This is a genomic window from Bradyrhizobium sp. 215_C5_N1_1 (assembly GCF_052075935.1).
In the GTDB taxonomy this organism is placed as follows: Bacteria; Pseudomonadota; Alphaproteobacteria; order Rhizobiales; family Xanthobacteraceae; genus Bradyrhizobium; species Bradyrhizobium barranii.
Genome location: NZ_CP197228.1, coordinates 1,416,347 through 1,471,677, shown reverse-complemented (window position 1 = coordinate 1,471,677; position 55,331 = coordinate 1,416,347). Strand labels below are relative to the sequence as shown.

Here is a 55,331-nt window from a genome sequence, read left to right as displayed (position 1 = left end):
GAGCTTGGCGTGCGCTATGTGCTGGAAGGAAGCGTTCGCAAGGCGGCAAACCGGGTGCGCATCACGGGACAGCTCGTCGATACCCCTACGGGAGGACATCTCTGGGCAGACCGGTTTGACGGTGGACTCACCGACATCTTCGACCTGTAGGACCAGGTCACCGAGAGCATAGTCGGAGCGATCGCACCGGCGGTTGAAAAAGCCGAGATCGAGCGCGCCAAACGCAAGCCTACCGAGAGTCTTGATGCCTATGATCACTACTTACGCGGTTTGGCCAGCTCTTATCAGTTTGCTAACCGGCAAGCGAACGAAGAGGCGTTACGCCTATTCAACAAGGCGATCAAGCTCGACCCAGGTTTTGCGTCGGCTTACGGTCGTGCCGCCCTTTGCTACACCTTTGCCAAGACCAATGGCTGGATTTCAGTCACACCGAGCGAGATTGCCAAAGTAGAAAAGCTCGTTCAGAGAGCGGTTGAGCTAGGAAAAGACGACGTGATCGCCCTCGCGGCGAGCGGATATGTATCAGCGTTTGTTTTACTCGATCTCGGGGGAGGCGCCGCCTTGATTGATCGCGCGCTCGTGTTCAATTCCAATTGGGCCGAGGCATGGTTTTGGGGTGGCTGGGTGAAGAACTGGCTAGGCGAGCCGGAAACGGCAATCGAGCGCTTCGCCCGTGCCATCCGCCTCAACCCGCTTGATCCGTTTATGAGCGGGGTGCGAACTGGGACCTCGCATGCCCATTTCTTCCTGGGCCACTATGGCGACGCGGCATCGTGGGCGGCAATGGCGTTGCAGGACAATCCGGACTTTCAACCTGCGTTACGTATGGACGCCGCAAGCAAGGCAATGGCCGGACGACTGAAGCAGGCACAAAAGGCGGTGGCCCGGCTGCGGCAATTGAATCCTTCGGTGCGTGTCTCCAATCTCAAAAGCGTGCTCGGCCCCTATCGGCGCGCCGAAGATCTCGCTCGATACGAGGAAGGGTTGCGGCGAGCCGGGCTGCCCGAATGACCTCTACGGCCACGGTGCGGCAAGAGAGTGAGAGCCGCAACTTCCGCTCTTGGCCCATCAGCGAAGTGGCGACACCTTTCATTGAGGTCCGCTTGGTGGGGTAGAGCGGACTGACTTTGCCCGCTCTGAGTCCTTCGCATTCCAAAGCGGACATTCCCATCGGGACGATGGGAGACCGAAATCACGCCGTTGCTGCCGCATCGTTGGCAACGATCGCCAATATTTCGGCGGCGTGTGAACTCGCGATAAAGTGCCCGCCATCAGCGACTTCGTGCCATACCGCTCCAGGCATCCGCTCACCCAGCGGTTTGTTGACTGCGTAAGGCACAAACGTATCGGCGCTGCCTTGCCACAGATGAACCGGCCTATGGATCGCCGTGACGTCGAATGACCACTGTTGATAGAGCATCTGCGCATCGGTCACGAGACCGTCAACGCCTTGCCGGAAACACTCGCGTCCAGACTCCACGATGGCACTCAACACATCGTCATCAGCAAGCGCCGCGAGGTCAGCGGGGCAGCTCGCCTTCAGCAATGCCTTCTTGTACTGCTCCGGAAACCGCGTCGCAGCGAGATCGATCAGGTCATACATCAGCTGGAAACCCGGCCGGAAATGCAGTGCAAGGAACCCGCCCATGGCGTCGGTCGAGGACAGATCCTTCGCCGCCCAATTCGTACCGAATGCGCCGTAGGATCCGGGAGCGATGCTGGTCACGTGTATCAGCCTCGCGGGATCGAGATACGCCGCTGCCGCGAGCGCCCAAGGACCACCCTCAGACCAGCCTGTGACCGCAAAGCGATTGGTCTCAAAAGCGTTGGCAATCGCTTCCAGGTCCGCGGCCCAGCCTGCGAAGGTGCGACCGTGTTGAGGATCTGATTTGCCTTGGCCTGGACGGTCCACGCACACAAATCTCAAACCAAGTTTGAGCGCGTGAGACGCAAAAACCTTGGCTTCGAGCCGGCTCGATGGTCCGCCATGATTGTGAAGTACGAGCGGACCGTTCGGGTCGCCGACCTGAAGGTAAGCCAGTGATCGACCGCCGATCTGGACTGCACCTTCGCCAAGGCACGCAGCGTTGCTTGAATTTCTCAAATATATGCCCTCCGTCGGGCCTCGATGACTCGTCGATCTCGCGGAGCCTTTGTCTCAGCCAACCATCTCCTTTTTGGAATTTCTCGATCGTAGGCCGCAACAACGGCCGCCATGGTCACACGGCTGTCGGATGTCTGCAACTGGCCCTCGGTAGCCATTTCCGCGTTCAAAGCTGACGCCGGCTTTCGCCCCGATGCGGGCACTTGCGATTTAAAGACCGATCGGTCTATATAACGGTGCATGAGCCGCCAAGCCCCAGTGCAGTCGCCCCGTGGCCGCCCCCGAAGCTTCGACGTGGACGCCGCGGTCGAACGCGCGATGGGGGTGTTCTGGTCGCGCGGCTATCACGCCACGGCGCTGCCGGACCTGCTTCGGGCCACGAAACTCTCGCGTGGCAGCCTTTACGCCGCGTTCGGCGACAAGCACTCGCTCTTCCTGCGCGCGCTCGATCGCTACATTGCCGATGCCGTGACGCGGATGGATGTCGAGCTCGCCCCCCGCAGGGAGCCGATCGACGCCCTGCGGGCCTATCTTGCCGGCTATGTCGACCGCACCAGTGGCGCCAACGGCCGGCGCGGCTGCCTGCTGGTGGCCACGGCCATGGAGCTGGCCGGCCAGGATGCCGAGATTGGTCGTCGCGTCGCGGGCTTCTTCAGGGCCATGGAGGCCCGCCTGGCCGATGCGCTGTCCCGTGCGAAGGTGGCGGGCAAGCTGGCCGACGGTGTCGATCCCGCGAGTGCCGCCAAGATTCTGGTCTGTTTCGTCGAGGGCCTGCGCGTGGTCGGCAAGACGGCGCCGGCGCGGGCCACATCGCAAGCCACCGCTGACGCTCTGCTCGATCGGTTCGTCAGGTAGCAACCCAATCAGGTCAAAAAACCCCGGACGCCTCCGCACTTTGTGCGTCAATATCTGGACTGATCGGTCTTGAAAGGAAGATGCCATGACTGCCATCCAGATCGTCTGCGCGGTGGCCGTTCCCCTGCTCTGGGGCTATCAGTTCGTGGCCATCAAGGTCGGCGTTTCGGAGTTTCCGCCGCTGTTCTTCCTCGCGCTGCGCTTCCTGGCGATCGCACTGCTGCTCGTTCCGTTCGTCAAACGGCCGACGCGCGAGCAGTTCGGCCCTGTCGTCGCGATTTCGATCTTCCTTGGTGGCCTGAACTTCGGCCTGTTCTATGTCGGACTCGGGCTCGGCTCGGGAAGCCTGTCGGCCGTCGCGTATCAGCTCGCGACGCCCTTCACCGTCCTGCTGGCCTGGCCGCTGCTCGCCGAGCGGCCGTCTCTCACCACGTCCGCCGGAGTGCTGCTCGCATTCGCCGGCGTTGTCGTGCTGGCAGCGGAGCCTGGCCTGTCGGCCAACGGGCTTCCGCTGCTGCTGGTGGTCGGGGCGGCCTTCGCATTCGCGGTGTCCAACGTCCTGACGAAACGCTACGGCCCTTTCGATCCCCTGATGTTGATGGGGTGGTCGTCGCTGTTCACAGTGCCGCAGGTCATGTTGATGTCGCTGCTGCTCGAATACGGACAACTGGCGAGCCTCGTCACGGCGGATGGACGCGGCTGGCTGGCGCTCGCCTACACGATTTTCATCGGCGGAATTGTCGGGTTCGGCCTCTGGTTCTGGCTGATCGCCCGCTGCTCCATGGGCCGCGTCGCGCCCTTCGGCCTGCTGCTTCCGGTGTTCGCCTTGACGTCGAGCGTGCTGTTCCTTGGCGAGCGCATGACCCCGAAGTTGATCGCCGGCGGGCTGCTTGCGATCGCAGGCGTTGCGATGACACAAGTCAGACCGAGCGCGCGCCCCATTTGAGCCCGGACGTTGCGTTGTGGCATCGATGTCGTCTGCCCGGCAACGGAGATCACGAGGCTTCACGTCTCGGTGGTGGACCGTGTTGCGACGTGACGCCCACAACTTGCCGTGCGCTAATATCCGGTCGAACAGGAGGGCGTATCATGATGTTTCGCAATCTTCTCGCCGCGCTTGTCGTCACGGTCGCGATCAGCGCGGCACATGCGGCACCGCAATGGCTGAACCTGCCGCCGACGCCGACACTGCCCAGGGCGACACAGAGCGGCTTCGCGCCCGTCAACGGCATCAAGGTCTGGTACGCAATTTTCGGCCGCGGCGAGCCCGTCCTGTTGCTGCATGGCGGCCTCGCCAACGCCAACTATTGGGGCCGCCAGGTCCGCGCGCTGCAACGGCACTATCAGGTCATCGTCATGGACAGCCGCGGACATGGGCGCAGCAGCCGCAATCAGGAGCCCTATGGCTACGATCTGATGGCCTCGGACGTGGTCGCCCTGCTCGATCACTTGGGGATCAGGAAAGCTGCGATCGTCGGCTGGAGCGACGGCGCGATCATCGGCCTCGACATTGCGATGAAGCACCCGGAGCGCGTGAGCAAGCTGTTCGCCTTCGCCGCGAATTCGGATCCGTCAGGCGTTGCGGACATCGCGTCGAGCGACGTCTTCAACGCCTACATCGCGAGAGCCGGCGAGGAGTACAAGCGCCTCTCGCCGACCCCGACCGAGTACCAGAGCTTCGTCGCCGAGATTACCAAAATGTGGGAGAGCCAGCCGAAATGGACGGCGTCGGATCTCGCGACGATCAAGGTCCCGACCTGGATCGTGGACGGCGACCACGACGAGGCGATCAAGCGCGAGAACACCGAGTTCATGGCGGCGAACATTCCGGGCGCCGGCCTGCTGATCCAGCCGGAGGTCAGTCATTTCTCGTTCCTGCAGGATCCCGAGCAGTTCAGCGACGACGTGCTGCATTTTCTGGAGCGTGGCGGTGAGAGGCCCGGAGCGGCAGCGAAGTGAGATATCGTAGGGTGGGCAAAGCGAAGCGTGCCCACCGCGTCTATCGCAATTGCCGAGAGATGGTGGGCACGGCGCTACGCGCCTTTGCCCACCCTACGAGACCGGTGCAGAGCCATTACGAGCCCAACTGCATCCACGCCGTCATTGCGAGGAGCGAAGCGACGAAGCAATCCAGACTGCTGCCATGGAAACATTCTGGATTGCTTCGCTGCGCTCGCAATGACGGAGTTTGCGGGCCGGGGACGCGCACCTCTCTTGTGTCCCGGACGCGCTGCTGCGTGCAACGCTGCTGCGCTGAGCCGGGACCCAGAAGGCTACACGGCAAGATGCGGAGACATGGGCCCCGGTTCTGCAGCGCACCGGCGAAGGGGCGCTGCGCTGCGTTCAGGGCACGAGACCGGAGTTTGAAGCGCAGCTGCATCAACATCGGCCAACAAAAAACGCGGCGTTTCCGCCGCGTTTTTCGATTCGATCTGCCGCTTCTCGATTACGCCTGCGGCTGCGGCTCCAGGCCGGGATCCGGATCGGGCCGCGGACGCGACTTGCCGGCCGGGGGCACGGCGGAGGCGCGCGGCGTGGTCGGCTCGAGCACGGACTCGCGGTTCGGCTTCTTGCCCTTGAGCAGGTCGATGATCTCGTCGCCGGAGAGCGTCTCGAACTCGAGCAGGCCCTTGGCGAGAGCTTCGAGGTCGGCACGCTTCTCGGTGAGAATGCGGGTCGCTTCGTTGTAGCCTTCTTCCACGAAACGCCGGATCTCGGTGTCGATCTTCTGGACCGTCGCCTCCGATGCGTTCTGGGTGCGCGACACCGACATGCCCAGGAACACCTCGTCCTGGTTTTCGCCATAGGACACGGTGCCGAGCGCCTCCGAGAGGCCCCAGCGCGTGACCATCATGCGGGCCAGACGCGTCGCCTGCTCGATGTCGGAGGATGCACCCGAGGTCACCTTCTCACGGCCGAAGATCAGCTCTTCGGCGACGCGGCCACCCATCATGATGGCGAGGCGCGAGGTCATCTGCTCCAGCGACATCGACAGCTTGTCGCGCTCAGGCAGCTGCATCACCATGCCCAGCGCACGGCCGCGCGGAATGATGGTCGCCTTGTGGATCGGATCGGTCGCGACGACGTTGAGGCCGACGATGGCGTGGCCGCCCTCGTGGTAGGCCGTCAGCAGCTTCTCTTCCTCGGTCATGACCAGCGACTTGCGCTCGGCGCCCATCATCACCTTGTCCTTGGCCTCTTCGAACTCGGCCTGCGTCACCATCCGCTTGTTGCGGCGGGCGGCGGTCAGGGCGGCTTCGTTGACGAGGTTCATCAGGTCGGCGCCGGAGAAGCCCGGGGTGCCGCGCGCGATGGTCTTGAGGTTGATATCCGGCGCCAGCGGCACCTTGCGGACGTGAACCTTGAGGATCTGCTCGCGGCCGACGACGTCCGGATTGGGCACCACGACCTGACGGTCGAAGCGGCCCGGACGCAGCAGCGCGGGATCGAGCACGTCGGGACGGTTGGTCGCGGCGATCAGGATCACGCCCTCGTTGGCCTCGAAGCCGTCCATCTCGACCAGCAACTGGTTCAGCGTCTGCTCGCGCTCGTCATTGCCGCCGCCGAGACCGGCGCCACGGTGACGACCGACGGCGTCGATTTCGTCGATGAAGATGATGCAGGGCGCATTCTTCTTGGCCTGCTCGAACATGTCGCGGACGCGGGAAGCACCGACGCCGACGAACATTTCGACGAAATCGGAACCCGAGATGGTGAAGAACGGCACGTTGGCTTCGCCCGCGACCGCACGCGCGATCAGGGTCTTACCGGTGCCGGGAGGGCCGACCAGCAGCACGCCGCGCGGAATCCGGCCGCCGAGGCGCTGGAATTTGCCGGGGTCGCGGAGGAATTCGACGATCTCCTGCAGGTCCTGCTTGGCTTCGTCCACGCCGGCGACGTCCTCGAAGGTGACGCGGCCATGGGCCTCCGTCAGCATCTTGGCCCGCGACTTGCCGAAGCCCATCGCCTTGCCGGCGCCGCCCTGCATCTGACGCGACAGGAAGATCCACACGCCGATCAGCGCGATGAAGGGCAGCCAGGAGACCAGCAGCGAGACGAACCACGGCACGTTGTCGCCGGGCGGCTTCGCGGTGATCTGGACCTTGCTATCATAGAGGCGCTTCACCAGCGTCGGATCGTTCGGCGCATAGGTCTGGAAGCTTGAGCCATTGGTGAAGGTGCCGTGGATATCCGGCCCCTGGATCACGACATCGCGCACATTGCCGCGGTCAACTTCGCTCAAGAGCTGGGAGAAGGCGATGTCCTGCGAGGAGGCGCGCTGACCCGGATTCTGGAAGAGCGTGAACAACGCCAACAGCAGCAAGACAATGATGACCCAGAGGGCGAAATTGCGCAGATTGGCGTTCATCGATCTTCCTTCATGGTCGCGCGGATCGCGGCCTGATCCTTGGGCGGTAGCAGTTACTTTGTCAGTGCGAGGAAATCCCCAAGGAATCCTCTTGGTTAGACGGATACAATTTAGGTGCCGCCCCGGTCGCTGCCAAGGGAACGAGATGGGACTATTTATCCCATCTTAGAGCGATTCCCGCTGAAATAATGGCGATCTGCCCGGGGTTTTTCCTGCCTGGTTAAGGTGTCCTGACGGCGCGCGGCGGAAACGGCCGGTGTCATGATCCGCCCTGATCCGCCCTCGTCCGTCCCTTGGACCGCCGGGCCGGCGCCGGTGCGATGTGGATACGCCCCCCGGCAAGGCTGATCAAGGCTCCCGCAAGGGTCTGCTTCAGGACCGGCCGGCCATTTGCGGCTGCGCGGGGGCTTGCAGCTATGGCCTGATCGAGCGCGGCCAGGAGAGTCTCGACCTTGCCGAGTTCCGCCGGCCCCTCATGACCGAGGGCATTGACGGCCCGCAGCAGGAGCCGCAGCCGGACCTCCTCCGGCAGATTGGCGAATGCCGAGGCCTCGAAGCTGCGACCGCCCGCCTGCGGCGCATCGCCGCGCGCCCGAAGCTGAAGGAAGCGTTCCGCACCATCGACCAGCACGTCGACCGCCGCATTGGCGCGCGCCAGCCTGCCTGCGAGCCGCGCCAGGCTCCTGCTGTCGCCCCCCTCGGCCGCGAGCTGCTGCAGCAGCGCGCGCAGCCGCGGCCGGGTGAAGGCGGTGTCGCGATTGGTGGGATCATCGGCAAAGCCGATCTTCGCCCGCCTCAAGGTCGCGATCAGCTGCGACTTCGGGACATCGAGCAGCGGGCGCACCAGCACCACGCCGTCGCGCTCCGTGAGGCGCGCCATCGCCGACAGCCCGGCGAGCCCGCTGCCGCGGACAAGGCGCATCAACAGGGTCTCGGCCTGGTCGTCGCGGGTGTGGGCGGTCAGCACATGGCTCGCGCCGGCGTTGCGCGCGGCCTGCGCAAGCAGGCGGTAGCGGGCTTCGCGTGCAGCGGCAGGCAGTCCCGTGTTCGGCTTCGCGCCACGCCAGCGCAGGGTCCGGTGTGCCAGCCCGAGTTCGGCCGCCAGCCGCTTGACCTCGCGCGCCTCGCGCGCCGCCTCCGGGCGCAGGCCGTGATCGACGGTGACGACGGTCAATTGCGGACCGCGTGCCAGGCCGCGCTTCCAGCGCGCGGCGAGCCACATCAGCGCGACCGAGTCAGGTCCGCCGGAGACCGCGAGCACCAGCGCCGGCGCACTTCTGAGCTCGGCGAAGAGTTGCTTCGCCGCGCGCGCCGAGATCGGTGAGTTGTCGTCGTCTGACATGACGCTGCCCAGGCCATCACCAGACTATTTAGCGCAGCGCCATCCGCATTGTCAGGGCGCAAATGCCGCGCGTCAGCACTTCACCCGCTTCTGCTCGCGATCGACGGCGGATTTGACGCCGGCGGAGGCGCGCGGATATTTGCGGCCGACCTCACCGAAGGCGGCGCAGGCGGCCTCTTTCTCCTTCAGCGCGGCCAGCGACTGGCCGAGCCGCAGCAGGGCATCCGGCGCCTTGGCGGACTTGTCGTATTTGGTGGTGACGGCGAGGAAGGCTTCCGCGGAGTCGCGATATTGCTGGCGCTGGAAATAGCTTTCGCCGAGCCAGTATTGCGCGTCGCCGAGCAGCGGATCGCTCGGATGTTTCTGCGCAAAATTCTTCATGGTCTGCTCGGCGAGCGCATAGTCCTTGCGCTGCATGTAGCCGATGCCGAGGTCGAACTCGTCGCGCGGCGTAGCCGAGGGCGGCAGGGTCGTCAGACCGGTGCCACCCGATGGCGCCGGATAGCCCGATTGTGCCGGCGGGTAGCCGGGCTGGGCTGCCGGCGGCACGCCTTGCTGGTAGCGCGGGCTGGTGTTGGCGAGATCGAGCGGCTCGCCGGCAGCGCGCCCGCCGCCAGGGGCGCCTGCCGCCATCGGCTGCTGCCCGCCACCAAGCGCGCGCGGCGCGCCGGGCGCATTCGGGTTCTGGTTCGGATCGAAGGAATCACCGCGGCGGCGCACGCCGGGCGCACCGGGCGCTGGCTGCTCCTGAACGATCGGCGCGGGAGCCGCGATCTGCGGCTGCTCGTAATTCGGCTGAGCCTGTTGCTGCTGGCGATAGGCCGGCGCGGACTGCGCAGGCGGTACGGCTGCGACCGAGGGCTGGACCGGCGCCTGTCCGGGCGCGGCCTGCGCGCCACCCTCGAGCGCCCGCAGCCGCTCCTCGAGCTGGCGGTTGCGGTATTGCAGCTCCTCGTTCTGGCCGGTGAGCTGGCGCAGCTGGTTCTCCAGCCGCTCGATCCGCATCTCGGGATCATCGTCCGACTGCGCCAGTGCGGGCGAGCACAAAGAGAACAGCGCGGCGATCGCCACGGTGCCGGTAAAGACCTTGGATCTGGATGACATCTTGCCCTGACGACGAAAACGAAATCTGCGACGGAACCTGCGACGCGCCACACATTGAAAGGCAGTACGCCAAAAATGTGACTGGCACCACGGGGTTTCGGTCACAGATGGCTGAAACAAAACCGGCGCCCGAGAGGGCGCCGGCATAATCGGTTCCTGAAGATGAACGGCGCCTGACTGATCGTCAGGAGCTCGCGTTCAGCACGGTGACGGCGCGACGGTTCTGCGACCAGCAGGAAATATCGTTACAGACAGCGACCGGCCGCTCCTTGCCGTAGGAGATCGTGCGCATGCGGTTCGGATCGATGCCGCGCGAGGCGAGGAACGAACGCACCGACTGGGCGCGGCGGGCGCCGAGTGCGATGTTGTATTCGCGGGTACCGCGCTCGTCGGCATGCCCCTCGATGGTGAAGCTGTACTGCCGATAGTTCTGGAGCCACTGCGCCTGCTTCTCCAGGGTCACGATCGCCTGCGGCGTCAGATCGGTCTGGTCGCTCTCGAAGAACACGCGGTCGCCCACGTTAACGACGAAATCCTGCTGGCTGCCAGGCGTCGCAGCATTGGCCATCGCATCCGTCGCTGCGTTCTTGTTCGCGCATGCGCCCATCGACAGCGCGATCGCAACCACCGCAGCCAGCTTCAATCCCTGGAGGATACGCATAGGGTATTTCATTCCGGAGCCTCCACGCTCACGTTCGTCCACTGCTGTCCGGTCTACAGGGGGTTGGTTAAGCGAACGTTCCGTCAACCTTGATGGAACCTTGCTTCAGCCGGTCAAATGCCCCCAAACCGCGAAAAGCAACCGTCATGGTTAATGGGTTCTAAATGTGGCGCGAGGGTGAAGCAACCTGCAGCAACCGGCAAAAGTGCAGGTTTTTGCTGGAATTTTGGGCTCGGACGATGATGGGGATGAACGGAGCTCCGGCCGAAAGGCGCGCGGCGGCTCAAGGCGGTGACGGCAGGCAATCAGACGTGAACGGCTTCCGGGACCAGTGACGACCGCTGCGGGATCTCGCGCTGCCCGCCGCGCCCGAACAGCATCCGCCGCTCGAAGGCGGTGGAGCGCATGATCGGATAACGCTCGAACACCTTCTTCCGGAAGGTCGGGAAATCCGCCGCCATCAGTCCGAACGGCTTGGTGAGGCCAGGAACCAGGCGGGGCTCGGCGATCGTCTCGTGCAGGAACACCCGCCGGTAGAAGGCCTGATGCTCGGGACGCACGATGGCGAGGCCGAGATCGGCATTGAAGTGCTCGCACGCCATGTAGGCGAGCCGGGTCGTCAGATAGGGCAATTCCGGAACCCGCTTCACCTGGTCGGGATCGGCGACAAAACGGGTCGGGTCGATCATGACCTCGCCGCGATCGAGCCGCGGCAGCAGGATGTCGGGGAAGACGTCGGCCGAGGTGGACTCGCGCCATTCCGAGGTCAGCACGCTGATGCGCACAGAGCTGCAGAGCTGGCCACGGAGATAGACGCCGAAGGTCCACGCGTTCGGCAGCTCGTCGTAGCGGTCGGTGACGCGGGCTTCCGCGGATTCCCTGACGGCACCCTCGCGCAGATAGGCGCGGTAGCGGAGGTTGTAGATTTGCTCCTTTTCCGCGTCCGTCGCCGCGAGATGATAGTCGACGTCGGTCAGAAGCTCCGCTCCCCGTCCAACAGCCGAAATGACAGATCTGGCTGAGGACTGCATTCGAACTCCTTACCCACCACCAACAACACCACCACGCGAACCTGGGCCATTTGCCGCTGAACAACTTGCGCGCGCGTGACGATTTATTAACACCTCCTTAACGACGATGCAAAGCAATCGACGCGATAGGGTTAACCTCCGTAGCACTACGGTCGGTCAGCAACTGCCTGAAACGACGTGCAATTTCTGGATGTGGACTCAGGCGAAGGAGCGTGAGCTGACAACCTGGAGCAGGCCCTCGCCGCGCCGTCCATGCGAGGCGTTGAGGAGCTGGCGCATCCGCACGGCGGGCACCGGACGGCTGAACAGATAGCCTTGCGCCTCGGAGACGGTGCCGTCTGCGCTGATCAGCTCGAGCTGCTCATTGGTCTCGATGCCCTCGACCACCACGGCCATGCCGAGGTCGGCCGACAGCCGCGCCACGCCACGCAGCAGCGTCAGCGGCCGGTCGGTGTCGATGCCCTCGAGGAAGGAGCGGTCGATCTTCACCTTCTGCATCGGGAAATTGTGCAGATAGCTGAGGCTGGAATAGCCGGTGCCGAAATCGTCGAGCGAGATGCGCACGCCGAGCGCATGCAGTTGCGACAGCGTGTCGTGGGTGAGCTGGGTGTTACGAAGCAGCGAGGACTCCGTGATCTCGATCTCCAGCCGATGGGCCGGCAGCCCCGAGACCTCGAGCGCGTAGCGGATTTCGCTGAGCACGTCGCGCTGGTGGAATTGCTGCGGCGAGAAGTTGACGGCGACGCTGACGCCGTCGGGCCACTTCATGCATTCCATGCAGGCGCGGCGCAGGATCCAGCGGCCGAGATCGACGATCAGCCCCATGTCTTCGGCGACCGGGATGATGTCGACCGGCGAGACCGTGCCGCGCACCGGATGATTCCAGCGCAGCAGCGCCTCGCAGGTGGTGATCTTGCCGGACTTCAGATTGACCAGCGGCTGGTAGAACAGCTCGAACTCCTCGTTGGCCAGCGCCTTGCGCAGGTCGAGCTCGAGGATGCGGCGGGCCTCGACGGTGGCCGCCATCTCGTCGCGGAAGAAGCAGAAGGTGCCGCGGCCGTCGGCCTTGGCGCGGTAGAGCGCCATGTCGGCGTTCTTGAGCAGCGTGTCGGCCCTGACGTCGCCGTCCGGCGAGGTCAGCGCGATGCCGACGCTGGCGCCGATCTCGACCAGATGATTGTCGATTCGGTAGCGCTCGCTCAGGCGTTCGACGATGCGGCGGGCGAGGCTCGCGGCATCCTCGGCCGAGCTGATGTTCTGCTGGAACACGACGAACTCGTCGCCGCCGAAGCGGGCGACGAAATCCTCAGGACGCAGCATCTCGCGCAGGCGGTTGGCGACCGCGCACAGGAGCTGGTCGCCGCAGGGATGGCCGAGCGTGTCGTTGACCTGCTTGAACTGGTCGAGGTCGACGAACAGCAGCGCCGAGAGGCGCTCGGCGTCGTGCGAGATCGCCAGCAACCGTTCGATCTCGTCGCGGAAGGAGACCCGGTTGGGCAGCGCCGTGAGCTCGTCATAGCGGGCGAGATGGGTGATCCGGGCTTCCGCGTTGGTACGTTCGGTGATGTCTTCCAGCAGCAGCACCGTGCCGCCGCCGGTCATCGGCTGGAACGTCCAGGCGAGCGCGCGGCCGCGCGAGGAATCCGGATCGGCGGTGACGATCTCGCAGATCCGCGCATGCTCGATCTCGGCCAGGATCTGCTTGCCGCTCTCCGCCGAGATGGAGCCGGCGGCGATACAGGCCGATACGATGTCGGCAGCGGTGGCGCCACGCTTGACCAGATCTTCGGGCAACGCCATCAGCTCGCCGAAGCGATGGTTCATCACCGCAAGGCGGCCGTCGGCGCGAAACATGCACAGGCCATGCGGCATGTTGTTGAGCGCGGTGTCGAACTGGCTTGCCAGCGCGGACTCACGAAAGCTCGAGGTCAGCGCCTTGACGAAGATCGCATGCAGGCTGAGATTGATGTTCTTCAGCCCGACGAAGAAGAACACGAGCAGGACGGCGAGCCCGATGTGGTAGAAGCCGCCATGCAGCAGCAGCGCGAGCGACATCGGTGCGCAGGCGAGCGCGACGTGCCACTGGATCACCCGGGGCTGGCCGTAATTGCGGGCGGCGCCGCCCGCGGTGTAGCCGATGCCGATGGCGACACAGAGCATGTCGGCAATCGGATCGTCATTGTTGTAGATGACGACGAAGGACCACAGGCCGAGCACCGCCGCATAGCTGAGCGCGCCGAGCCAGTAGCGCGGCTCCAGGTGCTTGGCTTCCTCGAACGAGAGTGGGTGCGTGCGGTTTTCGTATCCGCGCATCTGGAACGCGCGCGCGGTGCCGATCGCGATCAGCAGAAATGCGAGCGGCCACAGCCAGACATCGCCTGTCTTCAGCGCAGTCATGACCGCGGCCACGGCCGCGGAGGCCGAGCCCAGGAAAATCGCCCAGAAATTCTGCACCATAGAGTTGATGAGAGCGGCGTAGAGTATTGGCTCCAGCTCGTCTCGATCGCTCTGCTTCTGGTCGGCCAGCTGCATCGGCTTGTTACGCGTCCTGTTTGGCGCGTACTTTTACCCAGACCTGATGAAGCCTTTCTGAGGGAACATCGTTAAAGTCGAGTTGTTTTTCGGCAATAGCGAACAAGTTTCCGCTGAAATATCAAGCAACTAGGCAAGCGTTGCCGGGCACAAGGTGAAGGAAAGCTTGCGTCCTGCACCAAACCCCGAAAAAATCGGCATGTTTTTTCGAAAACATCGCGCGTCTGAACGCGCAATGTCTTAGCCCCGATGTTTCACGCGAACCTGTATCCACTTCGCTCGCAGGCGCTCTAGCCGGGTGTCGAGGACAGCAGCGGCGACCATGCCGGGTCGGAGGCGAAGCCCGGCGTCGGCACCTTGAGCTCGTTGCGGCCGGAGATGTCGACGGAGAACAGCGACGGCCCGCCGCTGCCGCCAGGATCGCGGAAGAACATCAGCACGCGGCCGTTCGGCGAGAAGGTCGGGCCTTCGTTGTGATAGCCTGAGGTGAGCAGACGCTCGCCGGAGCCGTCCGGCTTCATGACGCCGATCGAGAACTGCCCGCCGCCTTGCCTGGTGAAGGCGATGTAATCGCCGCGCGGCGACCACACCGGCGTCGAATAGGTGGCGTTGGTGTCGTCCTTGGAGAAGGAGATGCGCTGCGCCTGTCCGCCGCCCGCGGCCATCACATAGATCTGCGACCTGCCGCCGCGATCGGATTCGAAGCAGATGCGGGTGCCGTCCGGTGAGTAAGACGGAGAGGTGTCGATCGCCGGCGTATCGGTGAGCCGCGTGGTCGAGCGCGAGCGCAGATCCATCACGAACAGGTTCGAATTGCCACCCTGCTGCAGGCTCATGATGACGCGCTGGCCGTCCGGCGAGAAGCGCGGCGCGAAGGTCATGCCGGGGAAATTGCCGACGATCTCGCGCTGGCCGGTCTCGATGTTGAAGAGATAGACCTTCGGATCGCCCTGGCCGAACTCCATGTAGGTGATCTCTTGCGAGTTCGGCGAGAAGCGCGGCGTCAGCACGAGGTCGGAGCCGCGGGTCAGATAGCGCACATTGGCACCGTCCTGGTCCATCATCGCGAGCCGCTTGACGCGACGCTCCTTTGGACCGGTCTCGTCCACGAACACCACGCGGCTGTCGAAATAGCCCTTTTCGCCGGTCATCTGCTCATAGATCTGGTCGGAGATGATGTGGGCGATGCGGCGCCAATATTCCGGCGAGGTGAAATATTGCTGGCCCGCAAGCTGCTGGCCCGTGATGACGTCCCACAGGCGGAATTCCGCCTTGAGCCTTCCGTCCTGCCCCCGCGTCATGCGGCCGGTGACAAGGGCCTGGGCGTTGATGGTCTTCCAGTTCTGGAATTGCGGCGCGACGTCGATGTTGCTGATGCGCTCGATGAAAGCGGCCTGGTCGATCGGTGCGAACAGGCCCGACCGCTTCAGATTGTTGGTGATGACCTGGGTGACGCCGTTGCTGACGTCGCCGTCGGCGGGCGAGCCCGGCACGAAGTTGGAGATCGCGATCGGGATCGGCCGAAACTCCGTTGGATTGAGTTCGAGCCGCTTTTGGCCCTGGGCCAGGGCATGTCCGCCCCCGAGCGTCGCGAGCGCCGATCCTGTCAGCGTCATGAAGCGGCGGCGGTTCATCGATAGGACGTCATTCATCGCAAAATTCTTTTGTTCGGATGTCACAACATATCTTTCAGGCCGAAGCGCATTGGAATGGTCTTCCAAGTGTCATACTGCTGCTTCGGCAGGAACGAATAGACCTGACACTGCACGATGGCGCGCTTGGCGCTCTCCGCCACCGCCTGAGCAATCGACCGAGACGGGCCGCGAACCGCGACGATAATCGGCTCGGACGCAAGTGAGCCATCGATTTTCATCGGGATATCGATGTCAGCCTCGTATTGCTCGGCGTCTTGCCCGTTATAGGTGGGCGTGAAGCAGCGCCGGACCGCATTCGTGAACGCGCCTCCCCACGTCGCAACGTTGTTGGCAGCAGTCCCGGTTGTCGATCCCAGCGCAGCCGACGCATTCAGCGCCGCGCCGGAGAGCTCGTGCCGGGTCGCCGCGCGCTTGTCGAGGTCGCGCTGGATCTGCGCGGGATCGAAGCTGCGCTCCTTGGGCTTCGGTTGCTGTTGCGGCTGCACCGCCGCGACCTTCTGCTCGACGGGCTTCGGCGGAGACTTCTTGGTCTCCAGCTTCTTCTGGAGCTCGGCGATCGGATCTTCCTTCGCCGGATCAGGTTTCTTTTCCTGCGGCTTCGGTTCTTCCTTCGGCTTCGCCTCGGCGACAGGCTTCGGCGGCTCGGGCTTCTTCTCGACCGGCTTTTCGACGGGTTTCGGCGGCGGCTCGGGCGTCGAGTTGGTCTTGATCAGCTCTTTCTTCTCGGTGACCTTGCCGACGGCGTCTTCCTCGGGCTTGGCTTCCGCGATCTTCTCGACCTTGGGCTTCGGCTCTTCCTTTTTGCCGGTCTTCTGCCCCGACATCATCTGCGCAAGCTGATCGGTGGAGATGATGTCGATCGGAAGCGACTCTTCCGCGACAAAGGCCTTGCTGCTAAAGGTGACCAGTCCCCATCCAAGCACGAGGACGTGGAGGGCAATCGACGCAACGAGTGTCTTGTCGACGTTCACCTTCACCGGTTTACCCCTGATCCGCCTCGGTCACGAGCGCCAGCTTCTTGAAGCCCGCGCCGGACAACAGGCCCATGACCTTGGCCACCGTTCCGTAATCCGCCTTCTTGTCGGCGCGCAGATAGATGCGCTCCTCGAGCCCGCCGCGCGCGTCCGTGATCGCCTTCAGCTTCGGGATCAACTCGTTGATCGCGATCTCGGCGTCGTTGATGAACACCTTGCCCTTGATGTCGACCGACATCTGGATCGGCTTCTGGTCGTTGTTTTCGAGGCTCTTGGCCTGGGTCTGAGGCAGGTCGAGCGGCACGCCGACCGTCAACATCGGAGCCGACACCATGAAGATGATGAGCAGCACCAGCATCACGTCCACCATCGGCGTGACGTTGATCTCGGCCACGACGGGCTTGCGCCGGCCACGGCGCCCGCCGCCTCCGGACGAACTAGCTACGTTCATCGCCATGATCGAGTGCCCAAATTGCCCCTCACACTATACATGCCGTCCGTCAGCCCCGCTCGTCGATCTGACGCGACAGAATGGCGGAAAATTCATCGGCGAAACCTTCGAGCCGCTGGGCCTGCCGGTTCACCTCGGAAGTGAACTTATTGTAGAAAATAGTGGCAGGAATGGCGGCGATAAGGCCGACGGCGGTCGCAAACAGCGCTTCCGCGATGCCCGGCGCGACCACCGCCAGGGAGGTATTTTTGGATGCCGCGATCGACTGGAAGCTCGACATGATGCCCCAGACCGTGCCGAACAGGCCGACAAAGGGGCCGGCGGAGCCGACGGTAGCGAGCACCAGCAGCCGGCGTTCCAGCCGCTCGACCTCGCGGGCGATCGAGACGTTCATCACCTTGTCGATGCGCATCTGAAGGCCCGCGACCGAGCGAGCGTGGCTCTCGAACGAGCGCTTCCACTCGCGCATGGCGGCGACGAAGCAGGCTGCCATGGAATGCGTCGGCTTGGCCGAGAGCGTGCGATAGAGCTCCTCGATCGACTCGCCGGACCAGAAGGCCTGCTCGAACCGGTCCATCGAGCGGCGGGTGCGCGCGTAAAGAAAGATCTTGTCGATCGCGATGGCCCAGACCCAGACCGAGCAGGCGAGAAGCCCCAGCATCACCGCTTTCACGATCCAGTGAGCCTGCAAGAACAGCGCAATCAGCGACACGTCCGCGGAAGCGGCAACCGGAAGGGCTGACTGAGCCACGTCGGCCGGATTCATAAGCAGTATCCTCTCAAGGCGATCATTTACCTGACCTCTCCGGCCAGCAAATGGCTGCCGGTTCCCCAACAGCCGCGCTAGCACCGGCGCGGCCGGCAAGCCCGCTCAAAGCCTTGTCTTTCTGGGGTGCAGGGGCTCGTCCAAAGCCGGCCGTCTGCATTCCCTGCCAAGATGTCAAAACTATGGGCCTTGAGCACGGCTCCGGGCACGACTGTCCGCAATTACCAGAGCCCGCCGATGGTTAACGTGCGGTTACCACGGCCGAATTTGGCTGCCGGAAAGGTAGGCAGCGCAGGCGGTTGGCCGCTTTGCCGCGGGACATGGCGGCGACGGATCGGAGCCGGGTCCACTGGCGAGGTCGGTTCCCTCCCCCCCTTGCGGGGGAGGCTAGGGAGAGGGGTACCACACGGGGGCTCCCACCGAAATCGAACACACGCAACGAGCACCTTTTCCTGGGCGACCCCTCTCCCCCGCCCTCCCCAGCAAGGGGGGAGCGCAGTGGGACTCGTGGCGCTACGACACCGGGCGCAACGGACGCCCCTTCTGGAACCCCCGCCCCTGCCCAGCCCGAAATCGCAGGGAGCGTCGCGTGCGCCACAGCTACACCACGTCCACATGCTCCATCTCGCATCTCACGGCGGGCACGAGCCGATAGGCTGCGCTCGCTGACAATAACGTGCCGGCATCACCGGCCAGCCCGAGGAGCGTCCCATGCCGAAACCACAAGCAAATCAGCGGTGGATCGTCGCCGCGATCATATCGGTCAGCCTCGTCACATCCGGCGCCGCGCGCGCGGCGTCGGTCGCGCCGGTCGCCGCGCAAAACGGCATGGTGGTGTCCGCGCAGCATCTGGCGACCCAAGTGGGTGTCGACGTGCTGAAGCGCGGCGGCAATGCCGTCGATGCCGCTGTGGCCGTCGGCTATGCCTTGGCCGTCGTCTATCCGGCCGCCGGCAATCTCGGTGGTGGCGGCTTCATGACGATCCAGCTCGCCGACGGCCGCAAGACCTTCCTCGATTTCCGCGAGACCGCGCCCAAGGCGGCGACGGCCAATATGTATCTCGACAAGGACGGCAACGTCATCAAGGGCATCTCGACCAAGGGGCATCTGGCTGTGGGTGTGCCAGGCTCCGTCTCGGGCATGGAATATGCGCGCGAAAAATACGGCACCATGAAGCGCGCCGACCTGCTCGCTCCCGCGATCCAGTTCGCCGAACAGGGATTTGTGCTCGACCAGGGCGACATCGACCTGCTGCGCACGGCAACCGACGATTTCAAGGACGATCCGGCATCGAGCGCCATCTTCCTCAACAACGGCCAGCCGTTCGGCGTGGGCGATCGACTGCTGCAATCCGAACTGGCGAAAACCCTGCGCGAGATCAGCAGCAAAGGCACCGACGGCTTCTATAAGGGGTGGGTCGGCAGCGCCATCGTGGCATCGAGCCAGGCCGGCAAGGGCCTGCTGACGCAGGACGACCTCGACGGCTACAAGACGCGCGAGCTCGCACCTGTCGAATGCGACTATCGCGGCTATCACGTGATTTCCGCGCCGCCACCGAGCTCGGGCGGCGTCGTCATCTGCGAGATCCTGAATATCCTGGAGGGCTACCCTCTGAAGGAGCTGGGCTACCATTCCGCGCAGGCCGTGCACGTGCAGATCGAGGCCATGCGGCATGCTTACGTGGACCGCAACAGCTATCTCGGCGATCCGGATTTCGTGAAGAATCCGCTCGACCGCCTGCTCGACAAGAATTACGCGACCAAGATCCGCGCCGTGATCGATCCGAACAAGGCCGCAATCTCCAAGGACATCAAGCCGGGCGTCGCGCCGCACGAGGGCAGCAACACCACGCACTATTCAATCGCGGACAAGGACGGCAACGCGGTATCGGTGACGTACACGCTGAACGATTGGTTCGGCGCCAAGGTGACGGCGGCCAAGACCGGCGTGCTGCTGAACGACGAAATGGACGACTTCACGGCCAAGGTCGGGGTGCCGAACCTGTATGGCCTGGTGCAGGGCGAGGCGAATTCCATCGCTCCGGGCAAGCGACCGCTGTCCTCGATGAGCCCGACCATCGTCACCAAGGACGGCAAGACCGTCATGGTGGTGGGCACGCCCGGCGGCAGCCGCATCATCACGGCGGTCCTGCAGACCATGATCAATGCGATCGACTACGGCATGAACGCGCAGGAAGCCGTCGACATGCCGCGCATCCACCAGCAATGGCTGCCTGATATGACCAATGTCGAGGACTATGCGCTGTCACCGGACACGCGCAAGATCCTGGAAGGCATGGGCCACAAATTCGGGCCGCCGCAGCCGGCCAACCATCTCGCGGTCATCATCGTCGGCGCGCCGTCACTGAATGGCGAGCAAGTCGGCAACAACCGTTACTACGGTGCGAACGATCCACGCCGAAACTCGGGATTGGCCGCCGGGTATTGATCTACGCCACCCTTACGACTGTCATCCCCCGCGACCCGGCTACGCCAAGGCTTCGCCGGGGCTGCGGTCCAGGGGCGCCGAAGCTTTAGCGTAGGCGTCAAGCGGGGTATCCAGTACGCTGCGGCTCCTCCGCATCTCAATGCTGTCTCTGGAATACTGGATTGCCCGCCTTCGCGGGCAATGACGGCGGTAGAAATGGTCGAGGACCGCCCCTCACCATTTCTCCTTCGAGGTCCGCACATCGAGCTCGAACGACCAGGCGCGCTCGGGCTGGCGATAGAGGAAGGCGAAGGCATCGACGATGCCATCGATGTCGATCAGGCTGTCCTCGCGGCCGGCCGCATCCGGGAATCGTGAAAAGATCTTGTCGCCGGCGATCGCGCCATCGACCACGACATGGCCGACATGGATGCCGTCGCTCGCGTATTCCTTGGCCATCGCCTGCGCCAGCGTGCGCAGGCCGGCCTTGGACGAGTTGAAGGCGCCGTAGCCGGAGCGTCCGCGCAGCGAGGCACTGGCGCCGGTGAACAGCAGCGTGCCGGTCTTCTTCGGCACCATCCGCCGCACCGCCTCGCGGCCGAACAGGAAGCCGCCGAAGCAGACCACGCGCCAGGCATTCTCGAAATAGTCGGCCTCCATCTCGATGATCTTGCCGGGCGTGTTGTTGCCGGCGTTGTAGATGGCGAGGTCGAGGTTGTCGCCGGCGGCATCGAACAGCGCGACGATGTCCCCCTCCCTGGTCGCATCAGCAACGAAGGGTACGGCTGCGCCGCCCGCCTTCGTGATGTCGTCGACAACGGCCTGCAAGGCAAACAGCGTCCGGCCCGCGACGATCACCTTGAGCCCATCGGCCGCAAGGCGCTTGCAAAGCCGGGCTCCGAGCCCGCGGTCCGGACCAACGCCGATCACGATTGCCGTCTTCATTGCAACTCTCCGAAGGTTGATGGGGTCAAGCCGCCGAGGCAGGTTCGGGGCAATTGGTCAATCGCGCGGGATTGCCGATCGCGGTGCAGCCAGCGGGCACGTCACCGGTCACAACAGCGCCGGCACCGATCTTTGCGAAATCACCGATATTGATGTCACCGAGAATGGTCGCGCCGCCACCGATGTAGACGCCGCGGCCGATGCGCGGCGAACGCGTCGGCAATTCACCGCGACGGCCGATGCTGACGCTCTGGAGGATGGTGACCTCGTCGCCGATCACCACATTCGCACCAATCACGATGCCGGTGGCGTGGTCGAGATAGACGGACAATCCAATGGATGCGGCCGGATGAATGCTGATCTGCAGCAGGTTGGACGCCTCGTTCTGAAACAGCAGCGCCGCGTCGCGATGGTCATGACGCCAGAGCCAGTTCGAGACGCGCCAGGCTTGCAGCGCAACGTAGCCCTTGTAATGCAGCAGCGGCGGCAGCAGGTCGGTGATGGCGGGATCGCGCAATGCGATGGCCTGCAGATCTCGGTTGGCGGTTTCGATCAGGTCTGGCTCGCCTTGAAAGGCGTCGCGGGAATAGGACGTGAAGCGCGTGCGCCCGGTGGTGCCACTGCCGAGCCGCTGCCCGATCAAATCGGCTAAGGCGGCGGCAAAATCATCATGAGCGAGAATGGTACGCGCAAGGGCCGTACCGAACACGGGGTCGGCATCAGCCGCGCGCTGCGCCTCGCTGCGGACCTGTTGCCAGAGGCCGTCGCTCGCCGTGATCGCAGCTTCCGCCATTGTCGCCTCCGGTCCGCCCACTCTTGTGAAGGCGAATATAGGCGGTCCGGGTCGGGGCGCCAGTCACGCCGTCGGGACGCGCTTGCTTTCGCCCTCAAGATCGGTCCGGGCCCGCTTGCGCAGGCTGAGCGTGTAGAGCCAGCCGCCCGCCGCGATCAGGATCGGCAGGACGAAGAGCGCGAAATCGCGGAGCAGGATCATGGGGCGATACTCCCCTTCGCAAACGAGACCGCGCGGCTGAGTGCGAACGAGGCGAACCAATAGAGATAAAGGCTGAGAAAGAACCGCCAGGATTCGCCGAGCTGCCACTGCGGATAGAGCTGGACTTCCGTCGGCCATCCATTGAGGAACGCGATCGCCACCGGCACGATGTTTCCGAACCGGTCGAACAGCGCCGAGGCGCGCTCAAGGAGCGCGATGCGCTGGCTGATCTCTTTGCGTTCGGCGTTGGTCATGGTCGGGCCCGTTGGCGCCGCGGGAGATGCGCCGTCGGGGCTTGGTCGGGCGTGGTGCGGATCGGGTTCTACCGGTCCTGCACATGTACGTGATCAACGCCGCAGAACGCACGCCCACCGGCGCAGAGGCGAAAATGGCAATCGGGATCAGACGCGCAGCTGCCATAGACCAAGCCAATGTAGCCCAGCACCGCCAGGGCGGTCACGGCAAGCAGCAGGCGGGTGTAGAGGTCCATGATGCGCGTCGTCCAGCAGCGCGGCGGATTGAGGTGGCACGCGCAAGTCTTGGTGTCGGATCGTCGGCGGTTGGTTCGGGTCCCCAAAAACCAAACCGCCCGCCTGCGGGTTGCGCAGGCGGGCGGCTCGGGGCCATCAGGACTTTGGGGGCATGCGCCTGAAGGCTTTGAGAGGCAGACCTCGGATCAGCCGTTTTAGATCAGCCCTGCGGCTGGTCGGTCGGCGGCGGGGTCGGACGCGTCTTGTGCTGCGCCATGAACTGGTCGAACTCTTCCTTGTCCTTGGCGTGACGCAGACGGTCGAGGAAGTTCCTGAACTCGACCTGCTCTTCCTCAAGCCGCTGCAACGTCTCGGTGCGGTATTCGTCGAAGGCACGGTTGCCGCTCGAGGGCGGGCCGAAGCCGAAGCCGAAACCACGGCGCTCCATGCGGCCGCGCATGCGGTCCATCTTGTACTGCATCCGCTCCATCTTGTTCTGCCAGCGATCCTGATGGCTCCAGCAACCCATTTTTCTGCTCCCGAGTGTGAAAAAGAGAAGGGCAAGTCCGATCGGCCACCAGATGATGAAGCCGAGGATGGTCACGGCGATCCAGCCGGGATGCCAGGGCGTATCGAGCATGTGGGGGCGCTCATAGCGTTCGTCAGAGGAACCGCGCCATCGATTGACATCAGCGGTGTAGGCCATTTCCATCTCCATCACGGCACCAGCGCCGTTGTGAATGTAAATAACATTTACATAGCTAGACCATCCCGCGATTTTGTCAAGCCGGCCGCCTGACAGGGTCGCCGAATTATTTGCGCAATTTTATTTCGGCTTGCCCCAGGGGCCGCCGGGCGGCAGGCCAGAACCGGAGGATGCCTCCGGTGGCACCGGCGGCGGCTCGGTGCTTCTCGCCGGCGGACGGCGGTCGGTCGGGAAGCCGAGGCCGCGGAGATAGATCAGCACCTCGGCTTCGAGCAGGTCATCCGGCGACATCGGCAGTTTTCGCCGCGCGGCGTCGCCGCGTGAGAACAGCGAGGCCACGCCATGCGCCATCGACCAGATGTGCAGCGCCATCATCATGGCCGGTGGCCGCGGCGTGCCGGGCGGCGCCAACGCCGCAAGCCGTTCGGCGGCGGCGCGAATGATGTTGAAGGCGCGTTCACTGGCAGCCTGCAGGGCCGGATTTGAATCGACCGGCACGCCTGATTCGAACATCGCGTTGTAGAAGGCAGGCTCTTCGCGGGCAAAGGCGAGATAGGCCTTGCCGACGCGCTCGAACGCCGAGACCGTATCCGGGCGCCCGTCGTCCCAGGCCGCGGTCAGGCGCTGCTCGAACTGCTCGAAGCCGCGCTGCGCGATCGAGGACAGCAACTCCTCGCGGTCGCGGAAATGCCGGTAGGGCGCCGCTGCGCTGACGCCAGCCATGCGCGCGGCATCGGCAAAGGTGAAGCCGGCCGCGCCCTTCTCGGCGATCAGCCCGAGGGCAGCCTGCAACAGGGCTTCCTTCAGATTGCCGTGGTGATAGCCGCGCTCGGTGCGGCCCTGGTCCTTACGCCAGCTCATGTGAACAGCTTTTACATGAGCCGGGCGTGAAGTCACTAGCGCAGGCCGGATTTGATTAACCGGCCAACTCGTCATTCCGGGGGCGGCTCGACCCGGGGCTGCTCGACGAGCCGAACCCGGAATCTCGAGATTTCCGGGCTCGCGTGTGCGCGCCCCCGGAATGACACGGCCTAGCCGCCGGGAATCGGCAGCACCGGCATGATCTCGACGCGTTCGCCGGGGAAGATCGCGAAGTGCGGGTGGTTCTCGAACATCTTGGCTGCGGCCTCATGGGACGCGGCGCGAACCACGGTGAAGGCGCCCATCTCGTTGGCGATGTCGGCGACGCCCTTGCCGTCGACCTTCTTGGTCTTGCCGAGAGGGCCGCCCATGGCCTGGATCGCGCCTTGATGCTTCTCGACCCAGCCTTTCCAGGCCGCCATGCCCTCCTGCTCCTTCGCCTTCCGCGCGGTCTCGGACATCGCGTTCCATGCGGCCCATTGCGGGCTGGTCTTGCTGCCGAGGAAAACGGCGAGATAGGTATCGGTGCTCATTGGTTCTCTCCTTTGTTGATGGATGATGGATTGACGAGCCGCGAGTTGATCCGCGGCCGTCTCGGCTACGTCTTCAGATCGTCGAAACCGGCGGCGGCTGCCTGCACCTCCGGCGGAAAGTCGGCCATCTCCTGTACCTGCCGGATCTCGATGACTTCATTGGCGGAGGCCGGGCACTTCTTCGCCCAGGCGATCGCCTCCTCGCGCGAGGCAACCTCGATCATCCAGTAGCCGCCAAGGACTTCCTTGGCTTCGGCGAAGGGGCCGTCGGTCACGATGGGCTCGCCGGTCGCGAACGAGACGCGCGCGCCCATCGACGGCGGGTGCAGGCCGTCGAGCGTAATCAGCACGCCGGCATCCTTCAGCGCCTCGTTGTAGCGCATCATCGCGGCGACGCGTTCGGGATCGAGTTGCACGTCCGGCGGCGCGGTCTCGTAGCCGAGCGGAATCATCAGCATCATGAATCGCATGAGCAGTCCTTGTTTGCTTTGTCGTTTCGGGTTTGCGCGGCGCGGCGCCACCCCCGGAAGGACGGGAGCGGCGGCCCGGGCCGCCCACCCTTACCTCTAAGACGAACCAACCTTTACGGAACCGACAGGGTGATGAAAATTATTCCGGAGGTCATTGCGCCGACCGCTAGCGCGGCTGTGGCAGGAAACGCCCATCCTTTCGGGCAGCGCCGAAATAGACGTCGATGCGGCGGACCTTGCCACCCGAAAAGGTGAAGAACTCCGTGTTGCGAAAGCTCCTGCCATCTTTCGCCAGACAGAGATAGGTGACGAAGGCCTCGTCGCCCCGGACGAAAACCCGCTCGATGTCGTGCCGCGCGATCCAGCCGGTGTCCTTCCAGCAGCGCTCGAAATAGGCCGCCTTGTCGAGGTCGTCGTCGAACGGACTGGTGAAGCGGAAATCGTCGGCCAATGCGTCGGCGACCCGTTGCCGGTCGTTGCCGAGATAGGCTGCGAAGAGGTCTCGAATCAGGCGCTCGCGGTCGTCAGGCATTGATGGTCTCCGCAGAGAAGATCCTCTTGAAGACGATGCACGAACGCGTGCCCCGACATCGCTTGCCGAATTTCAACAGAGACGATGCGAAAATATCGCGAGGCGGGTCCGTACGATTACGGACCGACTATGTCCACCGCCGTGCATATAGGACAAGAATCTTCGAAAGCAGAACAACATGGCCGGCGCACGCGGAACTACGGAGACCGCGCAACTTGCTGCAAGGGTTTACAGTTGATCAACGCGTGCATGCAACTTTTTCGGGAAGGCCAATTGCAGCTGGGCCGACGCATAGTTGAACCATTCCGGGGATCTTCAAGTGTTCAATTTCAACAGCAAGGCCAGGATCCAGCACGCGCTCGCGGAAGTCGACGCCCTCGATCGCTCGCAGGCCGTCATCGAATTCGATCTCGATGGCACCATCCTCGATGCCAACGAGAACCTTCTGAAGATGAGCGGCTATTCGCTCGCCGAGATCAAGGGCAAGCATCACAGCATCTTCGTCAGCCCGGCCGAACGCGAGAGCGCCCGCTACCGCGACTTCTGGGCCAGCCTGAACCGCGGCGAATTCCAGACCACGCAATACAAGCGCTTCGGCAAGAACGGCAAGGAAGTCTGGGTTCATGCCTCCTACGCCCCGTTGCTGGACAAGAACGGCAAGGTGGTCAGCTTCATCAAGTTCGCCACCGACATCACGGCGTACAAGATCAAGACCATGGAAGACTCCGGCAAGATCGCCGCGATCAACCGCGCGCAGGCCGTGATCGAGTTCAACATGGACGGCACCATCGTCACCGCCAACGAGAACTTCCTGGGCGCGATGGGCTATTCGCTCGACGAGATCAGGGGCAAGCATCACAGCATGTTCGTGACGCCCGAGGACCGCGCGAGTTCGGCCTATGCCGCGTTCTGGGCCAGGCTGAACCGCGGCGAGTTCGAGGCGGCCGAGTACAAGCGGCTCGGCAAGGGGGCTAAGGAGATCTGGATACTCGCGACCTACAACCCGATCCTCGACGAGACCGGCAAGCCGTTCAAGGTGGTGAAGTTCGCAACCGACATCACCGCGCAGAAGATGAAGGCCGCCGACAATGACGGCCAGCTCGCTGCGATCCAGAAGTCGCAGGCGGTGATCGAGTTCAACATGGACGGCACGATCCGCACCGCCAACGAGAATTTTCTCAAGGCGGTGGGCTATTCGCTGGCCGAGATCAAGGGCCAGCACCATTCCATGTTCGTCGAGCCGAGCGAGAGGAATTCGGCGGCCTACCGCCATTTCTGGGAGATGCTCAACCGCGGCGAATACCAGGCCGCCGAATACAGGCGGATCGCCAAGGGCGGCCGCGAGATCTGGATCCAGGCGTCCTACAATCCGATTCTGGACCTCAACGGAAAACCTTACAAGGTGGTGAAATACGCCACCGACATCACCGCGCAGGCGATCGGCCGCAAGAAGGCCGACAATGCGCGCGGGCTGATCGAGGCGGTCGCGGCCGGCAGCGAGCAGATGAGCGCCTCGATCCGCGAGATCTCCGCGACCATGGCGAAATCGCGCGAGACCTCCAAGGTCGCGACCACCAGGGTCGAGTCCGCGGACGGTCAGGCTCAGAAGTTGACTGCAGCGGCCCAGGCCATGAGCGGCATCGTCGAGATGATTTCGGGCATCACCAGTCAGATCAACCTGCTTGCGCTCAACGCCACGATCGAATCGGCGCGGGCGGGCGAAGCGGGCCGCGGCTTTGCCGTCGTCGCCTCCGAGGTGAAGAACCTCGCCAGCCAGGCCAAGCAGGCCACCGACACGATTACCTCCGAAATCGACGCGCTGAACACCATCTCGGGCGACGTTGCGAGCTCGCTCACCGCGATCAAGGCCGCGATCGCCGGCGTCAACGAGTTCATCGCCTCCACCGCGGCCGCGGTCGAGGAGCAGAGCATCGTGACCTCCGACATGTCGTCGAACATGCAGCGCGCATCGGCGGAGCTGGCGTAAGCTCTCGCTTTATCACGATCCCCGTCATCCTTCGAGGGCCGCTGAAGAAGCGGCCACCCTGGGGTGACGGTGAGAGAGACCGACGCCCTTACCCTACCGCTCCCAGCGTCGCGTCGCTTCACTCGCCCCTTCCGGCAGCATCTCGAAGACCGGCGAGGCCAACACCGCATGCACATGCAGCATGGTCGCTCCCGAATTGCGAAAACCGTGCTTGCGGCCGGCGGGAACCAGCAGCACCTGTCCGGCCGTCATCGTGATACGCCGGGCTTCGACCCACATCTCCGCCTCGCCCGCCCGCACGGTGAGCACCTCCTCGACCGTGTGGCTGTGCGTCGGCGCGCCGGCGCCGGGATCGACCCATTGCTCGAAGATGCAGAGCGCGGTCGCGCCGTTGCGCGCGGATGTGACCATGCGGGTCTTCACACCTGGCCGCCATTCCTCGAGCGGGATCGTGCTGGGATCGATGAGCATGGCCTGGAGCCCTTCTTGCCGGGACGAAAGCGAAGTAAAAGGAGCCGGCGCTCGTGCGCGCCCCTTTCGAACACAGGACAGATTAGCAAATGCCGCAGGCCCCACAAAACGTCGCCCTCGTCACCGGAGCCGCGCGAGGTATCGGGCTGGCGACGGCCAAGAAATTCCTGGCCGAAGGGTGGCGCGTCGCGCTGCTCGATATCGAGGGGGAGCTGCAGGCAGGCGCGACGGCGGCCCTGAAGAATCCCGATAACACGCTGGCAATCACCTGCGACGTGTCCGATGCAGCCGCCGTAGGAGCTGCAATGGTGGCGGTCATGAGCCGCTTCGGTCGGCTCGATGCTCTCGTCAACAACGCCGGCGTCGCCGTGTTCGCGCCAGTGCTGGAGACCAGCGACGCCGACTGGAACAGGATCATGGCGGTCAATCTCACCGGCCCGTTCCTGTGCACCAAGGCGGCCGCGCCGCTGATGCGCGAGCAAGGCGGCGGCGCCATCGTCAACGTCACCTCGATCTCGGCGGTGCGCGCCTCGACCCTGCGTTCGGCCTATGGCACCAGCAAGGCGGGCCTTGCGCACCTGACCAAGCAGCTCGCGGTCGAGCTCGCCTCGCTCAACATCCGCGTCAACGCAGTCGCGCCGGGGCCGGTCGACACCGCGATGGCGAAGCAGGTGCACAGCAGGGAGATCCGCGCCGACTATCACGACGCCATTCCGCTCAACCGCTACGGCCTGGAGGAGGAACTCGCCGAAGCGATCTATTTCCTGTGCTCGGAACGATCGAGCTACATCACCGGCCAAATTTTGGCCGTCGATGGCGGCTTCGATGCGGCTGGCATCGGCCTGCCGACGCTGCGCGGCGAACGGCGGAACGGGTGAACGTCGTAGGGTGGGCAAAGGCGCGCAAGCGCCGCGCCCACCTTCCCTCCAGATTTGCGATGCCATTGGTGGGCGCGCTACGCTTTGCCCACCCTACGGGATCGAGTTAGTGGAGTGCTCCATGCGACGCATGTTCTTTGTGGGTGCCTGGATGCTCGCATCTGCGCTCTTTACCACCACCCCCGCCATGGCCGAAATCCGCATCATCCAGTCGCCGGGCGGAGAGGTCGGGCCGTTCCTCGACCTGTTCGAGCAGGTGCGCGAGAGCGGCGAGCGCGTGGTGATCGACGGTCCGTGCCTGTCCGCCTGCACGCTGGTGCTCAGCATCGTGCCGGGCGAGCGCATCTGCGTCACCAAGCGCGCGGTACTCGGCTTCCACGCGGCGCGTTCGGTCGACCGGCGCGGGCGCTTTTATGCCGAGCCCGAAGCCTCCGACGCGGTGCTGCAGGCCTATCCCGGCCCGGTGCGCGACTGGATCAGCCGGCACGGTGGCCTCTCGTCCAGATTGCTTTTGCTGAAGGGCCGCGACCTTGCGGCGATTTATCCGCGCTGCCGCTGAGCAACAGGCGGCCGCCAGCGATGCGACCGGGTTGCATCCGCCGCTGTCCGGCGATTAGGCAGTTTTGCAAAATTCCGACGATCCGGACACGAATCCGCTCAACCGCTTGGCAATGCCTGCCCAATTTACCCGGTTTGCGGCCTTTCCCGACCGTCTATGATGGTCCCGTCCAGATTGAGGCCGCTCGGGTCACGATGGCTGCAGGGCCGTCATAATCGCAGCAATGGTCACAGACTAGGATGGTTCCGCTTTTTCAAGATTACTCATTTTCAAACCGGTCGCAGGCCGTGCAGCCCATCGATTTTCACTACCGCCTGTCGGACCAGGGACGCATTGTCCTTGGCCAGTTGAGCTCCCAGGAAACCGTCGAATTCGAATTGCTGTCGCGGCGCCACCGCGAGGGCCTGATGGACCTGCCGTCCGAGCTGCGGCTGCTCGAGCTCTATGTGAAATATATCGGCTCGGGCGCAGAGGCTGCGCTCGCGCCGTCGGAGCTCGCATGGCAGGCGAGCGAGCCACTCCAGCGGCGGAGACCGCCGCGTGCGCGAACGGCGCGGCCGCGCAACTACATCCTCTCGATGATCGTGATCGCGAGCGTCAGCTTCACGCTCATCGCGTTGCTGGTGAGCTAGCAGGCAAGCGCGACGGCGAAATTGCGCCGGTCACGCATTTCGTCGGGCCTAGTAAAGCCTCTGGATGGTCTGCGCCAATTCCAAGGTCGCGCAGATGAGCATACCCCAAAGTGCAAAATTGATTTGTAGCGCCGCTGCCATCGGTCGCTCCCTTCCCAAGTTACGCCCACCCCAGTTTGTAGAATTTATGAAGAAATTATTAGCGATTCTGTCGTGGAGTTTACAGCCTAATATTTCGCCAGTTGTTGTGCGATGCGATCCGCATGATTTCACGAAGCGGCCTCACTGCTCTCGCAATGTGATGCGAGAGCACGATTCCATATTGGGCCATGGCGGCCACGTCGTTTCCCTTAGGTTCCATTTAACCGGCGCGATGCAAGGCTCCGCATGCGGAGTTTGCGTGTCGCGTACCGCACCAAGGGTCCGGCATGCTGCGTCACGGCTTCGTCTTGCTCACTTTTTGCGCAGCGCTCCTCGGATGCGCGGCGGCGTCGGCGCAGGAGCGCCGACCGATCGCATGGGACGGCCTCGGCCGGGATCCGAACCAGGCCCCTCACCGCTCCTCTGTCACAAAGCGGCGCGCCGCGAACCCGGCGCCTGCGCAGGACAATCCCAATCAGGAGCGGGAAAGAGTGCTCGGCACGTTGCGCCCGTTCTCCGAGGCGTGGTGGGTGGTCCATGACGAAATCGAGGCGGAGAACGACAGGCAGCTTGGCACGAAACTCGTGATCTGCCCTCGCTGCGTTGAATCGCCGCCGCCAAGCGATGACGCGACCGGATCGCTCCGGTGAGCGAGCACGCGGCGATCAGCCGTGTGACATGACGACGGCATGAGTGACAGTGACCCACTCCCGTAACAACGGGAGTGGGATCGCGGCTTGGCGTGTCAGGCCGACGCGCCCGTCACATGCCCTCGGCCGGGCAGTTCACCATCCAGGGAATGCCGAACTTGTCGACGCACATGCCAAAGCCCTTGGCCCAGAACGTCTTGCTGAAGGGCATGGTGACGGTGCCGCCGTCGGCGAGCGCGTTGAACTTGCGTTCGCCATCCGCGGGGTCCGTGACCGTGAGCGAGACCGAAAAGCCCTGGGCTTTCTGAAAATGCTCGGGTGGCGCGTCGGAGGCCATCAGCACGCTGCCGTCGGGCAGCGACATCCGCGCATGCATGATCATCTTCTCGCGGCCGGGCGCGGCGGGCATGTCCGGCGGCGCTTCCGATGAGCGCATCATGGCGTCGATCTTGCCGCCCAGAACCTTGGCATAGAAGTTGAACGCCGCTTCGCAGGTGTCCTGATAGAACAGATAGGCATTGATCATCGTTTCTCTCCTCTTCGTTTTCTTGTCGGTTCCTTGGCTGCTCCTTGGGGCAGCAAGCCTTGCTACTTCTCGGTGAGCTTCTTCAGGCTGGCGAGGCCGGCCTCGAAGTCCTTGCCGATCATGTTGTCCATATTGATGAACACCTGCATCACCTTGGACATGAACGGCGCCGGACCGTACATCGCCCATGTGACCAGTGTGGCATCGCCTTGCGGCACAAAGGTGAACTCGGCGGTGTTGTGGCCTTCGAACGGGCGCTCGAAATCGAGCTTGATCCGAAGCTTCGACGGCGTGCTTGCCTCGAGGATCTCCATATGCCCGGCGCCGACATTATTGTTGCCGTCCCAGGCATAGGTCGCGCCCTTGCCTGACGCGGTTCTGCCGAAGGTCCGCTTCATGCCGGGGTCGCGATCCTCATAGGGCGACCAGCTCATCCAGAAATGGAAATCGGCAACGTGCGGATAAATCGCATCGGCCGGCGCCTTCACGGCGAGCGAGCGCTCGACGCGGAACGTGTCGGGTTTTGTCAAGGCGAAGACGAGGACCGCGGCTATGCCGACGACGAGCACGACGGCGATGATGGCAATGGCTTTCAGCATGAGTGGGCTCCCTGGATATGGAATTAAGACGAAGGGGAACGGCGGGAGCCGACAATTGGCGGGACGAAATTTTTGGCCGTCACTTTGCCTTTGCGCCCTGCCTGGCGCCGCCATTGGCGCCCTTCGGCTGGCTGTCCCGGATCAGGCGATCAATATGCATGCGGATATGGGCGGCTTCCGCCGAAGTATTGGCGAGTGCGATGGCGTGGTCGAAGGCGATGCGGGCTTCGTCGTTACGGCCGAGCTGCATCAGGAAGGCACCACGCACGCCGTGGAAATGAAAGTAGTTGGCGAGTTTCGGCGCCAGCGGCTCGATCAGCTCGAGCGCCGCTTGCGGCCCGCGCACCTTGGAGACCGCAACCGCCCGGTTGAGCGTCACCACCGGCGAAGGCTGCATCAGTTCGAGCGCGCCGTAGAGCAGGTCGATCTGCGTCCAGTCGGTTTCCTCGGGCGTCGACGCGCGCGCATGCAGCGCGGCGATCGCGGCCTGGACCTGATAGGGGCCGCTGCGGCGATGGCGCATCGCCTTGTCGATCAGCGCCAGGCCTTCCGCGATCATGTTGCCGTTCCACAGCGTACGATCCTGGTCGTCGAGCAGGATCACCGCGCCGTCCGCGGCAAAGCGCGCGGCGCTGCGCGCATGCTGCAACAGCAGCAGCGCCGCGAGCCCCATGATCTCCGGCTCGCTCTGGAACAGCCGCAGCAGCAACCGCGCCAGCCGGATCGCTTCCTCGCACAGCGGCTTTCGGATCTCCGCCGTGTCGCCGCTGGCCGAATAGCCTTCGTTGAAGATCAGGTAGATCATTGCGGCAACGCCGGCGAGCCGCTCGGAGCGTTCGACCGCGCCAGGCGTTTCGAACGGCGCCCCGGCCTCGGCGACCTTCGCCTTGGCACGGGTGATGCGCTGCTCCATCGCCGCTTCCGAGACCAGGAAGGCGCGCGCGATCTGTTTCACGGTGAGACCGGAGACGATGCGCAGCGCCAGCGCGATCTGCTGCGTCGCCGGCAGCTGCGGATGGCAGCAGATGAACATCAAACGCAGGATGTCGTCGCGGTAGTGCGAACCGTCGAGCCGCTCGGCGAGCGCGCCCTCGGCGTCGTCGAGATCGGAGATGGCCTGGTCGTCCTCGGGCAGCGGCTGCTGTTTGCGGGCGCGACGGACCTCGTCGATGGCGACGTTGCGGCCGACCATGATCAGCCAGGCCGCGGGATCGCGCGGCGGCCCGTTCTGCGGCCAGGTCTTGAGCGCGCGCAGGCAGGCGTTCTGGAAGGCCTCTTCGGCGGTGTCGAGATCGCGGAAATAGCGCAGCAGCGCGCCGACCGCCTGGGGTCGCGCCGAGGTCAGCGCGGTCTCGATCCAGGCGGTGTCGGCCTCGCTCACGTCGAAATTCCTCCGGGCCGGAATACGCCGACGGGGCGCACCTCATAGGCGCCGCCGGGATTGGCCGCGCCGAGGTCGCGCGCGACGTCGAGGGCCTCGTCGAGGTTCTTGCAATCGACGATGTAGAAGCCGAGCAATTGCTCCTTGGTCTCCGCATAGGGGCCGTCGAGCACCAGCGGCGGGTCTTCCTTGCGCAGCGTCGCCGCCGCCGTGGTCGGCAACAGCCGCGCCACCGGACCGAGCCGGCCCTGCTGTGTGAGCTTGTCCTGCACCACGGCGAGCTTCTTCATCACGGCCTCGTCCTGGTCCTTGCTCCAGGAGCCGACGAAGTCCTCGTCGTGATAGCAGAGGATCGCATAAAGCATGGGCAGCACCTTCCTGAACGCTTGTTTTTAAGACGATCCAATATGCCCCGCCCCGACAGGGCTGCGGAAAAAATTTGCGAGAAAAATCCATCGGATCGTGCCAAGGAGGGTTTTCAAAACGGAACCGACGAGGCACTTCGAATGAGCATGGGCACACTGGCCGTCCTGATCAACAGCACGCAGCAGAACTGGCTGCCGGAGCGCTGGAAGGCCCGGTTCGACGCGGTCTGCGGCGGCCGCCGCGTGGTGCTGCTGCCCGACGCCGGGCTCGATCCGGCCGAGGTGCACTATGCCGCGGTGTGGAAGCCGGTGCCGGGCGACCTCAGCTCTTTCCCCAATCTGCGTGCGATCTTCAATCTGGGCGCCGGCGTCGACGCGCTGATGGCCGACAAGAGCCTGCCCGACGTGCCGCTGGTGCGCGTCGCCGTGCCTGATCTCACCAATCGCATGACCGAATATGTCGTGCTGCACGTGCTGATGCACCACCGCCAGGAGCTGTACTTGCGGGACTCGCAGCGCGCAAAACGCTGGGAGCCGCAATATCAGTGGCCGGCGAGCGCCGTCACCGTCGGCGTGATGGGGCTTGGCACGCTGGGTGCCGATGCCGCCGACGTGCTGCGCCGGCTCGGCTTCCGCGTTGCCGGCTGGAGCCGCAGCCCGCGCACGATCGAGGGCGTCGAATGCTTCCATGGCGCCGCGCAGATCGATGCATTCCTGCGCAAGACCGACATCCTGGTCTGCCTGTTGCCGCTGACGCCTGATACGCACGGCATCCTCAACCGCGACGTCTTCACCAAGCTCAACCGCAGCAGCCCGCTCGGCGCGCCCGTGCTGATCAATGCGGGTCGCGGCGGCTTGCAGAACGAGGCCGACATCCTGGCCTGCCTCGACGACGGCACGCTTGGCGCGGCCTCGCTCGACGTTTTCGTGCAGGAGCCGCAGCCTGCGGACAGCCGGTTCTGGACCCACCCCAAGGTGCTGCTGACCCCGCACAACGCGGCCGACACCGACGCGGATGCAATCTCGGCCTATGTCGCCGAGCAAATCGCAAAGTTCGAGGCCGGCGGTGCGCTGGAGAACGTGGTGGACCGGGCACGGGGATATTAGACGCTTCGGCAGGCTGAGAGAGGCACGCATGCGCCCCACCCTCGCTGTCGTCCCCGCGTACGCGGGGACCCATACCGCGTGATTTATCGTTGCGGATGGTCGCAGTACCGAACGACCAGTCGTCGCCAAACGCCTCCCTGGGGTTACGGGTCCCGGGCTCGCGCTACGCGCGCCCCGGGGCGACGGCCTAACTTTTGGCCCCCACCATCACGTCAATCGCGCCCTTCACGATCGCCTCGAGCTCCTTGCGCGACACGCGGGCGCGGGAGCGGATGGCGATCGAATGCACGGTTGCGGAGGCGAGTTGCGCCAGCACGACCGGGTCGGCGCTCTCCGGCAGTTCGCCCTTCTCCTTGGCGCGGCGGAAGCAACTAGCAAAGGCCTTGTCGAGCTCGGTCAGCCCATCCAGCACCATGGCACGGATCTCGGGATCGCCGACGGCTTCGGACGCCGCGGTCACCACCGTGAAGCAGCCGCGCGGACCGGTCTCGCCGGAGAGATAGATGTTCAGCGCGGACGCGAAGATGCGCTCGAGCCGCTGGCGCACCGGCATCTCCTGGCGAAAGATCTCCACCATCGAGGCGCGCGCGTCCTCGCGGTAGCGCTGGTAGCTCTTGATGTAGAGCTCGCGCTTGTCGCCGAAGGCGCCGTAGAGGCTCGGCCGGTTCATGCCGGTCGCTTCGCTGAGATCGTCCAGCGATGTCGCCGCAAAACCCTGCCGGCGGAACAGGTCGAGCGCCTTGCCGAGCGCGACGTCGGGCTCGTAGGCGCGCGGACGGCCACGCCGCTTCGGTTCATTGGCAGCAGCTGGCGGCTTCGATTTTTGTACCATTTCGCAAATTAATCCTTGACCGCTGCGATATTATACAAGATGGTACAAAAATCAATCTGGCCAGGTTGAGCGACACCCAAAGAGGAATTGCCCAAGGAGGCCCAAGATGGATCTTTATTTCTCGCCGCTCGCCTGTTCGATGGCGACCCGCGTCGCGCTGTATGAAGCCGGCGCCGAAGCGAATTATCTCGAAGTCGATCCGCCGACCAAGACAGTGCTGAACGACGGCACCGACTTCCGCACAATCAACCCGATCGGGCTCGTGCCGACGCTGCGCACCGACGAGGGCGTGGTGCTGACCGAGAACGCCGCGATCCTGCAATATGTCGCGGATCGGTTCCCGCAATCCGGCCTCGGTGCGGCCCAGGGCATCGATCGCACCCGGCTGCATCAATGGCTCTGCTTCATCGGCACCGAGCTGCACAAGGGCCTGTTCATCCCCCTGCTCGACCGCAAGGCGCCGCAGGAAACCAAGGCCTATGCGCTGGAGAAGAACCTGTCGCGGCTCGACTATCTCGACAACTACCTGAAGGGGCGCGACTTCCTGCTCGACCATTTCAGCGTGGCCGACGCCTATCTCGTCACGGTCATCAACTGGACCATGGCGACCCCGCCGGTCGAGCTCGCCAAATGGCCGAACGTGAAGGCGTATCACGACCGCCTGCGCCAGCGGCCGTCGGTCGCGAAGGCGATCGCCGAAGAGTTCGAGCTGTACAAGGCCGAGCAGGCGCGGAAGAAGGCGGCGGCTTAAGGCCAAAGCGATATCTTCGCAAAGCGACGTCGTCCTGGCCAAACCGGGACGGCGTCGTTCTTTCGGCAATCGGCTACCTCGGCGCTTGCAGCACGATCCCATAGCGACCGTAGATCCGATCGATCGTGCCGTCGTTGCGCAGCCGTTCCAGCGCTCCGTCGATCGCCTCGCGCAACGCATCATCCGGGCGGACCATGCCGACGGCGACATTCCAGTTGAGGTCGGCCACGCCCTCGTCGCGATCCAGGATCCGGAGTGCCTTGTCGGGATGCGTCAGATTGAAATAGCCCGCCGCGGTGGGCGTGACCGCAGCCGCATCGATCTCCTTGTTTGATACGGCGTCGAGGCTGTCGGTCTCGAAGCCGAAGATCGATATGGGCACGTGCCGTTGACCGATGATCATGGCGGCGACAGAGCCGACCTGCACGCCCACCTTGGTATGCTCGCTAAGGCTCTTGAACGATGTGAGGGAGCTGGATGACGGCACCGCGAGCGCGACGCCCGTGCGATAGTACGGTTTCGAGATCCTCAAGCGGGTCTCGCCTTGCGCTTCGCGATCGGCGATGACATCCAGGAGAACGTCACAATTGGCGCTGCGCATTTGATACTGCGTGATGATCCAGTCGAGCCGCAGCGAGACACCGAGCTCGCGTGCCAGCACCTGTCCCAACTCGACCTGAAAGCCGGGCGGATCGCCGCCCTTGCGCGCGAAAGGAAGCGAGTTGGGATGCGCGCATAGTCCGAGCGCGCCACTCGCGCGGATCGCCTCCAGGGTTCGCGCCTGCGCCGGTCCGGACAGCCCGATGGCGGCACCGACGATAATCAGGACAATTGCCTTCATGCCGCGTCTCATCTGGATGGATCAGGTCCCGGCGGGTCAGCCCTCGCGCGGCTTCAAGGCGCGGATATATTTGACGATCTGGTCGATCTGCGCGTCACTGAAGCTCTCGCCGAATGCCGGCATCGCACCTTGCTTGCCGATCTTGATACGGTTGTGCAGAAATTCGTCGTCTCGTTGCGAATTCATCAGTTGCGGTCCCCTGCCAGCAGCCCGGCCGCCGTCGGAGTGGCAAAAGCCGCAGGTGCCTGCGAACAACTGCTCGACGTCCAGTGACCCGTTGTCCGGCGCCGGCGTGGCAGATTGAGCTCGAGCCACCACAACGCACAGCAACGAAGCGCCCAGCACCGCCGGAAGCGACTTCAAATGCAGTTTCAACACGTCCGCTCCATTCCTGAATCACGCCCGGCCGCTGCAATCGACCGAGGAGCGGGTTTGCACCCGCTCCTCGGCAGATCGTTTGAGACAGACTATTTCAAGCTGAAGACGACGAGGGCGCCGTCGTCACGCGGCATGCTCTTGTAGACGCCGCCGAAGTTTGGCGCATATTCGTCCGCCAGCATGCCGCCGAAGCCGGCCGCCACGGCGATATATTGCTTGCCGCCGACGGAGTAGCTGACGATACCGCCCTGGTGGCCGGTGCCGTTGTTGTGCTTCCACAACTCGGCCCCGGTTTCGGCATCGTAGGCGTGAAGGATGCCACGGGAGTCGGGTACGAACACAAGATTACCCCCGGTCGACAAAACGCTCCCAAGCGGCGGCTCGGGAAAGCGAACCTCCCATTTTTTCGCGCCCGTTATCGGGTCGCGCGCGTCGAGATGTCCGTAGATCTCGCCGCTCGGAGGCGGCACCATCTTGAAGTCGGCGCCGATGTTGAGCTGGACCTGGGGCGCGGTGACCGGCGTCGTCTTCTGAATATCCAGCGTCATGCACCATTCCTGGCCGATCTTGTAATAAAGACCGGTCTTCGGGTTGTACGAGCCGGCATTCCAGCTGATGCCGCCGCCAATGAAGGGACACAGCGGTACTTCAGTGACTTTCCCGACAGGGAAATCGCGACGGCCGATCAGCGCGCCGGTCTTGGGATCGATATCCTTGACGAAGTTGATGTTCTCAACCAGCCGCCAGACGTTCTTCACGCCAAGATTACGGTCGTAGACGAAGACGAAGCCGCCCTTGTTCGGATGAACCACGTATTTCTGGCCATCGCGCTCAAGCATCACGAACTCGCCGACGGCGCTGTCGAAGTCCCAGGCGTCGTGAGGCAGTTCCTGATGGTAGGATTTCAGCTTTCCGGTATCGATATCGAGAGCGATGACCGAACTCGTATAGAGATTGTCGCCGGGACGCGCACCTTGCGTCTTGTAATCAGCGCCCGACCAATCGTAGAGCGGCGCCGGGTTCGCGGTGCCCCACAGGACGGAGTTGGTCTCGGAGTCGTAGGTGCCCGGCATCCAGCCGCCGCCACCGCCCGTGCGCCAGGAATCGTTGCCCCAGGTCTTCATGGCCTCGTCGGTGCCCGCGACCGTCAGGAACTCCCACTTCTTCTTGCCGGTGGTGGCATCGACAGCGAAGATCGGGCCACGGCCCGGCCATTCACCCCCCTGCGAGCCGATGATGACGCTTCCCTTCGCGTAAAGCGGCGCGCCAGTGAAGCCGACCGTGAGCTTCTGCGAGTCGATCAGCCTGGTTTCCCAGAGCACCTTTCCCGACTTCGCATCGAGCCCGAACAGACGACCATCCATCGTACCGACGAAGACCTTGCCTTCACCAAGGGCTACACCGCGGTTGTAGGGCGAGTGGGTCTGTCGGCTGATGAGCGCCTCATCGAGTTCCGGAAAGAACGACCAGATGACCTCGCCGGTCGCGCCGTTCAGCGCAAAGACCCGGCTGTACGAACCCGAATAATAGAGCACGCCGTCGGCCACGAGCGGCATTGACTGCAGGCCGCGCGTCGATCGTCCGGGAATGTGCGTCCAGGCTACGCCCAGATTGCCGATGTTGCTCGCATTGATCTGCGCGAGCGGGCTGTAGTGATGGGATTTGTATGAACCATGATAGGTGAGCCAATCGTTCTGACCGGCGTTCTCGATCCGGGCAGTATCCACGGATTGGGCCAACGCCGCCGACGCCGCAAGTGTCGCGCCGACAACAAGAGGTAGACCAGAATTACACCAACGCTTCTTCATCCGTTCCTCCCGCTTTTGTGTTTTGTTGAACTCGCGTCTCGCAGACGCTGCGAGGGATGTTTGCAGCTCGCTAAGTGTCGGTTCTTCTCCATCGCATATGAGCTGCCAACAGCTCTCGATCTCTCTCGGCGGACATCGCCAAAAGGAGCTACGTTTCCTGGGCTGGTTGCTGTTGCACTCCTGCTCGCTCTCACAGAGTACGCCGGATGAGGGAGGGCGCAAAGATGGAATGCGCGAGCGGCGCGAATTTAACGCGCAGCACGAATTTGAAACGTCAGCTGCGCTGACCGTTTCGTCTTGGCCGCAGATCTCGGACTCAAAAATCGCAGCGCCCACGGAGAAGCTTCATCGCGTGATCATTTGGACGGGGGCGGCGTCAATCTCTTTTGAGCAATTCAAGAACGGCCATCATAACGGAGCGATATACAAAGCCTTGCTCAAAGCGCGACGCCGCGCCATACAAGTGCCGCGATACGCGACCATTGAATACAAGCAATAGTTGATCAACTGACCGCCCTCTCCTTCCGCGATTTTGCTCTGAAGACCGAACGGCACCGCTGCCGGCGGCCTGGGCGCGAAGCAGGGCCAAGCTGGAATAAAAAGAATGCCCGTTTCCTTGCGAATTGTTCGTTCGACGAAACGTGCCGGGCTTGTTGCGCTCGCCCTCACCGCACTCGCGCAAGCCGCGCACGCCGCCGACAAGCCGCCGCTCGCTCCCGATCCGCCGGCGCCGCTCGCCACGACCTCGCGGGTGTCCGCAACCATCGAGTTCGGTCTGCCGGCGCTCGCCAAGGCGATCGAGCAGGATATCCCCAAGCGGCTTGCCACCATCGACGAGCGCGTCAACTGCGTGCACCACCGCGTACTGATGTTCCGTGTCAACGCCAATTGCGACGTGTTTGGCTTCGCCAATCGCACCAGCGGCGTCTCGCTCTATGGCCGCGGCGACCGCGTCTATGGTGCAGTCTCGATCTACGGCGCGGCCGAAGGCCAGGGCGCCAACCGCTTCACCGCGCGCATCCGCGGCCAGACCGAAGCGCGCGCGACGATCGAGGCCGAGGCACGGCCCGCGCTGCGCAAGGACTGGTCGCTCGACCTGAATTTCAGCGACTCCTTCCACTGGAGCGAAGCACCTTATTTGCACGTGCTCGGCCGCGAGTTCGATCTTGCGCCCTACGTCGAGCCGCGCATCCGTACGCAGCTCGCGCGCGTGCGATCACGTGCGCTGGCCGCGGCAAGGAAACTCAATCTGCGGGACAAGGCGGCCGCTGCCTGGACGCATGCGTTCGAGCCGATGAAGCTCACCGACGAGCCGCCGGTCTGGCTGCAAGTGACGCCGCAAGCTGCCGCATTTGCCGGCGTGCGGGCCAACGACAAGGTGTTGTCCGGCTCGCTCGAACTCTCCGGCAGCGCCGTGACGTCGATTGGGCAGCAGGGTGCGAGCGTCACCCCGACATCGCTGCCGCCGCTTGGCAACGACGTGACCGCGCCGGGAACGTTCGACGTCATCCTTCCGGTCCGGCTCGGCTATGACGCGATCAAGGACAAGATCAGCCAGGCGATCGCCGCGCTGCCGGCGCAAGACAGCGCGTTGCGCGAGGTTCAGGTCTATCCGTCGGCGGGCAAGCTTGTGATCGGCCTGCGTCTTGCGAAGACGTCGGACAGCGACCCCAATGCAGGCCAATGGAGCTATCTCTCCGGCGCACTGAAGGTGGACGATACCAGCAAGAGCGTCGCGCTCGCCGATCTCGATCTCGCCGCGCAGGACGGAGAGGCAAACCCTGGCTTGCAGTCGATCGTCGCGCAATTGAAGCAGGCCGTGAACATTGACTATGGCGTCTCCTACCAGAACCTGCTGATGGCGGCGAACCAGCGGCTGACGCGTCCGCTCAAGGACGGCTTCCGTATGGAAGGCAAGCTCTCCTCGGTGCAGTTCGACAAGGCCTTGCTGCTTGCCGACGGGATCACACTCGCGCTGCGCGCGAGCGGCGAGCTGAAAATCCTGTACGGGATGTGATCGTGCGCTGGAGCGGATCGCAAATGCTTGTCGCCGCCCGCGCTCTGATGGCCGTACTCGTCATGTTCGCCGCCGGCATCGTGACTGCCCACGCGCAATCGGCATTTTACGACGCGCCGGCATCGCTCGCTGATGGCCCGCCCGGCAGCCTGGTGCGACAGGAGCCGATGGATGGCGCGCCGCTCGGCGCCTCGAGCTACCGCGTGCTCTACCGATCGACCGGATTGAAGGGTGAACCCATTCTCGTCTCGGGCGTCGTCATCGTGCCGCAAGGACCGCCGCCACCGGGCGGCCGCTCGATCGTCGCCTGGGCGCATCCGACGTCAGGCATTGTGCCGCGCTGCGCGCCGTCGCTCGCGATCTTCCTGTTCCAGCAGATCCAGGGACTGCGCTCGATGGTGGCGCGTGGCTACATCGTCGCGGCAACCGACTATCCCGGGCTCGGCACGCCGGGTCCGCATCCTTATCTCGTCGGCGAGAGCGAGGGCCGCGCCGTGCTCGACATCGTGCGCGTCGCGCGCGATCTGCCGGGCGCCGGCGGGACTAAGGATTTTACCTTGTGGGGACACTCGCAGGGCGGACAGGCTGTGCTGTTTGCCGGGCAGCTGGCGCCGACCTATGCGCCCGATCTCCATCTGCTCGGCGTTGCCGCTGCGGCGCCCGCGACGGATCTCGCCACGCTGATGAGCGACGACATCAACTCCGTCGGTGGCAAGAACATCACGGCGATGACGCTATGGTCGTGGCATCGCGTCTACGGCGCCGCGCTCGACGGCGTCCTCGATCCGCGCGCGCTGCCGGTGATCGACCGGCTGGCACGCGAATGCATCGAAGGTCCCTTCGATATCTTCATCCGGCAGCGGACCGAGCGGCCGCTCCAGGAATATTTTCTGACCGTGCCGGATCCGACCAAGCGCGAGCCCTGGCGCTCGCTGCTGGAGAAGAACAGCGCCGGCACGTTGGCCGCCGGCATGCCAGTGTTCCTCGCTCAAGGGACTGTCGACCAGATCATCCGGCCCGCGGTGACGCGCGCCTATATGAGCCGGCTGTGCAAGGCGGGCAGCCCCGTGAAAATGGTCACCCTTCCCAACATCGGACACGGCCGCGCCGCACAGGCGAGCACGATGGCCGCTGTGAACTGGATGACCGACCGCTTTGCCGGGAAGCCGGCGCCGAACGACTGCGGCGGGTAATCGCCGCAGTCGTTGCCGGAGCGTTAGCTACCCATAAACGGCAACAGCGTTGTCAGCCGACACGAGACCGCTCTCAACGTCATCCTTGATCGCTGCACGATCGCGCTCCTTGGGGTCACCGATACCGGCGCCGCCCGGCGTCATCACCACCAGCCGGTCATCCGGTGGAATGGTCTGAAAGCCCTTGCCACGCATCTTCTGGCCGGACTTCAATCCGACATAGCCGGCCTCGCCGTTCTTGCCGCCGTCGCGACCGCGCGGCGGATGGTCGATGCGGTCGAATGCAGCGAGGATGTCGAAGGGCGCATCGATGCCGCTGCCGACCTCGATGATCTGGCCGAGACCGCCGCGGGTGCGCCCGGCGCCGCCGGAATCCGGGCGAAGCTCCTTGCGCCAGAAGATCAGCGGCGTTTGCGTCTCAGCGATCTCGACCGGCGTGCCGCGCACGCCGCTGGGATAGGCGGTCGCGGACAGCCCGTCCTTCGCAAAGCGCGCGCCGGTACCGCCATTCGAAGTTACCGCCATCGAGAACCCGTAATTGCCGCCGGCACCCGAGCGGGTCTGGCCGCGCACGTTGAGATTCCACAGGCAGGAGGTGCCTTCCGCCGGTACGCGCTCCGGAATGATCTGGCGCAGGCAACCGAACACGACATCGGGCAGCATCTGCCCGACGATGTGACGCGAAGCGACCGGCGCCGGCTTCGGCGCGTTGAGGATTGCACCAGGGGGAGCCGACACCGTCAGCGGCGAGAGCGAGCCGGCATTGTTCGGGATCTGCGAGGCGACGACGCAGCCGAGGCCGAACACGGTGTAGGCCGTGGTGTAGGACAGCGGCACATTGATGCCGAACTTCGAGGCGGCCGAGGTGCCGTCGAAATCGACATGGATGCCCGTCTCGGAGATCGTCAGCGTCGCCGCGAGCGTCACCGGCGCATCGTAGCCGTCGACGACCATGGTGTTGCGCCAGCTGCCCTTCGGCAGTTTTGCGATCTCGGCCAGCACGGCCTCGCGCGAGCGGTCGCAGATGTAGTCGCCGAGCTCATCGAGCGTGTCGATCTCGAACTCGGTCATCATCTCGACCAGGCGTTCGCAGCCGACGTCGTTGCAGCCGGCCAGCGAATAGGTGTCACCCTCGGTGTCGATCGGCAGCCGCGTGTTGGTGCGGATCATCGCCATCAGCGTCTCGTTGACGACGCCCTGGTCGATCAGTTTGAGCATGGGGATGTAGAGCCCCTCCATGAACACGTCGGTGGCGTCAGGGCCAAACCCGATGCCGCCGATGTCCATGAGGTGGCTGGTGCAGGAGAACAGCGCGACCGGCTTGCCGTCCTTGAAGCAGGGCGTGGTGACGACGAAGTCGTTGAGATGACCTGTGCCCATCCAGGGATCGTTGGTGATGTAGGCGTCGCCTTCCTTCATCGTCTCGATCGGGAAATGCGCAATGAAGTGCTTGACCGATTCCGCCATCGAGTTGACATGGCCGGGCGTGCCGGTCACCGCCTGCGCCAGCATCCGTCCCCGGAGGTCGAACACGCCGGCGGAAAGGTCGCCGCATTCGCGCACGATCGGGCTGAAGGCGGTGCGGAGCAGCACCTGCGCCTGCTCCTCGACCACGGCGATCAGCCGGTGCCACATGATTTGAAGGTCGATCAGGCTCGCGCCATTTGCCTTGCTCATGATCAGGCCGCCTTTCGTTCCATGACGATGCTGCCGGCACCGTCGATATGGGCGTCAAAACTGTTGGAGACGAAGGTGGACGTCTCGTCCTCGGCGATCACGGCGGGACCCGCAATGGTCGCGCCCGGTGCCATGTCCTCGCGGCGATAGAGCGGGATCTCGATCACTTCCCCCGCGCGTCCGTCGAAGAATTTGCGGCTGCCCGAGGCCTTGCCGGCGGGCTTGCGCGCAACGGAAGCGACGACAGAGGGATTGTGCGCATCGGTGGTCGCGAGCACCGACCAGCTCAGAACCTCGATCGCGGCGCCCGGGATCGGCCGCTCGAACATCGCCGAATAGTCGGCCTCGAACTTCTGGCGCAGGCCGGCGAGATCGGCCGATGTCAGCCGCCGGTTCGGCAGCTCGACCGAGATCTCGTGGCCCTGGCCGACATAGCGCATGAAGGCTGCACGGCGCTCGCGCACCGGCGCACCGGCCGCGCCCGGCTCCACCAGCGCGCGCGCTTCAGTCACCATCTCCTGGAGCAGCTCCGAGACCCCCTCCGTGTCGAAATCATCGAGGCGGACATGGCGGCTGCGCACCAGCTCATAGGCAATGGGAGTAGCCAGGAAGCCGACGGCCGAGCCGACGCCGGCATTCGAGGGCACGATGACCCGCGAGACGCCGATCTTCTCGGCGACGCGCGCCGCATGCAGCGGCGCGGCACCACCGAAGGCGATCAGCGTGTGCTGGCCGACAATCTCGCCGCGCTCGACCGCGTGCACGCGCGCCGCACTCGCCATGTTCTCGCAGACGACCTCGTGCACGGCATAGGCCGCGGTTTCCGCCGACAGCCCCAGCGGCTCACCGACGGCGCGCAACAGCGCCTCCTTTGAAAGTTCCGGGTTGAGCTTGATCGTGCCGCCCGCAAAGGCATCAGGATCGATCATACCGAGGGCTACGTCCGCGTCCGTCACGGCCGGACGCTGGCCGCCGCGGCCGTAGCAGGCAGGCCCCGGCTCCGACGAGGCGCTCTCGGGGCCGACAGTGACACGCTTCATCGCATCGACATGCGCGATCGAGCCGCCGCCGGCGCCGATCTCGACCATCTCGATCACGGGGATGCGCACCGGCAGGCCGGAGCCCTTCAGGAAGCGCGCCGCGCGATCGACCTCGAACACGCGCGAGGTCTCGGGCTGGTATTTTTCGATCAGGCAGATTTTTGCGGTCGTGCCGCCCATGTCGAAGGACAGCACCTTGCTCTCGCCGAGCCGCGCTGCGATCTGCGCCGCGAAGATCGCGCCCCCGGCAGGACCGGATTCGACGAGCCGCACCGGAAAGCGCCGCGCCGTCTCGATCGAGGTGACGCCGCCGCCGGAGGTGACGAGATAGATCGCGCCGCGGAACTGCTCAACCTGCAAGGCATCCGCCATGCGAGCGAGATAGCCGTCGATCAGGGGTTGCACATAGGCGTTGGCGACCGCGGTGGAGGTGCGCTCGTATTCGCGGATCTCCGGACACACCGCAGAGGACACGGTCACGGAGATGCCGGGCATCTCCTCGCCGAGGATCGCGGCCGTGCGGCGCTCGTGCTCGGGATTGGCGTAGGAGTGCAGGAAGGCGATCGCGACGCTCTCGACGTTCAGCGCGCGCAATTTTGGCGCGAGTGCACGTACTGCCGCCTCGTCCAGCGGGAGGCGAACGGCGCCGTGTGCGTCGATCCGCTCCGGCACGGTGAAGCGGAGCGACCGCGGCGCCAATGGCCTCGGCTTGTCGATGCTGAGATCGTACTGGTCATAGCGGCTCTCGGTGCCGATATCGAGCACGTCGCGAAAGCCGTCGGTCGCAATCAGCGCGGTCTTGGCGCCGCGGCGCTCGATGATCGCATTGGTCGCGAGCGTCGTGCCGTGAATGAAGACGTCGATGTCGCTCATATGCGCACGCGCGTCAGTGAGAATGAGACGCATGCCATCCAGCACCGCCTGCTCCGGCCGCTGCGGCGTCGTCAGCACCTTGCGCGTCTTGCGATCCTGCCCCACGTCCAGCACGATGTCGGTGAACGTGCCACCGATATCAACGGCAAGCCGCACCTCGGCTCCCTCAAGCATTCCAAATTCTCCGTGCTGATCGACAAACTGCGCGAAAACCGCAGCAATTTTCATACCAGCGACAACGCCCGGGGTGAAGCGTCCGAGCCGCTTTGCGTGGCACCTATGCGGTAGAAGGGTGCGGCCCACGCGCTCAGAGCAGGAATGCAAGCGCCGCCTCGCAGCGCTCCTCGACCTTGAGCGTGAGGAGATCGTCGGCGCGGGTGCGTCCGAGATTGACCGCGGCGATCGGGATCTGCCGGTTCGCGGCAGACTGCACGAAGCGGAATCCGGAATAGACCATCAGCGAGGAGCCGACGATCAGCATGGCGTCGGCCTGCGCCAGATGATCCTGCGCGGTGGCAACCACGTCGCGCGGAACGTTCTCGCCGAAGAACACGACGTCGGGCTTGAGGATGCCGCCGCAGGCTTCGCAGGCGGGCACCTCGAACGACGAGAAATCCGCATGCTCGAGATCGGCGTCACCATCAGGCGCATCGGCGGCGTCGAGCGTCAGCCATTCCGCATTGGCACGGCCGAGCCTGTCCTGGAATTCGTTGCGCGGGGTCTTCGCCCCGCAGCCCATGCAGCGGACCAGATCGAGCCGGCCATGCAAATCGATCACCTGCCGGTGGCCGGCGGACTGATGCAGCCGGTCGACGTTCTGGGTCAGCAGCATCTCGCAGCGCCCGCTCGCCTCGAGCCGGGCAAGCGCATGATGCGCATCGTTCGGCCTCGCCCGGCCGAACCGCCGCCAGCCGATCAGGCTGCGCGCCCAATAGCGCTGGCGCGTAGGCTCTTCCGACATGAAGGCCTGGAAATTGACCGGCTGGGTCCGCTTCCAATTGCCATGGCTGTCGCGATAATCGGGAATGCCCGAATTGGTGCTGCAGCCGGCGCCGGTCAGCACGAACAGACGTTCGTGCCGGCCGACGAAATCTTCGAGCGAACGGTTTGCCTGCGGAGGGTTTGCCATGGCGCAGATGTAGTTCACGCCGTGTCGTTTTGCCAGATCACTCCCGCGCCAGCAGCTCGAAGCCGGCGATCAGTTTTTGGCCTGCGTCAGCCCGAGCAGGTCGGCCAGAGCCTCCACGCCTCCCATCTTCATGACGGGGCACATTGGCAAACCAGTGACCGCTACCGGGCGGCGTTCCAATCGGATCAGGCGCGCCGGTGAAATGCCGGCGGCAACGGCTCACGCACCAGTTCGCTGAGATTCAAGGTCTCCCCGCTTTCCGCGATGTCCGAGAACAACACCTCGACAAACGGATGCTGACGGTTGAACGCGGTGCCCCGCTGGTATTTGGCGCTCACGATGCGCTCAAGCGCGGCAAAGTTCCGTTTCCCAAGCGCGCTGTATTGCTTCCGGAACAAACTCTGACGTCCGCCACTGTGCTCGATCGATTCGGCCCAAACGTCCATCACCTTGCGACTGACGAACGCCTCGACTTCTCTCGTGCCTTCCTGGGCAAGAAGCCGCAGACCGTCCATGGCATGCGGCTGTTCATCGATACGGAATTTTGTCAGTGCCATCTGGATCCTCCTGTTGTTTGCGTCCATATGCTTCGCGAACCGCGCCTCTCGCTCAGCCCCTGAACATGTCAGATCTTGGCGGGATCGGCGTCGTGCCTATGCTTGTGAAGAAACCGGGCAATCTGCCCACGGAGCGCCGCCGTATCCAGCAATGTCCCAACCGATCCGGCGGTATCGAAGATCTCCCGCTGGAGCGTCGTCGGCAATGAATTCCATTGCATGATGACGGCCGCACCGAGACAGCGCAAAACGCGCTCTTCCTCCGCCGCGAGGGCTGCGCCGCGCAGTCGCTCCGTCCCCCCGGCATTGACTGCATCCACGTATTGGTCCGCGAGCATCTGCTCGTTGTCCGCGCGCGATGTGTGGCTATCCTGCAGTTGTTCGAATTTGCGCGTATCGGCTTTGCCGGGCGAATTCCTCGCCAGTTCGCCATACGCGGCCGCTTTTGCACGATACTGCAGAAATTTAAACATGCGGGCTCCTTCAACAGCGATCCTTCGCCGCCGAGAAATACGTGAGGATTTCAGCGGCATTTCCGAGAATCGCTGCCCGGCGCATTGCCACCGTGCGCTTGTCTCCCGACGGCATCTTGCGGGCAAGGTCGAGGGCGTTGATCGCCCTGGCGCTCAACTCGCAAGCCAAAGAGGCCGGGATCGATTCTGACGAGCTGCTTGCTTGAGCCGATGGCGAAGGCACGCCAAGACCGGCTACCATTGTATGAGCATCGCTGCGGCGATCAACACCACGAAGAAAACCGGTAGCAAGACCGGAGGTACGAGCCACTCGCGAAGGCTGAATCTAGGGGAATCCGACATACTGACCGCCTGTTGGTTCTGGCGGGAGCGCAATGCTCTCAGTCACCGATGACAGCCGAGGGGCGCGCGGTGATAAACTGTATGTAGTGATCCCTTCGCCGAATAGCGAGGCTTATCAAGAAACTATTTGTCGCGATCGGCATTGAATCGGATTGCTGCCCTGTTGCCAAATCTTCATTTGAGAGAGGCGCAACCGGCGCGTCTTCGTCTGGACGGAACGTCCGTGTTCCTGACGTACGCGGGCCGAGCGTCGGCCACCCGGCGAGCCCCGACTCAAACGGCGAAAGGCTGGCGCGCGGCACCTGCAACCTGATCGGCCTGACCATGATCGACTTTCCAAATCACAGCCGCTCGTATGACCGGACGCGGCATGCCGTGCGGTTCTGGGGACACGACAGCGCCATCGAGGCCTCGTTCTTCATCGACGAAGACGCATTGAAGCGGATTCAACCGGGTACCCATTCCAGCGAATCGGGATTTCTGATTGCGTTCGATTCCAACCGCGACTTGATATGTGCCGCTGCGGCCAAAAAGTATGTCCGCGGCAGCCGGGGCTCCTACGACCTGCTCGCGGGAGATTTTTGAAGCGGTCGGCACGGGGTGATGAGTTCGTGGCTTCGGTCGTGAATCCACGTTTCTAGCTCGCCCAGTTCTCGCGAAACTCGGGGAACAGCGTCAGGCCTCCGCAGGCGTAAATGGTCTGGCCCGTAATGTAACTGGCGTCATCCGAGGCGAGGAAGGCGAACACAGCGGCGATCTCTTCCGGGGTGCCGACCCGTCCCAGCGGAATGTGGCTGGTGACGACGCCGCGCTTGGCGGGATCACCCGTCCACGCCGCGTTGATCGGCGTATCGATCGCGCCCGGGCCGACCGCATTGACGCGAATCCCGCGGCCGGCGAATTCCAGCGCCAGCGTGCGTGTCAGATTGGCGATGCCGCCCTTGCTGATCGAATAAGCGAGATAGCCCGGCTTCGGGATGATCTGGTGGACGCTGGAGCAGTTGATGATGCTGCCGCCTCCGCCGCGCGCGACGAAATGGGCGAGCGCCTTCTGCGCGCAGAGCACGGCGCCGTTGAGATTGACGTCGATGATGCGGCGGTAGGTGTCGATGTCGAGCGCCTCGCTCGGCGACTCCCGCTGGAAGCCGGCATTGTTGACGAGGCAGTCGAGCCGCTTCCAGCGCGAAAGCACCGTCTCGAACATCGCGGCGACCTCCTGCTCATTGCTGACATCGGCCTTGACGACGACATGATCGAGCTTGCCGTGGCCGCGGTCAGCCGATCCTGTCCTTGCAAGCGCGAGCGTCTCCTCGGCCCTCTCGGGGTGATCGACATAGTTGATGGCGACGGTCGCGCCCTCCTGCGCGAGCCGGATGGCGACGGCGCGGCCGATGCCTTGCGAGGCACCGGTCACCAGCGCGTATTGGTCGACGAGGCGGGAGGAAAACGGGGTCGAGCGATCGGTCTGCGGCATGTGTTCTCTCCGGAATGTCTCATCATCGACGGACGGCGCGTTTTGTTCCATCCTTCCGTGCATCCTTGGGATTCATTCCGCGCGCCGCGCCAGCGGCGAGGTCAGGATCTGATAAAGGATGATGGCGCCAAAAGTCGCCGTGCCGATCCCGCCGATCGTAAACGCGCCGAATTTGAACGTGAGGTCGCCGGCGCCCGCGGTCAGCGCCACGGCGACGGTGATCAGGTTCGCGGGATTGGCGAAGTCGACCTTGTTCTCGACCCAGATCCGTCCGGCCATCGCGGCGATCAATCCAAACAGCACGATCGAGAGGCCGCCGATGACGGGACCGGGAATCGACAGGATCAGTGCGCCGAATTTCGGCGAGAAGCCGAGCAGGATCGAGACCGTGGCCGCGAATGCAAACAACAGTGTCGAATAGACTTTCGTCGCCGCCATGACGCCGATGTTCTCGGCATAGGTGGTGACGCCGGTGCCGCCGCCGCAGGCTGCCACGATGGTCGCGAGGCTGTCGGCGAACAGGGCGCGGCCGAGATAGGCATCGAGGCTCCGGCCCGTCATGGCGCCAACGGCTTTGATGTGACCGAGGTTCTCGGCGACGAGAATGACCGCAACCGGCGCGATCAGAAAGATTGCATCGGCCTGGAAGGTCGGCGTGGTAAAGCTCGGCATGCCCAACCACGGCGCGGCCGCGAGTTGCGCGAAGTCGATCGGCTTGCCGAAGCCAAGGCCGTTCGCGAACAGCAGGTACAACAGATATCCGCCCACCGCGCCGAGGATGATCGGCAGGCGGCGCCACAGGCCTGGAGCGGCAACGGCCACTATGCCAATGATCAGCACCGTCGCGAGCCCGATCCAGGTGTCGAACGCGTTGACGCTCACCGCCTTGACCGCCACGGGCGCGAGATTGAGGCCGATCGCGGCGACCACGGCGCCGGTGACGGCCGGCGGCATCAGGCGCTCGACCCAGCCAACGCCCGACCACATCACGATCAACGCGATCACGCCGTAGAGCACGCCGGCGCCAACGATGCCGCCGAGCGCGACGGAGAGGTTTGGATTCGGCCCCTGCCCGGCATAGCCGGTGGCGGCGATGACGACGGCGATGAACGCGAAGCTCGAACCGAGATAGCTCGGCACGCGCCCGGCGACGATGACGAAGAAGATCAGCGTGCCGATGCCGGAGAACAGGACCGCAACATTGGGATCGAACCCCATCAGCAGCGGCGCGATGATCGTCGAGCCCGACATTGCGACGCAATGCTGAAGACCGGAGACGACGGTCTGGCCCCATGACAGCCGCTCCTCCGGCATGATCACGCCCGAGGCCTTGAATTTCCAGCGCGGAAAATAGCTTTGCGGCTGCTCGTCCGAGCCCATCGTGGTTGTCATATTCCCCCCGTTGCGGTGCAGCGACCGATCTTCGTGCGATCCGACAAAAATGTGATTGTCGCTTCTGCGGCGACCATCACATGATGCGAGTCATGCAAGATTCAAAGCTTGCAAAAGCCAGATCTTGCAGAATCAAAAATCAATGCGTTCCGGGGCACACACTATGACAGAAGTCGCGATCCAGCCAGCCGTCCATCGCCGGCATCAACCCTGGTACAAGATCCTCTACATCCAGGTTCTGATCGCGATCGCGCTCGGGGTGCTCATCGGCTATTTCTATCCCGATCTCGGCAAGGAGCTGAAGCCGCTCGGCGACGGCTTCATCGCGCTGATCAAGATGATGATCGCGCCTGTCATCTTCTGCACCGTGGTGCACGGCATTTCCTCGATGGGCGACCTCAAGCGCGTCGGCCGGGTCGGGCTGAAGTCGCTGATCTATTTCGAGACGGTCTCGACCGTCGCGCTCGCCATCGGCCTGCTGGTCGGCGAGATTCTCCAGCCCGGGCACGGCTTCAACATCGATCCCGCCACGATCGATCCGAAATCGGTGGCGACCTACGTCACCAAGGCCAAGGAAGAGGGCATCGTCGCCCATCTGATGGCGATCATTCCCGACAGCTATGTGGGCGCGATCGCGCGCGGCGACCTGCTTCAGGTGCTGCTGATCTCGATCCTGTCGGGCTTCGCCATCGCCTTCCTCGGCAAGGCCGGCGAGCCGATCGCGGAGGCGATCGACAAGGCCGCGAAAATGTTCTTCGGCATCATCCGCATCATCGTGCGCGTGGCGCCGATCGGCGCGTTCGGCGCGATGGCGTTCACTGTCGGCGCCTACGGCCTCGGCTCGCTGCTCAACCTCGCGGCCCTGATCGGCACGTTCTATCTCACCAGCATCCTGTTCGTGTTGATCGTGCTGGGCTCGATCGCGCGGCTCTCCGGCTTCTCGATCCTGCGCTTCATCGCCTACATCAAGGACGAACTCTTGATCGTGCTCGGCACCTCCTCGTCGGAAACGGTGCTACCGCAGATGATCCAGAAGATGGAGCATCTCGGCGCCTCACGCTCGGTGGTCGGCCTCGTCATTCCGACCGGCTACAGCTTCAACCTCGACGGCACCAACATCTACATGACGCTGGCGACGCTGTTTCTGGCGCAGGCGACCAACACCCATCTGACGATCTGGCAGGAGCTCGGCATTCTCGGCATCGCCATGATCACCTCGAAGGGCGCCTCGGGCGTGACCGGCGCCGGGTTCATCACGCTTGCCGCGACGCTCTCGATCGTTCCCGACATCCCGATCCAGTCGATCGCGATCCTGGTCGGGATCGACAAGTTCATGAGCGAGTGCCGCGCGCTGACCAACCTGATCGGCAACGGTATCGCCTGCGTCGTCATCAGCATCTCCGAAGGCGAGCTCGATCGCGAGGCTCTGCACGAGACCATGGCTCATCCGCTGGAGATGGGCGAGGCGCTGGAACCGGGCGGCAGCGCGGCCTCGTAGGCCGCGCCACGCAGCCGGTAGTCTCCCGGACTGGAGAATTGGCAAGGCACGCGTCACAACAATGGCGTTGGGTTCACCGATTGATAGTCTATCTTTCCACCCGACGCGCTGGGGGCAGGGCGTCGGGTATTTGTTGTCGACCAATGAGCCTTAGAAGGCCGAGCTGGCGACCAGCTCGACCCTGCGCGTGATATCGATCGCCTGCAGGAACGCTTCGTCGTGACTGACCACGAGCAGCGCGCCGTCATAGGCCCTCAAGCCTGCCTCGATGGCTTCGATGGACTCGATGTCGAGATGATTGGTCGGCTCGTCCAGGATGAGCAGGGACGGCGGCGCCGCCCCGCCTAGAACGCAGGCGAGGCCCGCACGAAACAGCTGTCCGCCACTCAGGCTCCCCACGATCTGCGCGGCGGCATCGGCGCGAAACGCGAACCGGGCCAGGGCCGCATGGCACTCGTTCGCGCTCGCTTTCGGATTGAGACGCCCGAAATTGTCCAGGATGGAGATCGCGGGATCGAGCAGGCTGACCTTCTGGTCGAACAGCGCGAAGTCCGGCCTGACCCGCACGGTGCCCGCGAACGGGCGCAACTCGCCTGTGACGAGCTTGAGTAACGTTGTCTTGCCGGAACCATTCGGCCCGACGACCCCGACGCGCTCCGGGCCGACGAGCGTGAGTGAGAGATCGCGCAGGACCGGCTGCTCCGGCTGATAGCCGGCGTTGACGCGATCGAGCCATACCACCTCCCTGCCCGCCGGCAGGCCGGTCGGGGGCAGCTTGACCGACAGCGGCTGGCGAATCTCGACGCGCCGGCGAGCCGTGTCGACGGCCTCGAGCGCCTCCGCACGCCGCCGCTCGGCGATCTGCGTGGTCTTGCCGCCGGAGTCCTCGCTGCGATCCTTGCGCGCGCCGGCCAGGATGCGCGGCATGTCGCCCTTGGCGCGTTTCTTCCTGCCGCCGCTGTCCTTGCGCGCCTTGCGTCCCGCTGCCTCCTGCGCCTTGCCGTCGATCTCGGCGAGATGCTTCTCGGCATGCGCAAGGTCGTGCCTGACGGCAGCGAGCTCGATGGCCTTCTGCTCGCGGTAACTGCTCCAATTGCCGCCGTACCGTCTTGCCCCGAGCGATGTCATCTCGACGATGGCATCCATGGTCTCGAGCAGGTCGCGGTCGTGACTGACGACGATCGCCCCGCCCCGCCAGCCTGCGAGCAGGTCGACCACTGACTTACGTCCATCCCGATCGAGATTGTTGGTGGGCTCATCGAGCAGCAGGAAGTCCGGCTCGGCGAAGACCAGCGCGGCCAGACGGATCCGCGTGATCTGCCCGCCCGACAAACGATCCAGCTCCGTGTCGGTATCAGGATCGAACCCGACACGCGCGAGCGCGGACGCAAGCCGCGCTTCAAGCGTCCAGTCGACGTCGGTGACTTCGTCGGCGAATGCATCGCCCCGCTCGGCACGGCGAAGCAGCTCCAGCGCTGCGCGCGCGCCGAACAGATCGATCACCGCGGCGCCCGCAGGAAGCTGGACGTCCTGGCGGAGCATTCCCACGGTTCCGCTCAGGAGAACGCGTCCCGCTTGGGGAATGTGCTCTCCGGTGATCGCAGCAAGCAGCGTTGTCTTGCCGACGCCGTTGCGGCCGACGAGACCAGCCCGTTCGGCACCAAATGTCAGCTTGAGGTCGGAAAGGAGAGGACGGCCGTCAGGCGTGGACAGCGAGAGGTTCGACAGAATGATCGATGCAGGCATGGAATTCCCCGTGAGCAAGGCGGATGGGCGTTGCGGTCGGGGTGAAATCCATGGATGCGAAACTCCTGATTGATGTCTCGCTGATAATCCCGCCGGGCGCCGAGATCAAGGCGCATTCCGTGCGAAGCGTCCGGGCCAATCAGCAAAGCATCACGAAGCTGTTGATGGACGCTGCATGGGGCATGCGGTAAGGGGCAAAAAACAACGTGTCTCAACCAAGAGGCCATCTCTT

General features: G+C 64.1%; 56 protein-coding genes and 1 pseudogene (2 of these 57 running past the window's edge). 18 read left to right on the top strand and 39 right to left on the bottom strand.

Annotated features, from left to right (window positions below; genetic code table 11):
• Positions 1–1,011 (top strand): annotated as a pseudogene (locus AB7G19_RS06860) (adenylate/guanylate cyclase domain-containing protein); it begins 768 nt to the left of the window's first position.
• Positions 1,012–1,192: 181 nt separating this feature from the next.
• Here AB7G19_RS06860 and AB7G19_RS06855 read toward each other — a convergent pair.
• The gene (locus AB7G19_RS06855; RefSeq protein ID WP_245344058.1) at positions 1,193–2,104 is read right to left on the bottom strand and encodes an alpha/beta fold hydrolase; all 912 of its coding nucleotides are present in this window, start codon (positions 2,102–2,104) and stop codon (positions 1,193–1,195) included.
• 240 nt (positions 2,105–2,344) lie between these two features.
• On the opposite strand from AB7G19_RS06855, the gene AB7G19_RS06850 reads away from it, so the two are divergent.
• The 3 genes from AB7G19_RS06850 to AB7G19_RS06840 all read left to right on the top strand — a co-directional run bounded on the left by AB7G19_RS06850 (position 2,345) and on the right by AB7G19_RS06840 (position 4,918).
• Complete coding sequence (locus AB7G19_RS06850; protein ID WP_201266168.1) at positions 2,345–2,959, top strand: TetR/AcrR family transcriptional regulator; 615 nt, start codon at positions 2,345–2,347, stop codon at positions 2,957–2,959.
• Positions 2,960–3,044: 85 nt separating this feature from the next.
• Positions 3,045–3,905, top strand: coding sequence for a DMT family transporter (locus AB7G19_RS06845; RefSeq protein ID WP_085400841.1), 861 nt, complete (start codon positions 3,045–3,047; stop codon positions 3,903–3,905).
• Between the two features lie 143 nt (positions 3,906–4,048).
• Positions 4,049–4,918, top strand: a complete 870-nt coding sequence (locus tag AB7G19_RS06840; protein WP_085400843.1) for an alpha/beta fold hydrolase — start codon at positions 4,049–4,051, stop codon at positions 4,916–4,918.
• A gap of 487 nt (positions 4,919–5,405) precedes the next feature.
• Here the strand turns inward: AB7G19_RS06840 and ftsH are convergent, their stop codons facing one another.
• The 10 genes from ftsH to tolQ form a co-directional block, all read right to left on the bottom strand.
• Complete coding sequence (gene ftsH, locus AB7G19_RS06835) at positions 5,406–7,328, bottom strand: ATP-dependent zinc metalloprotease FtsH (protein ID WP_071909744.1); 1,923 nt, start codon at positions 7,326–7,328, stop codon at positions 5,406–5,408.
• Between the two features lie 259 nt (positions 7,329–7,587).
• A complete protein-coding gene (gene tilS, locus AB7G19_RS06830) occupies positions 7,588–8,670 on the bottom strand; it encodes a tRNA lysidine(34) synthetase TilS (protein WP_085400844.1) in 1,083 nt (360 codons plus the stop codon).
• 72 nt (positions 8,671–8,742) lie between these two features.
• Positions 8,743–9,774 (bottom strand): tol-pal system protein YbgF, encoded by a 1,032-nt coding sequence (gene ybgF / locus AB7G19_RS06825; protein WP_085400846.1) that lies wholly within the window; start codon positions 9,772–9,774, stop codon positions 8,743–8,745.
• 184 nt (positions 9,775–9,958) lie between these two features.
• Positions 9,959–10,447, bottom strand: coding sequence for a peptidoglycan-associated lipoprotein Pal (gene pal, locus AB7G19_RS06820; protein WP_028152222.1), 489 nt, complete (start codon positions 10,445–10,447; stop codon positions 9,959–9,961).
• Positions 10,448–10,740: 293 nt separating this feature from the next.
• On the bottom strand, positions 10,741–11,466 hold the full coding sequence (locus AB7G19_RS06815) for an N-acyl amino acid synthase FeeM domain-containing protein (protein WP_085400848.1): 726 nt from the start codon (positions 11,464–11,466) through the stop codon (positions 10,741–10,743).
• Between the two features lie 198 nt (positions 11,467–11,664).
• Positions 11,665–13,998: a putative bifunctional diguanylate cyclase/phosphodiesterase gene (locus AB7G19_RS06810; RefSeq protein WP_085400850.1), complete on the bottom strand. Its 2,334-nt coding sequence runs from the start codon at positions 13,996–13,998 to the stop codon at positions 11,665–11,667.
• Positions 13,999–14,288: 290 nt separating this feature from the next.
• Positions 14,289–15,632, bottom strand: a complete 1,344-nt coding sequence (tolB, locus tag AB7G19_RS06805) for a Tol-Pal system beta propeller repeat protein TolB (protein ID WP_049807612.1) — start codon at positions 15,630–15,632, stop codon at positions 14,289–14,291.
• A gap of 41 nt (positions 15,633–15,673) precedes the next feature.
• Positions 15,674–16,630 carry a protein TolA gene (locus tag AB7G19_RS06800; protein WP_085400852.1) on the bottom strand — a complete coding sequence of 319 codons (957 nt, stop codon included), beginning with the start codon at positions 16,628–16,630 and terminating at the stop codon, positions 15,674–15,676.
• 4 nt (positions 16,631–16,634) lie between these two features.
• Positions 16,635–17,084, bottom strand: a complete 450-nt coding sequence (tolR, locus tag AB7G19_RS06795; protein ID WP_028152217.1) for a protein TolR — start codon at positions 17,082–17,084, stop codon at positions 16,635–16,637.
• 43 nt (positions 17,085–17,127) lie between these two features.
• Positions 17,128–17,844, bottom strand: coding sequence for a protein TolQ (gene tolQ, locus AB7G19_RS06790; RefSeq protein WP_085400854.1), 717 nt, complete (start codon positions 17,842–17,844; stop codon positions 17,128–17,130).
• A gap of 711 nt (positions 17,845–18,555) precedes the next feature.
• On the opposite strand from tolQ, the gene ggt reads away from it, so the two are divergent.
• Positions 18,556–20,292: a gamma-glutamyltransferase gene (gene ggt / locus AB7G19_RS06785; RefSeq protein WP_085401841.1), complete on the top strand. Its 1,737-nt coding sequence runs from the start codon at positions 18,556–18,558 to the stop codon at positions 20,290–20,292.
• Positions 20,293–20,505: 213 nt separating this feature from the next.
• On the opposite strand, the gene AB7G19_RS06780 is transcribed toward ggt, so the two are convergent.
• From AB7G19_RS06780 to AB7G19_RS06735, 10 genes are all read right to left on the bottom strand, one after another.
• Positions 20,506–21,216, bottom strand: a complete 711-nt coding sequence (locus tag AB7G19_RS06780) for an SDR family NAD(P)-dependent oxidoreductase (protein ID WP_085401840.1) — start codon at positions 21,214–21,216, stop codon at positions 20,506–20,508.
• A gap of 25 nt (positions 21,217–21,241) precedes the next feature.
• The gene (locus AB7G19_RS06775) at positions 21,242–22,009 is read right to left on the bottom strand and encodes a serine O-acetyltransferase (RefSeq protein ID WP_085401839.1); all 768 of its coding nucleotides are present in this window, start codon (positions 22,007–22,009) and stop codon (positions 21,242–21,244) included.
• A 63-nt stretch (positions 22,010–22,072) separates the two neighbouring features.
• Positions 22,073–22,210 (bottom strand): hypothetical protein, encoded by a 138-nt coding sequence (locus AB7G19_RS06770; protein WP_201266188.1) that lies wholly within the window; start codon positions 22,208–22,210, stop codon positions 22,073–22,075.
• A complete protein-coding gene (locus tag AB7G19_RS06765) occupies positions 22,207–22,464 on the bottom strand; it encodes a hypothetical protein (RefSeq protein WP_085401838.1) in 258 nt (85 codons plus the stop codon). Before AB7G19_RS06765 ends, AB7G19_RS06770 begins: the two co-directional genes overlap by 4 nt.
• A 68-nt stretch (positions 22,465–22,532) precedes the next feature.
• Positions 22,533–22,700: a hypothetical protein gene (locus tag AB7G19_RS06760; protein WP_144030761.1), complete on the bottom strand. Its 168-nt coding sequence runs from the start codon at positions 22,698–22,700 to the stop codon at positions 22,533–22,535.
• 200 nt (positions 22,701–22,900) lie between these two features.
• On the bottom strand, positions 22,901–23,386 hold the full coding sequence (locus tag AB7G19_RS06755) for a DUF2852 domain-containing protein (protein WP_028152211.1): 486 nt from the start codon (positions 23,384–23,386) through the stop codon (positions 22,901–22,903).
• Positions 23,387–23,506: 120 nt separating this feature from the next.
• A complete protein-coding gene (locus AB7G19_RS06750; protein ID WP_085401837.1) occupies positions 23,507–24,247 on the bottom strand; it encodes a TetR/AcrR family transcriptional regulator in 741 nt (246 codons plus the stop codon).
• A 170-nt stretch (positions 24,248–24,417) separates the two neighbouring features.
• Positions 24,418–24,780, bottom strand: coding sequence for a YciI family protein (locus AB7G19_RS06745; protein ID WP_063981089.1), 363 nt, complete (start codon positions 24,778–24,780; stop codon positions 24,418–24,420).
• A 65-nt stretch (positions 24,781–24,845) separates the two neighbouring features.
• Positions 24,846–25,250 (bottom strand): YciI family protein, encoded by a 405-nt coding sequence (locus tag AB7G19_RS06740; RefSeq protein WP_028152208.1) that lies wholly within the window; start codon positions 25,248–25,250, stop codon positions 24,846–24,848.
• Positions 25,251–25,416: 166 nt separating this feature from the next.
• Positions 25,417–25,782, bottom strand: coding sequence for a nuclear transport factor 2 family protein (locus tag AB7G19_RS06735; RefSeq protein ID WP_085401836.1), 366 nt, complete (start codon positions 25,780–25,782; stop codon positions 25,417–25,419).
• Positions 25,783–26,101: 319 nt separating this feature from the next.
• On the opposite strand from AB7G19_RS06735, the gene AB7G19_RS06730 reads away from it, so the two are divergent.
• Positions 26,102–27,769, top strand: a complete 1,668-nt coding sequence (locus tag AB7G19_RS06730; protein ID WP_085401835.1) for a methyl-accepting chemotaxis protein — start codon at positions 26,102–26,104, stop codon at positions 27,767–27,769.
• A gap of 93 nt (positions 27,770–27,862) precedes the next feature.
• On the opposite strand, the gene AB7G19_RS06725 is transcribed toward AB7G19_RS06730, so the two are convergent.
• Positions 27,863–28,240 (bottom strand): cupin domain-containing protein, encoded by a 378-nt coding sequence (locus AB7G19_RS06725; protein WP_085401834.1) that lies wholly within the window; start codon positions 28,238–28,240, stop codon positions 27,863–27,865.
• Positions 28,241–28,329: 89 nt separating this feature from the next.
• On the opposite strand from AB7G19_RS06725, the gene AB7G19_RS06720 reads away from it, so the two are divergent.
• From AB7G19_RS06720 to AB7G19_RS06705, 4 genes are all read left to right on the top strand, one after another.
• A complete protein-coding gene (locus tag AB7G19_RS06720; RefSeq protein WP_085401833.1) occupies positions 28,330–29,118 on the top strand; it encodes an SDR family NAD(P)-dependent oxidoreductase in 789 nt (262 codons plus the stop codon).
• 130 nt (positions 29,119–29,248) lie between these two features.
• Positions 29,249–29,677 carry a hypothetical protein gene (locus AB7G19_RS06715; RefSeq protein WP_425364317.1) on the top strand — a complete coding sequence of 143 codons (429 nt, stop codon included), beginning with the start codon at positions 29,249–29,251 and terminating at the stop codon, positions 29,675–29,677.
• A gap of 287 nt (positions 29,678–29,964) precedes the next feature.
• On the top strand, positions 29,965–30,309 hold the full coding sequence (locus tag AB7G19_RS06710; RefSeq protein WP_063986089.1) for a hypothetical protein: 345 nt from the start codon (positions 29,965–29,967) through the stop codon (positions 30,307–30,309).
• Positions 30,310–30,737: 428 nt separating this feature from the next.
• Positions 30,738–31,100 carry a hypothetical protein gene (locus AB7G19_RS06705; protein ID WP_085401831.1) on the top strand — a complete coding sequence of 121 codons (363 nt, stop codon included), beginning with the start codon at positions 30,738–30,740 and terminating at the stop codon, positions 31,098–31,100.
• A 112-nt stretch (positions 31,101–31,212) separates the two neighbouring features.
• Here the strand turns inward: AB7G19_RS06705 and AB7G19_RS06700 are convergent, their stop codons facing one another.
• From AB7G19_RS06700 to AB7G19_RS06685, 4 genes are all read right to left on the bottom strand, one after another.
• Positions 31,213–31,626, bottom strand: coding sequence for a VOC family protein (locus tag AB7G19_RS06700; RefSeq protein ID WP_028161093.1), 414 nt, complete (start codon positions 31,624–31,626; stop codon positions 31,213–31,215).
• A 62-nt stretch (positions 31,627–31,688) separates the two neighbouring features.
• Positions 31,689–32,225, bottom strand: coding sequence for an SRPBCC family protein (locus AB7G19_RS06695; RefSeq protein WP_085401830.1), 537 nt, complete (start codon positions 32,223–32,225; stop codon positions 31,689–31,691).
• 79 nt (positions 32,226–32,304) lie between these two features.
• Positions 32,305–33,606 (bottom strand): RNA polymerase sigma factor, encoded by a 1,302-nt coding sequence (locus tag AB7G19_RS06690; RefSeq protein WP_085401829.1) that lies wholly within the window; start codon positions 33,604–33,606, stop codon positions 32,305–32,307.
• Positions 33,603–33,971 carry a YciI family protein gene (locus tag AB7G19_RS06685; RefSeq protein WP_063981079.1) on the bottom strand — a complete coding sequence of 123 codons (369 nt, stop codon included), beginning with the start codon at positions 33,969–33,971 and terminating at the stop codon, positions 33,603–33,605. The genes AB7G19_RS06690 and AB7G19_RS06685 overlap by 4 nt, the downstream gene beginning before the upstream one ends.
• Before the next feature lie 141 nt (positions 33,972–34,112).
• On the opposite strand from AB7G19_RS06685, the gene AB7G19_RS06680 reads away from it, so the two are divergent.
• Entirely contained in the window at positions 34,113–35,078 is a 966-nt protein-coding gene (locus AB7G19_RS06680; protein ID WP_085401828.1) for a 2-hydroxyacid dehydrogenase, read from the top strand.
• 187 nt (positions 35,079–35,265) lie between these two features.
• On the opposite strand, the gene AB7G19_RS06675 is transcribed toward AB7G19_RS06680, so the two are convergent.
• Complete coding sequence (locus AB7G19_RS06675; protein ID WP_085401827.1) at positions 35,266–35,910, bottom strand: TetR/AcrR family transcriptional regulator; 645 nt, start codon at positions 35,908–35,910, stop codon at positions 35,266–35,268.
• 106 nt (positions 35,911–36,016) lie between these two features.
• Between AB7G19_RS06675 and AB7G19_RS06670 the strand changes: the two genes are divergently transcribed.
• On the top strand, positions 36,017–36,661 hold the full coding sequence (locus AB7G19_RS06670; protein WP_085401826.1) for a glutathione binding-like protein: 645 nt from the start codon (positions 36,017–36,019) through the stop codon (positions 36,659–36,661).
• A gap of 73 nt (positions 36,662–36,734) precedes the next feature.
• Here AB7G19_RS06670 and AB7G19_RS06665 read toward each other — a convergent pair whose 3' ends face one another.
• From AB7G19_RS06665 to AB7G19_RS06655, 3 genes are all read right to left on the bottom strand, one after another.
• Positions 36,735–37,502, bottom strand: a complete 768-nt coding sequence (locus AB7G19_RS06665) for a substrate-binding periplasmic protein (RefSeq protein WP_085401825.1) — start codon at positions 37,500–37,502, stop codon at positions 36,735–36,737.
• 36 nt (positions 37,503–37,538) lie between these two features.
• The gene (locus AB7G19_RS06660; RefSeq protein ID WP_135214749.1) at positions 37,539–37,880 is read right to left on the bottom strand and encodes a c-type cytochrome; all 342 of its coding nucleotides are present in this window, start codon (positions 37,878–37,880) and stop codon (positions 37,539–37,541) included.
• Positions 37,881–37,969: 89 nt separating this feature from the next.
• A complete protein-coding gene (locus AB7G19_RS06655; RefSeq protein WP_063981075.1) occupies positions 37,970–39,688 on the bottom strand; it encodes a pyrroloquinoline quinone-dependent dehydrogenase in 1,719 nt (572 codons plus the stop codon).
• A gap of 604 nt (positions 39,689–40,292) precedes the next feature.
• Here AB7G19_RS06655 and AB7G19_RS06650 point away from each other — a divergent pair.
• Together AB7G19_RS06650 and AB7G19_RS06645 are read left to right on the top strand one after the other, a co-directional pair.
• Positions 40,293–41,705 carry a DUF4403 family protein gene (locus AB7G19_RS06650; protein WP_085401823.1) on the top strand — a complete coding sequence of 471 codons (1,413 nt, stop codon included), beginning with the start codon at positions 40,293–40,295 and terminating at the stop codon, positions 41,703–41,705.
• A 23-nt stretch (positions 41,706–41,728) separates the two neighbouring features.
• On the top strand, positions 41,729–42,898 hold the full coding sequence (locus AB7G19_RS06645; RefSeq protein ID WP_245344107.1) for an alpha/beta fold hydrolase: 1,170 nt from the start codon (positions 41,729–41,731) through the stop codon (positions 42,896–42,898).
• A 27-nt stretch (positions 42,899–42,925) separates the two neighbouring features.
• Here the strand turns inward: AB7G19_RS06645 and AB7G19_RS06640 are convergent, their stop codons facing one another.
• The 6 genes from AB7G19_RS06640 to AB7G19_RS06615 form a co-directional block, all read right to left on the bottom strand.
• The gene (locus AB7G19_RS06640; protein ID WP_354078622.1) at positions 42,926–44,575 is read right to left on the bottom strand and encodes a hydantoinase B/oxoprolinase family protein; all 1,650 of its coding nucleotides are present in this window, start codon (positions 44,573–44,575) and stop codon (positions 42,926–42,928) included.
• Positions 44,576–44,577: 2 nt separating this feature from the next.
• On the bottom strand, positions 44,578–46,662 hold the full coding sequence (locus tag AB7G19_RS06635; RefSeq protein WP_085401845.1) for a hydantoinase/oxoprolinase family protein: 2,085 nt from the start codon (positions 46,660–46,662) through the stop codon (positions 44,578–44,580).
• A 133-nt stretch (positions 46,663–46,795) separates the two neighbouring features.
• On the bottom strand, positions 46,796–47,617 hold the full coding sequence (locus AB7G19_RS06630; protein WP_085401821.1) for an NAD-dependent protein deacetylase: 822 nt from the start codon (positions 47,615–47,617) through the stop codon (positions 46,796–46,798).
• Between the two features lie 185 nt (positions 47,618–47,802).
• On the bottom strand, positions 47,803–48,174 hold the full coding sequence (locus AB7G19_RS06625) for a signal transduction histidine kinase (protein WP_187387922.1): 372 nt from the start codon (positions 48,172–48,174) through the stop codon (positions 47,803–47,805).
• A 68-nt stretch (positions 48,175–48,242) separates the two neighbouring features.
• Positions 48,243–48,647, bottom strand: coding sequence for a hypothetical protein (locus AB7G19_RS06620; RefSeq protein ID WP_063981068.1), 405 nt, complete (start codon positions 48,645–48,647; stop codon positions 48,243–48,245).
• Between the two features lie 10 nt (positions 48,648–48,657).
• Complete coding sequence (locus tag AB7G19_RS06615) at positions 48,658–48,888, bottom strand: hypothetical protein (RefSeq protein WP_084794963.1); 231 nt, start codon at positions 48,886–48,888, stop codon at positions 48,658–48,660.
• Between the two features lie 425 nt (positions 48,889–49,313).
• On the opposite strand from AB7G19_RS06615, the gene AB7G19_RS06610 reads away from it, so the two are divergent.
• Positions 49,314–49,574: a DUF1488 domain-containing protein gene (locus AB7G19_RS06610; protein WP_085401819.1), complete on the top strand. Its 261-nt coding sequence runs from the start codon at positions 49,314–49,316 to the stop codon at positions 49,572–49,574.
• A gap of 52 nt (positions 49,575–49,626) precedes the next feature.
• Here the strand turns inward: AB7G19_RS06610 and AB7G19_RS06605 are convergent, their stop codons facing one another.
• Positions 49,627–50,463, bottom strand: coding sequence for an SDR family oxidoreductase (locus AB7G19_RS06605; protein WP_085401818.1), 837 nt, complete (start codon positions 50,461–50,463; stop codon positions 49,627–49,629).
• Between the two features lie 72 nt (positions 50,464–50,535).
• Complete coding sequence (locus AB7G19_RS06600) at positions 50,536–51,855, bottom strand: solute carrier family 23 protein (RefSeq protein ID WP_085401817.1); 1,320 nt, start codon at positions 51,853–51,855, stop codon at positions 50,536–50,538.
• A 163-nt stretch (positions 51,856–52,018) separates the two neighbouring features.
• Here AB7G19_RS06600 and AB7G19_RS06595 point away from each other — a divergent pair, with 163 nt between their 5' ends.
• The gene (locus tag AB7G19_RS06595) at positions 52,019–53,353 is read left to right on the top strand and encodes a dicarboxylate/amino acid:cation symporter (RefSeq protein ID WP_085401816.1); all 1,335 of its coding nucleotides are present in this window, start codon (positions 52,019–52,021) and stop codon (positions 53,351–53,353) included.
• A gap of 150 nt (positions 53,354–53,503) precedes the next feature.
• Here AB7G19_RS06595 and AB7G19_RS06590 read toward each other — a convergent pair whose 3' ends face one another.
• The gene (locus AB7G19_RS06590; RefSeq protein ID WP_085401815.1) at positions 53,504–55,099 is read right to left on the bottom strand and encodes an ABC-F family ATP-binding cassette domain-containing protein; all 1,596 of its coding nucleotides are present in this window, start codon (positions 55,097–55,099) and stop codon (positions 53,504–53,506) included.
• 23 nt (positions 55,100–55,122) lie between these two features.
• Between AB7G19_RS06590 and AB7G19_RS06585 the strand changes: the two genes are divergently transcribed.
• Both AB7G19_RS06585 and AB7G19_RS06580 read left to right on the top strand, forming a co-directional pair.
• On the top strand, positions 55,123–55,290 hold the full coding sequence (locus AB7G19_RS06585; protein WP_161495845.1) for a hypothetical protein: 168 nt from the start codon (positions 55,123–55,125) through the stop codon (positions 55,288–55,290).
• 39 nt (positions 55,291–55,329) lie between these two features.
• Positions 55,330–55,331, top strand: partial view of a tetratricopeptide repeat protein gene (locus AB7G19_RS06580; RefSeq protein ID WP_085401814.1) — a 2-nt sliver only. The gene runs 844 nt beyond the window's last position; a 2-nt sliver of its 846-nt coding sequence is all that appears in the window; the start codon is cut by the window's right edge — 2 of its three bases fall inside, at positions 55,330–55,331; the stop codon falls past the right edge of the window.

What these genes read in the sequence shown, in the direction of transcription:
- AB7G19_RS06770 (WP_201266188.1), bottom strand. Translation starts at nt 22,210, where the DNA reads ATGATCCTGCTCCGCGATTTCGCGCTCTTCGTCCTGCCGATCCTGATC.
- AB7G19_RS06810 (WP_085400850.1), bottom strand. Translation starts at nt 13,998, where the DNA reads ATGCAGCTGGCCGACCAGAAGCAGAGCGATCGAGACGAGCTGGAGCCA.
- AB7G19_RS06620 (WP_063981068.1), bottom strand. Translation starts at nt 48,647, where the DNA reads ATGTTTAAATTTCTGCAGTATCGTGCAAAAGCGGCCGCGTATGGCGAA.
- AB7G19_RS06590 (WP_085401815.1), bottom strand. Translation starts at nt 55,099, where the DNA reads ATGCCTGCATCGATCATTCTGTCGAACCTCTCGCTGTCCACGCCTGAC.
- tolR (WP_028152217.1), bottom strand. Translation starts at nt 17,084, where the DNA reads ATGGCGATGAACGTAGCTAGTTCGTCCGGAGGCGGCGGGCGCCGTGGC.
- AB7G19_RS06645 (WP_245344107.1), top strand. Translation starts at nt 41,729, where the DNA reads ATGCTTGTCGCCGCCCGCGCTCTGATGGCCGTACTCGTCATGTTCGCC.
- AB7G19_RS06755 (WP_028152211.1), bottom strand. Translation starts at nt 23,386, where the DNA reads ATGGCCTACACCGCTGATGTCAATCGATGGCGCGGTTCCTCTGACGAA.
- AB7G19_RS06635 (WP_085401845.1), bottom strand. Translation starts at nt 46,662, where the DNA reads ATGCTTGAGGGAGCCGAGGTGCGGCTTGCCGTTGATATCGGTGGCACG.
- AB7G19_RS06625 (WP_187387922.1), bottom strand. Translation starts at nt 48,174, where the DNA reads ATGGCACTGACAAAATTCCGTATCGATGAACAGCCGCATGCCATGGAC.
- AB7G19_RS06650 (WP_085401823.1), top strand. Translation starts at nt 40,293, where the DNA reads ATGCCCGTTTCCTTGCGAATTGTTCGTTCGACGAAACGTGCCGGGCTT.
- AB7G19_RS06695 (WP_085401830.1), bottom strand. Translation starts at nt 32,225, where the DNA reads ATGCTGAAAGCCATTGCCATCATCGCCGTCGTGCTCGTCGTCGGCATA.
- pal (WP_028152222.1), bottom strand. Translation starts at nt 10,447, where the DNA reads ATGAAATACCCTATGCGTATCCTCCAGGGATTGAAGCTGGCTGCGGTG.
- AB7G19_RS06705 (WP_085401831.1), top strand. Translation starts at nt 30,738, where the DNA reads ATGCTGCGTCACGGCTTCGTCTTGCTCACTTTTTGCGCAGCGCTCCTC.
- AB7G19_RS06715 (WP_425364317.1), top strand. Translation starts at nt 29,249, where the DNA reads ATGTTCTTTGTGGGTGCCTGGATGCTCGCATCTGCGCTCTTTACCACC.
- AB7G19_RS06615 (WP_084794963.1), bottom strand. Translation starts at nt 48,888, where the DNA reads ATGGTAGCCGGTCTTGGCGTGCCTTCGCCATCGGCTCAAGCAAGCAGC.
- AB7G19_RS06685 (WP_063981079.1), bottom strand. Translation starts at nt 33,971, where the DNA reads ATGCTTTATGCGATCCTCTGCTATCACGACGAGGACTTCGTCGGCTCC.
- AB7G19_RS06585 (WP_161495845.1), top strand. Translation starts at nt 55,123, where the DNA reads ATGGGCGTTGCGGTCGGGGTGAAATCCATGGATGCGAAACTCCTGATT.
- AB7G19_RS06680 (WP_085401828.1), top strand. Translation starts at nt 34,113, where the DNA reads ATGAGCATGGGCACACTGGCCGTCCTGATCAACAGCACGCAGCAGAAC.
- AB7G19_RS06720 (WP_085401833.1), top strand. Translation starts at nt 28,330, where the DNA reads ATGCCGCAGGCCCCACAAAACGTCGCCCTCGTCACCGGAGCCGCGCGA.
- tolQ (WP_085400854.1), bottom strand. Translation starts at nt 17,844, where the DNA reads ATGAATCCGGCCGACGTGGCTCAGTCAGCCCTTCCGGTTGCCGCTTCC.
- ftsH (WP_071909744.1), bottom strand. Translation starts at nt 7,328, where the DNA reads ATGAACGCCAATCTGCGCAATTTCGCCCTCTGGGTCATCATTGTCTTG.
- AB7G19_RS06670 (WP_085401826.1), top strand. Translation starts at nt 36,017, where the DNA reads ATGGATCTTTATTTCTCGCCGCTCGCCTGTTCGATGGCGACCCGCGTC.
- AB7G19_RS06640 (WP_354078622.1), bottom strand. Translation starts at nt 44,575, where the DNA reads ATGAGCAAGGCAAATGGCGCGAGCCTGATCGACCTTCAAATCATGTGG.
- AB7G19_RS06760 (WP_144030761.1), bottom strand. Translation starts at nt 22,700, where the DNA reads ATGGACCTCTACACCCGCCTGCTGCTTGCCGTGACCGCCCTGGCGGTG.
- tilS (WP_085400844.1), bottom strand. Translation starts at nt 8,670, where the DNA reads ATGTCAGACGACGACAACTCACCGATCTCGGCGCGCGCGGCGAAGCAA.
- AB7G19_RS06655 (WP_063981075.1), bottom strand. Translation starts at nt 39,688, where the DNA reads ATGAAGAAGCGTTGGTGTAATTCTGGTCTACCTCTTGTTGTCGGCGCG.
- AB7G19_RS06745 (WP_063981089.1), bottom strand. Translation starts at nt 24,780, where the DNA reads ATGAGCACCGATACCTATCTCGCCGTTTTCCTCGGCAGCAAGACCAGC.
- AB7G19_RS06775 (WP_085401839.1), bottom strand. Translation starts at nt 22,009, where the DNA reads ATGGCGGAAGCTGCGATCACGGCGAGCGACGGCCTCTGGCAACAGGTC.
- AB7G19_RS06610 (WP_085401819.1), top strand. Translation starts at nt 49,314, where the DNA reads ATGATCGACTTTCCAAATCACAGCCGCTCGTATGACCGGACGCGGCAT.
- AB7G19_RS06725 (WP_085401834.1), bottom strand. Translation starts at nt 28,240, where the DNA reads ATGCTCATCGATCCCAGCACGATCCCGCTCGAGGAATGGCGGCCAGGT.
- AB7G19_RS06600 (WP_085401817.1), bottom strand. Translation starts at nt 51,855, where the DNA reads ATGACAACCACGATGGGCTCGGACGAGCAGCCGCAAAGCTATTTTCCG.
- AB7G19_RS06845 (WP_085400841.1), top strand. Translation starts at nt 3,045, where the DNA reads ATGACTGCCATCCAGATCGTCTGCGCGGTGGCCGTTCCCCTGCTCTGG.
- AB7G19_RS06750 (WP_085401837.1), bottom strand. Translation starts at nt 24,247, where the DNA reads ATGAGCTGGCGTAAGGACCAGGGCCGCACCGAGCGCGGCTATCACCAC.
- ybgF (WP_085400846.1), bottom strand. Translation starts at nt 9,774, where the DNA reads ATGTCATCCAGATCCAAGGTCTTTACCGGCACCGTGGCGATCGCCGCG.
- ggt (WP_085401841.1), top strand. Translation starts at nt 18,556, where the DNA reads ATGCCGAAACCACAAGCAAATCAGCGGTGGATCGTCGCCGCGATCATA.
- AB7G19_RS06815 (WP_085400848.1), bottom strand. Translation starts at nt 11,466, where the DNA reads ATGCAGTCCTCAGCCAGATCTGTCATTTCGGCTGTTGGACGGGGAGCG.
- AB7G19_RS06700 (WP_028161093.1), bottom strand. Translation starts at nt 31,626, where the DNA reads ATGATCAATGCCTATCTGTTCTATCAGGACACCTGCGAAGCGGCGTTC.
- AB7G19_RS06665 (WP_085401825.1), bottom strand. Translation starts at nt 37,502, where the DNA reads ATGAAGGCAATTGTCCTGATTATCGTCGGTGCCGCCATCGGGCTGTCC.
- AB7G19_RS06850 (WP_201266168.1), top strand. Translation starts at nt 2,345, where the DNA reads ATGAGCCGCCAAGCCCCAGTGCAGTCGCCCCGTGGCCGCCCCCGAAGC.
- AB7G19_RS06765 (WP_085401838.1), bottom strand. Translation starts at nt 22,464, where the DNA reads ATGACCAACGCCGAACGCAAAGAGATCAGCCAGCGCATCGCGCTCCTT.
- AB7G19_RS06735 (WP_085401836.1), bottom strand. Translation starts at nt 25,782, where the DNA reads ATGCCTGACGACCGCGAGCGCCTGATTCGAGACCTCTTCGCAGCCTAT.
- tolB (WP_049807612.1), bottom strand. Translation starts at nt 15,632, where the DNA reads ATGAACCGCCGCCGCTTCATGACGCTGACAGGATCGGCGCTCGCGACG.
- AB7G19_RS06675 (WP_085401827.1), bottom strand. Translation starts at nt 35,910, where the DNA reads ATGGTACAAAAATCGAAGCCGCCAGCTGCTGCCAATGAACCGAAGCGG.
- AB7G19_RS06780 (WP_085401840.1), bottom strand. Translation starts at nt 21,216, where the DNA reads ATGAAGACGGCAATCGTGATCGGCGTTGGTCCGGACCGCGGGCTCGGA.
- AB7G19_RS06840 (WP_085400843.1), top strand. Translation starts at nt 4,049, where the DNA reads ATGATGTTTCGCAATCTTCTCGCCGCGCTTGTCGTCACGGTCGCGATC.
- AB7G19_RS06605 (WP_085401818.1), bottom strand. Translation starts at nt 50,463, where the DNA reads ATGCCGCAGACCGATCGCTCGACCCCGTTTTCCTCCCGCCTCGTCGAC.
- AB7G19_RS06630 (WP_085401821.1), bottom strand. Translation starts at nt 47,617, where the DNA reads ATGGCAAACCCTCCGCAGGCAAACCGTTCGCTCGAAGATTTCGTCGGC.
- AB7G19_RS06740 (WP_028152208.1), bottom strand. Translation starts at nt 25,250, where the DNA reads ATGCGATTCATGATGCTGATGATTCCGCTCGGCTACGAGACCGCGCCG.
- AB7G19_RS06595 (WP_085401816.1), top strand. Translation starts at nt 52,019, where the DNA reads ATGACAGAAGTCGCGATCCAGCCAGCCGTCCATCGCCGGCATCAACCC.